We start from the raw sequence: 57,671 nt of genomic DNA, 5'->3' as shown, positions 1-57,671 counted from the left end.
CTCCAATACCTGGCGGCGCAACTGCTGCAGGCCCTGGGACATCCCCAGCAGGGTCGCCTGCAGCCGCTCCTTGAGGTCGGCCTGCTGGTGCAGCGCGCGGTTTTCCAGCACCAGTTGGCGCTTGTCCAGGGCGCGGCGCAGACTGCCCAACAAGTGCTGCGGGGTGAAGGGTTTTTCCAGGAAGTCGTAGGCGCCGTTGCGCATGGCCTCCACTGCCATCGGCACATCGCCGTGGCCGGTGAGCAGGATCACCGGCAGGTCGGGATCCTGTGCCTGCAGGCGTTCGAGCAGTTGCAGGCCATCCATGCCCGGCATGCGCACATCGCTGATGACCACGCCGGGGAAGTGTTGCGGCAGTTGTGCGAGGCAGTCTTCTGCGCGGGCGAACAACTGCACGCTGAAGCCGGACAGGCTCAGCCACTGCTCCACCGCAGTGCGGATGCTGGCTTCGTCGTCGACGACGATCACTGAATTCAACATGCAGGCTCCAGGTCGCGGGGCAGGGTAAGGCTGAAGCGGGCACCGCCAGGCAGGTTGTCGACCTGCAGCTGGCCGCCGGCTTCATGGACGATGCCATAGGAAATTGCCAGGCCCAGGCCCAGGCCTTCGCCCACCGGCTTGGTGGTGAAGAAGGGATCGAACACGCGGGCCAGGTCGGCATCCTTGATGCCGCCACCGGAGTCGAGCACGCTCAGGTGCCAGCGTTCGTCCTCGGCTTCGATGCGGATCTCCAGACGTTTGTAGCGCTTGTCGGCCATGGCGTCGAGGGCGTTGTGCAGCAGGTTGATCAGCACCTGTTCGAGGCGGATCGCATCGCCGCGCACCCAGGCAGGACGTGCCAGGTACAGCGCCACCTCGACCTGCTCGCCGCGAATGCGGGTGTCGAGCAGGTGCAGGGCCTGGTCGACCACGGTGGCCAGGTCAAGACGCTCGCGCAGCCCACCTGGGCTATTGCGTGCGAAGGTCTTGAGGTGGCCGGTGAGGGCGGCCATGCGCGTGAGCATCTGCTCCAGCGGCTCCAGCGCCTGGCGCGCCTGTTCGTGGCGGCCATGGTCGAGCAGCAGGCGCAGGGTTTCCAGTTGCATGCGCTGGGTGGTCAGCGGCTGGTTGATCTCATGGGCCAGCGCCGCCGACATCTGCCCCAGCGCCGCCAACTTGGCCGACTGCACCAGGCCTTCCTGGGCGGTGCGCAGCTCGCGGGTGCGCTCCTCGACCAGGCGTGTCAGCTCTTCGCGGCTGCGCTGGCGCAGGCGGGCGATGCGCAGGCGCTGGCTGACGAACAGCACGGCGAACACCAGGCTCAGCCATACGGCTGCGCCAGACAACGCCGCGTTGCGGGCATCCTCGCTGACCTGCGGCTTGCGCAGCAGGTGCAGGGTCCAGCCCTCGGTGCTCAGCGGCAGGCTCTCCCACAGATAGTCGGCGCTACCGTCCGGCCCCTGCACGCGGCTGAAGGTGCTGCGTTCGTCGAAGCGGGTCAGCAACTGGTGCTGCAGAGGGACCAGCGGCTGCTTGTCGTACTGGCGGGTTTCGGCCAGCTCGGCGCGGTCTGCGGCGGTCAGCGGCTGCAGCTCGCGGTAGCGCCAGCCGTTCTGGTTGGCGATGAAGATGATCCCGCGCGCATCGCTGACCAGCAGGATGTCGCTGCCCTGGCGCCATTCGCGTTCAAGCTCGGGGAATTCGAGCTTGACCACCATGGCACCGAGGAAGCGCCCGTGCTCGTCGTTCACTGCGCTGGACAGGAAATAGCCCGGCACGCCGCTGGTCACGCCGACGGCATAGAAGCTGCCGGAGCCCTGGCTGCGGGTCTGCTTGAAATAGGGGCGAAAGCCATAGTTGGAGCCGACGTATGTGGTCGGCAGGCGCCAGTTGCTGGCTGCCACGGCCAGGCCGGTGCGGTCGAGCAGTTCGAGGGTGGAGGAGTTGGCGGCGCCGTTGATGCGTTCGAGCTTGCGGTTCAGTGCATCCTGCAGCGATTCGCCGACCGGGCCGCGCAGGGCGTCGATCAGCTCCGGGTCCAGCGCCAGGACGGCGGGCAGGGCGCGGTAGCGTTCGATCAGCGTATGCAGGCCGTTGGCGTAGAGGGTCAGTTGCTCGCTGGCCCGGCGTGCGTCGGTCTGCATCGCCTGGCGCTTGGCGTGGTGCATCGCCCAACTGGCGCTGAGGGCAGTGCCGACCAGGATCAGCAGAATGATCAGGGCCAGGCGCAGGGCGCGGAAGGGTGAGGGCATGGTGCGGGTCCGGGCGTTCTGTTTAAGGTGCCGGCCCCTTCGCGGGTAAACCCGCTCCCACAAGAGCACATGTGGCCCTGTGGGAGCGGGCTTGCCCGCGAAGGGGCCGCAGCGGTCTACAGCAACTCGAAGCTCTGCTGCTGCACGGCCAGCGAGTCCAGCCCGACCTGAACGTTGAACTGCCCAGGCTCGGCCACATGCTGCAGCTGGCCATTGTAGAACTTCAGGTCATCCTCGCTGATGCGGAAGGTCAAGGTGCGGGACTCGCCCGCCTTGAGCAGCACCTTCTGGAAGTTCTTCAGCTCTTTCACCGGACGGCTCATCGAAGCGCTGACATCCTGGATGTACAGCTGCACAACGGTTTCGCCATCGACCTTGCCGGTGTTCTTCACCGTCACTTCGGCCTGCAGGTTGTCACCCCGCTTGAGCGCGGTCTTCGACAGCGCAAGGTCCGAGAGCTCGAAGCTGCTGTAGCTCAGGCCGTAACCGAACGGATACAGCGGGCCATTGGGCTCCTCGAAGTACTGCGAGGTGTAGTTGCCCGGCTTGCCCGGGGTGAACGGGCGGCCGATGCTCAGGTGGTTGTAGTACATCGGGATCTGCCCGACCGAACGCGGGAAGGTGATGGCCAGCTTGCCGGACGGGTTGTAGTCGCCGAACAGTACATCGGCGATGGCGTTGCCGCCTTCGGTGCCGCTGAACCAGGTTTCGAGGATGGCATCGGCCTGCTCGCGCTCCCAGGCAATCGAGAGTGGCCGGCCGTTCATCAGCACCAGCACCAGGGGTTTGCCGGTGGCCTTCAGCGCCTTGATCAACTCGCGCTGTACCGCCGGAATCTCCAGGGTGGTGCGGCTGGACGACTCGTGGGACATGCCGCGCGATTCACCTACAACCGCCACCACCACGTCCGATTGCTGGGCGGCCTTGACCGCTTCATCGATCAGCACGGCGGCCGGACGCGGATCGTCGATGATTTCCGGCGCCGCGAAGTTGAGGAAGTTCAGGTAGTCGAAGATCGCCTTGTCGCCGGTGACGTTCGAACCCTTGGCATAGATGACCTTGGCCTTGCCTTCGGTGGCGCGACGCAGGCCTTCGCGAACCGTTACCGAGTGTTCGGGGCGGCCGTCGGCGGCCCAGCTGCCCATCATGTCGATCGGGGCATCGGCCAGCGGGCCGACCAGGGCGATGGTGCCGGCCTTCTTCAGCGGCAGGGCCTGCTTCTTGTTCTCCAGCAGCACCAGGCTGCGGCGGGCCACGTCGCGGGCGGCCTCACGGTGCAGGCGGTCGTCGCCGTAGTAGTCCTTGAGGTCGGTCTCGGGCTTGCCGATGCGCACGTAGGGGTTCTTGAACAGGCCCATGTCGTACTTGGCACCCAGCACTTCGCGTACCGCCTGGTCGAGCTCGGCCTGGGTCACTTCACCGGACTTGAGCAGCCCCGGCAGCTCCTGGCCGTAGAGGGTGTCGTTCATGCTCATGTCGATGCCGGCCTTGATCGCCAGCTTCGCCGCTTCGCGGCCGTCGCGGGCCACGCCGTGGCGGATCAGCTCCTGGATGGCGCCGTGGTCGCTGATGGTCACACCCTTGAAGCCCCACTCCTTGCGCAGCAGGTCGTTCATCAGCCAGGTGTTGGAGGTGGCCGGCACGCCGTTGATCGAGTTCAGCGCCACCATCACTCCGCCCGCACCGGCGTCGAGGCTGGCGCGGTAGGGCGGCAGGTAGTCGTTGTACATTTTCGGCAGGCTCATATCGACCGTGTTGTAGTCGCGCCCGCCTTCCACTGCGCCGTACAGGGCAAAGTGCTTGACGATGGCCATGATGCTGTCGGGCTCGGCCGGGCTCTTGCCCTGGAACGAGCGGACCATCACCTGACCGATCTTCGAGGTGAGGTAGGTGTCCTCGCCGAAGCCCTCGCTGGTGCGGCCCCAGCGTGGGTCGCGGGCGATGTCGACCATCGGCGCGAAGGTCATGTCCAGGGCATCGGCCGAGGCTTCGATGGCCGAGGTGCGGCCGACCTTGGCGATGGCGTCCATGTCCCAGGTCGCTGCCAGGCCCAGGCTTATCGGGAAGATCGTACGTTCACCGTGGATGGTGTCGTACGCAAAGAACATCGGAATCTTCAGACGGCTGCGCATGGCGGCGTCCTGCATCGGCCGGTTCTCCGGCGCGGTGCGCGAGTTGAAGGTCCCGCCGATGCGACCGGCGGCGATCTCCTCGCGGATCTTTTCGCGCGGCATTTCCGGGCTGATACTGATCAGGCGCAACTGACCGATTTTCTCGTCGACGGTCATCTGGCTGATCAGATGGTCGATGAAGGCCCGCTTGTCTTCCAGGGGCGGTGCGGAGGTGGCGGCCACGGCCGCCTGACTGGCAAGGCCCATGGCCAGGCCCAGCAAGGACAGTTTCATCATCAATTCCGTTGTCGAGTGGTTCGCTCGCGGCCGATTTTTCGGACGGCTGTTGTTGTCTGGCCCGCTGGCGGTGTAACAGGTCGCTCCCCCATCCTCCCGCGGTCGCCGCGGATTATGCCTTATAAGTGGGGCTCGATGAGATACACTCTCGCCGACCGCGTGCCGGGCTAACAACTATAAGAACGATCGAGAGACCGAAGGCATGACCCTTCTCAATGAATACGAACAACGCCAGGTTGCCGAAGCCATTGCCCGTGCCGAACAGCGCACCGACGCGGAGCTGGTGACGGTGCTGGCGCGCCACGCCGATGACTATGCCTACCTGCCGTTGTTGTGGGCTGTGCTGCTGGCGCTGGCGCTGCCCGGGTTGGTGCAGGTGCTGCTGGGGTGGCCTGGGCTGCGTGGGCTGCTGGTGGCCCAGGTGCTGACCTTCATCGCCTTCAGCCTGTTGCTGCGCAACCCGCGCCTGGCCGGCTGGCTGGTCCCTCGGATGCTGCGCCACCGCCGTGCCGCCGCTCTCGCCCGGCGGCAATTTCGTGAGCAGAACCTGCAACGCACCGAGGGCGCCACCGGGGTGTTGATCTTCGTCAGCGAGGCGGAGCGCTATGTGACCATCCTGGCCGACGAGGGCATCGCCCGGCACCTGGACGAGCGGGTCCGTGCAGAACTGGTGGCGCGGTTTACCGCTCACGTCTGCGCGGGACGCACCTTGCAGGGGTTCGTCGAATGCATCGATGCGTGTGGCGAGTTGCTCAGCCAGCACCTGCCGCCGACGCGGCGGCGCAACCAGTTGCCCAACCAGTTGCTGATCCTGGATTGAACAGTGTGTGGCGGTGCAGGCCGACGATGGGGCCCGCACAGCCACTCAAGCCTGCAAACCTGTAGAATGCCCGCCATTGCGCATCTTGAGGCACCCCCTTCCCATGTCTTCCTCCACCCCCGCGGCGGACGCCCGCGCCCAGTTCCTGACCTTGCTGGGCGATGCCCTGCAGAGCGAAACCCTGACCAAGCTGGTCCTGGCGCGCCATGTCGGTGCCGACCAGAGCCTGCAGCGGATCATCGCCAAGCCTGTACAGATCAAGGGCCAGCCCTGCCTGTCGCTGGTCTACCGTCACCAGACCCGCGACATCACCCGCAACCTGCCGCGGGATCAGGCCCAGGCCCTGGTCGCCGAATTGCTGCCGGAGAGCTTTCGCAATGCCCACCTGTTCACCGCCGAAGGCGAGGTGCAACTGGGGTTCAGCAAGAAGGGCAAGCCGCTGTTGCAGCGTCACAGCACCCAGGTGCCGCGTGAGGCTGCGGCGAGCGGGCATGATCGCGAGAAGAAACGCTACCTGGAACTGTCGCGGCCATTTCTGCGCGATCTGGGCGTGACCGACGCCCAAGGTGCGCTGATTCCGTCGATGTCGCGCAAGTGGAAGCAGATCAACAAGTTCATCGAGGTCTTCGAGCATGCCCTGGGCAGCGCGCCGCTGGCGGCGGACCAGTTGCTGCGCGTCGCCGACTTCGGTTCGGGCAAGGGCTACCTGACCTTCGCCATGCACGACTACCTGCGCAATTCCCTCGGGCGCGAGGCGCAAGTGACCGGCGTGGAATTGCGCCCCGACATGGTCGAACTGTGCAACGCTGCCGCGGCGCGGCTGGAGCATCCTGGCCTGGAGTTCCAGTGCGGCGATGTGCGCAGCGTGGTGCCCGATGCCATCGAGGTGATGATCGCGCTGCACGCCTGCGACATCGCCACCGACTACGCCATCCATACCGGTATCCGCTGCGGCGCATCGATCATCATGTGCTCACCGTGCTGCCACAAGCAGATCCGCCCGCAACTGCACAGCCCAGGGCTGTTGCAGCCGATGCTGCAATACGGCCTGCACCTGGGTCAGCAGGCCGAGATGCTCACCGACAGCCTGCGCGCGTTGTACCTGGAAGCCTGTGGCTACGAGACCAAAGTATTCGAGTTCATTTCGTTGGAGCACACCAACAAGAACAAGATGATCCTGGCGGTCAAGCGCAGGCAGGCGGCGGATAACAGCGCGCTGCTGGAGAAGATCGCCCAGCTCAAGGCTTTCTATGGAGTGCAGGAGCATTGCCTGGAGAGCCTGTTGCGGGCGGATGGGCTCATTGCCGGCTGAGTATTGCCAGGCCCTGTGGGAGCGGGCTTGCCCGCGAAAAGCACACCGCCAATGTTCGCGGTGGTTCGGCGCCCCGACAAGCTCGCCTCCACCGCGACTGGCAACAATCAGAAGAACCGCGTCACGCTGATCTTGGCGTTGCGCCCCTGCACCAAGGCATTCTCCCCCGACAGTTCAGGCCGAATGGCCTTGTTGAACAGGTTGTCCACGGTGAAGTTGACCTCAGTGCCTTTCAGATAGGCCTGCTGCGGCTTCCAGTTGGCGAACAGGCCGTGGATCTGGTAACGGCTGTTGGCAAACTGATCGTAGTAGCGGTCACCCAGCACGCTAGCCGGGCCGTTGTAGTACTTGTCGCTGGGCAGGCGATCGGTCTGGCGCACGAACTGCGCGGTCCAGCCGATCCGCGCATCCCAGGCGGGGATCTTCACGCCCAGTGTGGTGATCCATTTCGGCGCAGGAATATCCTTGGCCCACACGTCCGGGCCCCAGGGGTTGGTGTAGGCGCCCTGGTGACGGCCGGTGATCCAGGAGAACGACGCCGAGCCGAACAGGTAGGTCGAATCGTAGAAGCTCTCCACCTCGAAGCCCTTGATCACCACATCACCAATGTTGCGGTAGTTGGACATCAGCCCGCCGCCACAGGTGTTGGCGATGGTGCCGCCGGTGACCAGCTGTTGCGGGCAACCGATGCCGGTGGCCTTGAAGATCTCGTCTTCGATGTGATTGCGAAACAGTGTGGTGCGCACCTGGGCGCTGTCGTTGGCCAGCACGAGGTTGTCGAAGTCGAACACGCTGCCCACGCGCAGGGCGGTGATGCGTTCCGGGTCCAGGTTGCGGCTGGTGGCGGTGCGGCTGCCGCTGCCCTGGACTTCGTACTGTTCGTCCAGCACAGGCGCCCGCCAGGTCTTGCTGTAGTCAGCGAACAGGGCGGTGTTGGGGGTGACCTTCCAGAACACCGACAGACGCGGCGACCAGCCGCTGTAGGTCTTGTCGCTGTAGTCGTGGCCAGCGGCCGGGTTGTTGTACAGCGGGGCATCGTTGGGCTTGCCCTCGTTGGTCACCTGGTCGTAGCGCAGCGACGGGGTGATGGTCACGTCACCCAGGGTGATGGCGTCCTGCAGGTAGTAACCCTGGCTCTGCACCTTGCCGCTGGGCATGAAGTAAGGCTGGTAGTGGCCGTAGTTGTAGCGCGGCGTGTCGTAGATGCCGCCGGGCATCCACATCTGCGTGTCGCGGTCGTGGCGGCGCACTTGCACACCGGCAGTCAGTGCGTGCTCCAGCGCGCCGGTCTCGAACAGGCTGGTGTTGGTCATGGCGAGCATGCGATCGCGGTACTCGGTGTCCATCTTGCGCCCGCCGGTAGCCGGCTGGAAGAACGCCGTGGCCAGGCGTTCGTCGGTCTGCTTGGTGTCGGAGTCGGAGTACTTCACCTCCAGGTCGACCCAACGGTTGTCGATCGGCTGATAGGTGTAGGTGGTCGACCAGGTGGTGTCGGTGGTGGTGCGGTTGGCCAGGAAGCGCTTGAGCGCAGCCTCGTAGCCGTACTTCTTGATGTCGGCTGCGGTAGGTGGCGTGGGGTAGGCGGTGGACGAGAACGGTGCCCAGCGTTCGCTTTGCGAGCGCGACCAGGAGAAGCCCAGGCTGTGTTCTTCGTTGAAGTGCACATTGCCCTTGAACAGCCCGCCGTCCAGGTCCAGGGCGCTGTTAGGCAGGCGCGTCGGGTTGATCGGGTAGCGGCCTTCCGGGTCGGGGATGTTGCTGGCCAGCTTCATGTCGCCGCCATCGCGCTTGGTCAGGTAGGCCAGGCCGTCGAAGCGGCCATCCTCGGTGCGGCCGAACAGCGCCGAGCTGTACACCTGCTGGTGGTCGTTGCTGGCGTAGCCGTACTTGATCATGGCGCCGCTGTTGCGGCCTTCCTGGAGCAGGTCGCCGGCGTCCTTGGTGGTCATGTTGACGCTGCCGCCGAAACCGCCATTGCCGGTCTTGACCGAGTGCGGGCCTTTTTCCACCTCGATGTGCTTGATCAGTTCCGGCTCGATGAACACCGTGCCTTGCTGGTAGCGTTCGAAGCCGCTCTTGGTGGCGCCGTCGACGGTCATCGGCACGTCTTCGGCGTCGCCCAGGCCCCAGATGTTGATGGTCTGCCCGCCCGGCTTGGCTGAGCCGCCCATGTTCACGCCTGGCAGGGTGGCGAGCACGCTGGGAATGTTGCTGGGCTGGTAGCGGTCGATCTGTTCCTGGTTGAGGGTCGAGCGTCCGACGTTCTGCGGTCCGATCTGCTGGCCGTCGCCGACGATGCTCATGGCGCCGAGCTGGATGCTGTTGTCGGCCTGTGGCTGCTCCTCGTTGAGCCGCACCACATAGGTGTTGCCCATGCGCACCATGCTGAAGCGGCTGCCGGCAAGCAGGCGGGCGATCGCATCCTGCGCCTCGAAGGCGCCCTGCAGGGCCGGGGCCTGGGCGTCGTGCAGGAGGGCTTCGTCGAACAGCAGCTGGACCTTGGCCTGTTGCGCCAGTTGGCTCAGCGAGCGCGCCAGCGGTTGGGCGGGCAGGTCGAACTGCTGCGGCGCGGCTTCGGCGGCCAGGCTGATGGCCAGGCACAGGGCGAGCAGGGTGGGACGAGTGGGCAAGGCTTTCAACGGACGCAACGCAGGCAACATGGATTCCCCCAAACGGCAAATGGCCGGAAAAAAGCCCGCCGTTCACGCGGCAGGCGGGGAGGAAGACGCGGCGTTGGGAAAAACCCTCACCTGCGAATGATAAAAATTCTCAAATTTATTTCGAACGATGCTCGATGCGCAGGCGACCATCGCCGAGCAAGGTGGTTTTTACCGGGAGCAACGCGGGCAGGGCGGTGAGCAGAGCATCAGGATCGTGCACATCGAGGTTGCCTGAAACCTTGTAGCGGCCCAGGCTCGGGTCGGCGAGCAAAACCGGTTGCTGGCGGTACAGGCTCAGTTCGTCGATCAGGCTCGCCAGTTCACGGTTGCGAAAGCTCACGTGGCCATCGCGCCAGTCGGCCACCGGCTGTTCTCCGAGCTCCTGGCGCACCAGTGTGCCGCGCGCCGGATCGTAGGTGACGCGCTGTCCGGCGCCGAGCAACAGCGCAGGCTGATGTTCGCCCGAAGTCTCGAAGGCAACCTGGCCGTGGGCCACGCTCAGAGCCAGCTCGCGGTCGCCACGGCGCAGGTCGAAGCCGGTGCCGACCACGCGCACGCGGGCACTGCCGGCATCGACGAACAGCGGGCGCTCCTTGTCGGGTGCCACTTCGATGTACAGCTGGCCGTGTTCGAGGCGGATCAAGCGTTGTTCGGCGGTGAAATCCAGGCGCAGGCGGGTCTGGGCGTTGACGAACAACTGGCTGCCATCAGGCAGGCGCAAGGTGCGCATGCTGTTGCTGGCCGCCAGGCTCTGGTGCATCGGTGCGGCGGTGCTGCCCAGGTTGCTGGCCAGCACCGCGCACAGCAGCGCCGCAGCCACCGCCAGGGCCGGACGCCAGCGCGGCGCCCGACGAACCGGCAGGGCGATGGGCTGGCTGGCCTGCTTGAGCGCCGCCAGGTCGTCCCACAGCTGTTCGAACTGGCGATAGGCGCGCGCATGCTCCGGGTGCTGGATCCACAGGGCGAAGGCCTTGCGTTCCTCACGCGACGGCGTATTGCGGTTGCGCGTGAACCAACTGGCCGCCTGAGCGTCGATCGGGCGCTGGTCGATGTCGTCGATATGGTTCATTACGGCTGCTCCCTGCCATTGTCACTGTCCAGCCGTTGCTTGCATTGCAGCAGGGCGGCGGCGATGTGCTTCTCGACCATGCTTACGGAAATGTCCATGCGTTCGGCGATCTGCGCCTGGGTCAGGCCTTCGAAGCGGTGCAGCATAAGGGCTTCTCGCCGCCGCGGCGAGAGTTCGGCGAGCACTTCGCGCAATTGTTCGAGGCGTTGCGCCTGTTGGGCGTGGTCGAGCGGGTCGTTGTCGGCTGCAGCCTCGTCGCTGGCCTCTGTTTCGAGCGCGGCGTGGCGCACCTTCTGCCGCCGCCAGTGGTCACTGAGCAGATTGCGCGCCATCTGGAACAGGAAGGCGCGGGGTTGCTCGACCTTGGCGCGGTCGCGGTAGCCCAGCCATTGGGTGAACACATCCTGGGTCATGTCGGCGGCATCGCTGGCATTGTCCATGCGCTTGCGCAGGAAATGCAGGATCTCGGCATAGAAACCGCGGCAGGTGTCCTGGGTGGCTGGGTCGGGCTTGAGGCGCTGCATGCACGCTTTCCGGGCTGGCCTGGGAAGGAAAGGGTGCGGATCTTATCGAGAATTATTTACATTTGCCAGATTGGCTCGCATGAATTCTCAGTGACGCCGGGCCTGGGCCAGTGGCACGGGCAGCGCCAGCTCCGCGGCACCCAGGGGGTGGCTGGAAGCATCGAAAAAATGCAGTGAGGTGTCTGGAATGTCGGCGAAGCGGTCGGTGAAGTGCTGTTTCTGGTTGAGAATCGAGGCTTCGTTGAGAGGGCGGATGGCGATGCTCAAATGTTTGGGACGAGCCTGGTGAATGGCGTGCAGCAGGTGGTGGTCGCTGCTGTCCAGATGTTGCCCGAACAGGCACAGGCCCTCGTGTTCCCGGGCCAGTTGGCCGAGGCTCCAGGACAGGTAGTCGGAGTGACGAATCGCCTGCAGTTTCTGTTCGCTGCGGCCTTCGTTGATGAACAACGGCACCTCGCCAGGAATGTTCACGGCGAAGCCGTCGAGCAACTCGCTGCCCTTGGCGCTGCGTTGGCGCGTGCTGCCGTCTGGCAGCTTGAGCAGGTGCATACCCCCGTGCAGATGCAGCACCCGCGTGCCTTCGCCGCGGGGGCGGCGCACGTCGAAGAAACCTTCATCATCGAACAGCGCTGCGAAACCTTGCGGGGCATGTTCGATGGCCCATGGCAGGATCAGGTCGTAGTTGCTGGTGTAGACGTTGCGGTATTGGCGCAGTGCGGCGTTGATCGAGGCCAAGGTCGCGCTCGACAGCAGTGCGTGCGGTGGGTGCACGGTCCGGGTCGCGTGGATCAGCGCTTCCTTGATCGAATAGTAGCGGTTCAGCGGTGCGGTGGCGTTGATCGCCAGGGCCGCGTTGGCGCGCACCGTGGTATTCAGGGTGCTCAGCACCGGCTCGAACAGTTCGGTGCCCAGCGACTTGAACAGCGCCTGGTCGCTGATTGCCAGGCCGGTCTTGCGACCGGCGCGCTGCGCCTGTTCGAACAGCGAGAAGTAGCCGAACGGCTTCCACAGGACCCGGCTGGCGCCATTCCCGACCAGCAGGGCGGTACAGGGGTGGCGGTCGTTGAGGTCGGGCCACTGGGCCAGCTGGGAATCGAGAGAGGGCATCGCGTATCCGGGGGCAGGGGGGAACGCGGGGGACTTTAGCATGTCATCGAAGCTGTGAGAGGCTTGCATCTCCAAGGAACCAGCCGCGCAGCATCCTCAGCAGGCGCGGCTCAAGAGGATCGATGAATGCGTATACCTGTACTTCCTGCCGTGGGCCTGGCTCTGTTTCTGTCTGCCGTGACCGCTGGCGCCAGCGATGGTCCCTCCCTGGCCAAGGCCCAGCATGTGCCCCACCCGGCGGTGATCGCCCACCGCGGCGCCTCCTTCGATGCTCCCGAATCGACCACTGCGGCCTACCTGCTGGCCCGTGAATTGGGCGCCGACTATCTGGAGCTCGACCTGCAGCGTACGAGAGACAACCATCTGGTGGTGGTGCATGACGACGTGCTGGCGCGCACCAGCGATGTCGCCGAGCGCTTCCCCGAGCGGGCGAAAAGCCCGGTCAGCGACTTCACCCTGGCTGAGCTGAAGTCGCTCGACGCTGGTAGCTGGTTCAACAAGGCCTATCCGGACCGAGCCCGCGATTCGTTCGGCAAGCTGCAGATCCTGACCCTCGACGAAGTGATCGATATCGCCGAAGGCAATCCCGAGCGTCATCCGGGGCTGTACATCGAGACCAAGGTGCCCAAGCAGTTTCCTGGCATCGAGCAGCAGCTCAAGGAAAAACTCCAGGCCCGTGGCTGGCTCGACAAGCCGGGGCGGGTGATCCTGCAGACCTTTGATCGCAACAGCCTGGCGCTGCTGCACCAACAGATGCCGCAAGTGCCGAAGATCCTGCTGCTGTGGATTGGCAAGGGCAGCATCGAGCCCAAGTCGGGCAAGGATTTTGCCGATTCCGGCGAGCACGACAAGGCGGCGTTCTACGCCCGCCAGGAACCCAAGGATCGTGAAGAATTCCTGCGCTGGCTCGATGCAGCGAAGGCCGGTGGTGCCATCGGCACAGGCCCGTCTGCGGTGCGCAGCAACCTGGGCGAGCAGAGCTATGCCGACCTGATCCAGCCGTGGATGAACCAGGCCAGCCACGAGCGCGGGCTGCTGGTGCATGTGTATACCCTCGATGACCGGGTGGATTTCGACAAGGCGATGAAGGCGGGAGTGGATGGCATCTTCACCAACCGGGCCGGGGAACTGCTGCGTTTCTACGGGCGTACGCAGGTGCCGGTCGAAGCTCAGTTGCTGAAGAAGCTGGGGTACTGATCACGCTTTTGGCTCTGCGCTGCGCTCCCGGTTACGCCACACCCGATAGGCGCGGATTCCTGCGCGGACCGAGCCGAACAGCAGCGTGTCTTCCATCTCCCGCGCCATCCCCGAGCGCACCAGCATGCGCAGGAAGGTGCCACGGGCGCGGGCGATGGCGAAGTGCACGCCTTGTGCTTGCAAGGTGTCGCGCACTTCGCGCAGGGCGGCGATGCCGCTGACGTCGATGCTGGTCACGGCCTCGGCATCGAACAGCACAGCCTTGGGTTCAGGCTCGCGCTGCAGGGCTTCGAGCAAGCGCATCTTGAAGTAATCGGCGTTGAAGAACAGGATCGCGTCATCGAAGCGGTACACCACCAGGCCCGGTACGGTGCGTGCGTCCTGGTGCTGGCGTACGTCGACCTGGCCTTCGATGCCCGGTACCCAGCCGAGCACGGCGTCGGTGGGTTGGTAGATGGTGTAGAGCAGGCGCAGGATGGCCAGGGTCACGGCGAAGACGATGCCCGGCAGCACGCCCAGGCCGAGCACGCCGATGGTAGTCAGCAGGCACAGCCAGAACTCGAAGCGGCTCAGACGACGGATCTTGCCCAGCGACTTCACGTCGATCAGGCCCCAGCCGGCCATCAATAAAACGGCACCGAGAGCGGCCTGGGGGATCCAGGCCATGGGTGCGGTGAAGAACAGCAGGATCAGCGCGATCACCAGCGCGGCGATGATGCCCACCAACTGGCTCTTGCCACCGACCATGTCGTTGACCGCGGTGCGCGAGTCCGCTCCGCTGATGGCGAAGCCTTGGGAGATGCCGGCGGCGAGATTGCTCACGCCCAGGGCGACGAACTCGTGGTTGGCATTGATCGCGTAGCCATGCCGCGCGGCGAAACTGCGCGCGGTGAGCATGGCGCTGCAGAAGCTGACCGTGGCGATACCCAGCGCGTCGCGCAGCAGGCTCTTGGTTTCGGCCAGATTGCTCTGTGGCCAGGCCAGCTCCGGGATGCCCGCAGGCACCGGACCGAGGATCGCCACACCGAAGCGATCGAGACCGAACAGCCCTGCGAGCACGGTGAACACTGCCACCGTGACCAGGGCGGCGGGCAGCCTCGGGTAGCGCCTTGGCAGCCAGATCAGCAGGGCCAGGCCGCCGAGCCCGATGGCCAGGGTCAGCCAGTGGATCTCACCCAGGCGCTCGAGGAAATTGATCAGGCTGAGGATGAAACCGTCACCTTCGATGCTGAAGCCAACCACTTTGGAGAGTTGCCCGGCGATCAGGCTCAGGCCGATGCCGTTGAGGTAGCCGATCAGGATTGGCCGCGAGAAGAAGCTGGCGATGAACCCGGCGCGGGCCAGACCCGCCGCGATCAGCATTACCCCGACCAGCACCGTGACAATGACCGACAGCTCGGCGATGCGCTGTGGGTCGCCCATCGCCAAGGGCGCCACGGCCCCGGCGATCATCGCGCAGGTAGCGGCATCGGGGCCGACCATCAATTGCCGCGAACTGCCGATCAGGGCGTAGACCATCATCGGTAGCACGCAGGCATACAGACCGTACTGCGGTGGCAGGCCGACGATCTGCGCGTAGGCAATGGCGATCGGGATCTGGATCGCTGCCACCGACAGACCCGCCTGCAGGTCGGCGTGGAACCACTCGCGACGGTAGTGCAGAAGGTTGGCCAGGCCGGGCAACCAGCGGGAAAGAAACATGGGCAGTCCCTTGGAAATGTCTCTGGGTAGAGTAGGCGATATGCACCCGAAGCCGTCTCGCTTGCAAGCGAAATCCGGCCGCGCATTCAAGCGGATGGGCAAGGGAATGGCCATGGGCCAGATCAATGGAAGATGCAGAAACGAAAAAAGAGCCGACGGCTCTTTTTACGGGCGCTGAAACCAGGGGTTTCAGGCGAGGAATCTGGAGCGGGTAGAGGGAATCGAACCCTCAACTAAAGCTTGGGAAGCTTTCGTTTTGCCACTAAACTATACCCGCTTCGCAGCGCGACTTTTTACCAGAACCCAAGCCTCATGAGAAGCCCAGGGTTGTAAAAAAGCCTGTCGACGACCTGAGCCGGCGGCTGACGGTCACAGGTCGCCGGGCCGCTCAGATGGCCAGCGCATGCTGCCCCTGCACGTAGGTGTAGCGTTGGCGAGGCTCGCGTGCCGGCTTGAGGAAACCAAGTATCGCGCTGCGGGTGTCCTCGCAGGCGGTCTTGTGTTCCATGTCCAGGAAGTGGCCGGCATCGCGAATCACGCTGAACTGGCTCTTGCCCACATGGCGACTGAACTGCCGGGCATCCTCGACGGTGGTGTACTCGTCACGCTCGCCGTTGATGAACAGCACCGGGATGTCGATATTGCGCGCTGCCTTCAATGCCCGCTCAAGATCATGATCCAGCACCTGGTTGATGTGGAAGTGCATCTGTGCGTACTCGTGGCTGTCCAGGCTGCTCACGTGACGGTAGTTGAAGCGCTTGAACAGCGACGGCAGGTGCTTGCCGATGGTGTCGTTGACCAGGTTGCCGACCTGATAGCGGTCGCAGGCGGACAAGTACTGGCAGCCGCGCTCGAGGTAGTCGCGCATCGGATCGTTGATCACCGGCGAGAACGAACTGACGATCGCCTTCTTCACCAGGCGTGGCTGGTGCGCCAGTGCCAGCAGCGTGCACGCGCCGCCCCAGGAGAAGGACATCACGTGATCGGCACGGAAGTGCTCGACCAGCTCCAGCAGAATATGCGCCTCGGTCTCTTTCGTCAGCAGACGTTCCTGGCGGTTGTGTGGCTTGGACTTGCCGGCATAGGGCTGGTCGTAGAGCACCACGTTGAATTGCGGATACAGATTGCGCACCGTCTGGGCAAAAGACGCCGTGGTGGCCAGCGAGCCGTTGATCAGGACGATCGTCTTCTCTGCCGTTTCCGCGCGATAGAACTCCGTGTAAACCCGGTACTGACCTTGGATATCAAGTACAGCGATTTCTGGCCTCATGTCATCGACTCCTGGCGCAAAAAGGGCACTCGCGTCATCTAGTGGCCTGCCCAGTCGTATCGATCGCTCGAAATGGCTGCGCAGAACCCTAGGGTGCACGTCCTATATGACAGGTAGGCATTCGCCTTGAAGTGAAACCGGGGGGCCCAGTGCCGATCCCGGTTGCGCGGGTCGACGGGTATTGTTGTTGGCGGGCGATCTGCCGTGCCCCAGGGCATCGAGACCTTGGGTGGCCGGCAAAAGGCGTCTTGGACTCCATGAGTGACCGATGAGTCACATGAAGACTGACGAATTGGATTCAAGCAGCAGCGTGCAGATCGTGCAAGTGCCGCTCGGGGGATCTTTTGCGCAAAACCGCTGGGCGGTCGTTCTGGCGGTGCCCATGGGCCTGGGCCGGGGTTGCATCGCGGGTGTTTGCCCGCGATGCACTTTCAGGCAGTTGCGGTGGGCGAATCAGAGTGCGCCGAACACTTTCTTGGCCAGGCTCGTCGCGGCCTGTGCCGGGTTCTGGCGGATACTCTGTTCTTGCTTGGCAATCATCTCGAACAGCCCGTCCAGGGCCTTTTCGGTCACGTAGTTCTCGATATTGGCGTCATCCTTGATCAGGCCCAGCCCCTTGGCCTGGCCGGCGAAGCTGTTGTACTGCTGGGCCAGGCCGACCTTGTCGGTGGCCTGCTTGACGATGGGCAGGAACTTGGCGCGGATCTGCTCGCGGCTGCTCTTGTTCAGGTACTGGGTGGCCGAATCCTGGCCACCGCTGAGGATGCCCTTGGCGTCGGTCACGGTCATCTTTTTCACCGCATCCACGAGAATCGCCTGGGCTTGTGGCACGGCAGCTTCGGCGGCCTTGTTCATGCTGTTTTCCAGGGCGTCGACCTGGTCGCCCTTGCCAAACATCTTCATCGCCTTGGCGGCCTTGCCCAGGTTGCCGGGCAGTTCGATGCGCACGTCCGGGTTGTTGTTGAAGCCGCCGGGGGTGCTCAGCTGTTTGACGGCGATCTGCGCGCCCTGAGTCAGAGCGTCCTTGAGGCCGGCGGAAGCGTCGCTCTGGGACAGGTCGCCAAGCGACAGGGCCAGGGCGCTGGCCGACAGCAGCAGGCCGGCGCACAGGGTGGTGAAGCGCAAGGAGGAGCGAATCATGAAGACTTCCTTATGGGCAGAAATGAAGCGGGATCAACGTACTTGATCGACCTTGATCCGCACAGGTTGCGGGTCGCTGCCGTCGAGTCGGACGCCGTGGTGTTCGGTGTTGATGAACAGCAGCTTGCCATCGAGTTCGATGCGGGCGCTGACGGCGTAGCGATGGCCCGGCTGGACCTTGGCCGGATCGTAGCTGAGCTGGAACGGCAGTGGCACGTTGCCCTTGACCGGCCCGGACTGGCTGGCGAGGGTGACGGCCGGGGCGTCCATCAGCGAGACGTCCTGCAGGCTCACGCTGAGCGTGGCGGCAGGCGGCAGGGCAATGCGCTGCAGGTAGAAGACTTCGCCTTCCAGACTGGCCTGGTGCGGCGTGGTATGGCTGGAGCAGGCTGTGAGCAGGGTGGCGCAGCACAGCGTAAGAAGTTTTTTCATGGAATCTCCGCAGTCCTTGGCGTGGGCTTGTGGCCGACCACTGGGACTTTAGCGCAATGGCGGGTGGGGAAGGAAATCTGTCCGGTGCTCGGCACACTGCTCGGAACATTTGCCGCGCCGGCCTTTTCGCGGGCAAGCCCGCTCCCACAAAGTTTTGCAGGGGGGCTTGCCTGCGAAAAGGCCAACTCTGGATCAGACGATAGCCTGTTCTGCGGTGTCGTCCCTATGCAGCGCCACCTGTCGGATCGACAAGCGCAGCTCCGCCGACAGCACCCGCTTGGCGACGCCTTCGGCCAGCTCGGCGAGTTTGTCGTGGTAGCCAAGCTTGCCATTGCCATCCGGCAGCAGCACGCCTTCGTGCACCAGGGTCTGGATGAAGTGGCGGAACAGGGTCTTGTCGAAGAACTCCGGGGCATTGAGCCCATGCAGGATCGACAGGCGCTGGGCCATCATCACGCACAGGTCTTCCAGTTCCTCGGCGTTCAGGCTGTGCTGGCCACTGTTGAGCAGCAGCGAGGTGGCCATGTAGAAACGCTGTAGCGTCTGTGTGATGGCGCGGGCCAGCAGAGTGAGCAGCACGAACTGGCGCGAGCTCGGCGCCGAACGCAGGTACACGCCGTTCTCGAAGCGCAGCAGGCCTTGCTCGACCAGCGCGCCCAGCCATTGGTCGATGGCCTCGTCGAGTTGCTCCGGTGTCCAGCGCAAGAACAGTTCGGCCTGCAGGTAGGGGTACAGCGCCTGGACATATTGCCCCACCAGTTCGCGACTCATCCGCGAGCTGCTGAGGAAGAAACTTGCCAGCAGCGCCGGCAGGGCGAAGATGTGCAGGACGTTGTTGCGGTAATAGGTCATCAGCACCGCATTGGCTTCGTCCAGATAGAGGATGCGCCCGAGGGCGTCCTTCTGCTCGGCCAGCAACTCCATGCCCCTGACATGTTCGATCAGCGCCTTGCCGTCACCTTCGGGCAAGGTCACGTGGCTCGAATAGGGCACTTGGCGCAACAGGGCCAGGTAGAGGTCGAGCACGCGAACCAGGGCGCGTTCGTCGAGGGCCAGGCGGCTGGTCGAGAGCAGCGCCAGGGCCACCAGGTTGACCGGGTTGATGGCTGCCGCCCCGTTCAGGTGCTGGGCGACCGTCTGGCCCAGGCGGGTGGTGGTGTCGTTGAGCCAGGCCGGGCGGAACTGCGGGGCAAGGTCTTGCTCGCGCCAGCCTGGTTGCTGCTGGTCCAAAAACGCGCCCAGGCGGATCGGTTCGCCGAAGTTGACGTAGACCTGGCCGAAGCGCTGCTTGAGGGCGCCGATGACCTTGAAGATGTCGAAGATCGACTCTTTCTTCTTGCTCGCACCGCGCAGCTCACCCAGGTAGGTACGGCCTTCGAGCACGCGTTCATAGCCGATGTAGACCGGCACGAAGACGATCGGCGTGCGCGAGGAACGCAGGAAGCTGCGCAGGGTGATCGCCAGCATGCCCGGGCGTGGCTGCAGCATGCGCCCGGTGCGCGAGCGTCCGCCCTCGACGAAGTACTCCACTGGGAAACCCTTGGTGAACAAGGTGTGCAGGTACTCATTGAACACCGCGGTGTACAGCGGGTTGCCCTTGAACGTGCGGCGCATGAAGAACGCACCACCGCGGCGCAACAGACCGCCGATCACCGGCATGTTGAGGTTGATGCCGGCAGCGATGTGCGGCGGCGTCAGGCCATTGCGGAACAACAGGTACGACAGCAGCAAGTAGTCGATGTGGCTGCGATGGCACGGCACGTAGATCACCTCGTGGCCCGGTGCGATGCCTTGCACCTGCTCGATGTGGTTGACCTTGATGCCGTCGTAGATCTTGTTCCAGAACCAACTCAGCACCACTTCCAGGAAGCGGATCGCGGTGTAGGTGTAGTCCGAGGCGATCTCGTTGCCGTAGTGCAGCGCCTTGGCCTCCGCCTTGGCGTAGGGGATCTTCTCGCGCTCGGCCTCATCGCTGATCGCCTGGCGCACCAGCGGGTCATGGACCAGGCCTTTGACCAGGTTGCGCCGGTGCGAGATGTCCGGCCCGATCACCGCGGTCTTCAGGTTGCGAAAATGCACGCGAAGCAGGCGTTGGGCCATGCGCACGGTGCGTTCCTGGCCCTTGTTTTGCTGCACCAGTTCACGCAAGTGGATCGGCGCGGAGAACTGCACGCGGGTCTTGCGACCAAGGATCAAGACACTGAGCAGGCGGCGCAGACGACCGGTGACCGCCCAGCTGTCGGCGAACAACAGTTTCCACGGGCTGGATTCGCTGGCCGGGGTCTGCCCCCAGAACACGCTGACCGGAATGATCTGCGCATCCTCTTCGGCATGCTCGCCGATCGCCTCGATCAGGCGCTCCAGGGTGGGGGGCGCGCCGCGTTTGTCCTGGCGGCCTAGCCAGTCCGGGTCTGGCGTGAGGTAGAAGAACGCCGCAGGTTCGTGCAGCGGTCCGACGGCAACGGGCAGTATGGGGCGTGGCAGCCCCGCCTTGGTGCACTCGCGGTCGACCACCGCCAGATCAGTGAGCGACGGCGAGGGCAGGGCATAGAACACCGGGCGGCTGCGGTCGAGCTTGAGCGTCAGCGAGGACTGGTTGATGGTTTCGGAGCGCACCCACAGGTAGAGCACGCGACGCAGGGCGCCGAAGATCAGGCGGCGCAGGGGGGAACGGGTCATGGGGTGTTTGCCCTGGAAAATGTATCAGGTGATATACCAGCAAGTTAGGCTGCTGTATCTGCATAAGTTCAGCAAAAATCGTCCATCCACGGACCCGTCATCAATTTTTTTTGTTCTCTGTCATATACTCGGTCCGCACCTTGCAGGAAATTTCCTCAAGCAGTGTCGGCACAGGGAGGAGACCCTGTGCCTGCAAGGCGATCTTCAAAATAAAAATCCGGAGTGTTTCAGATGTCGTCTCGTGAGACTGGGAATGTGAAGTGGTTCAACGATGCCAAGGGTTTTGGCTTCATTCAGCGCGACGGGGGAGCGGATGTGTTCGTCCACTATCGTGCGATCCGCGGTGAGGGGCATCGTACCCTGGTCGAGGGACAGCAGGTGGAGTACTCCCTGGTGCAGGGCCAGAAAGGCCTGCAGGCAGAGGACGTGGTCGGTCTCTGACACGTAGTCGGCACGCTTCAAGCTGCAGGTTGTCCGTGGAACTTGCAGCCTGATGCGAGCTTTTTCAGCTGGTGCGCCAGGTGATTTCCTCTTCACCGTCGGCGCTGATGCGGATCCAGCGATCGGCATCCTCTTCACCATCTTCCTCGACCCAACTGCCCGGCGCGCAGCGCACTTCGACCTCGAGCGCAGCGAAGGCGGCACGGGCGCAAGCAACGTCATCGGCCCACGGTGTCTGATCGCTTTCCAGGTACAGGCTGTTCCATTTCCCTACAGCCTTGGGTAACCAAGTGACCGGAATGTTACCGGCTGTGCACTTGAAGGTCTGGCCTTTCTGTTTCCATTCGCTGCATGGGCCCAGGGCCTGGGTCAGCCAGTCGGCGATCTGCTTGTGATCGACGTCGGCGTCCTTGAGGTAGATCTCGATATCGGGTTGGCGCATTTCAGGGCTCCGGGTGTGCTCAGTCTTGGCGCACGAAATAGTCATAACGCATGGAAACCGTGACGTCGAACGGCTCAGGCTGCTCGATCACGCGGGCACGTTTCTCGGCGCTGGCGCGCCAGCCGTGCGGGGTCATGGCCAGCAGGTCCGCGCGGGCTTTGGCCTCGCTCAGTGTCAGGGTGAACTCGAGCACCTCGCCGTGGGCGTGCTGCATGCCGTCCGGGACCAAGGCCAGGTGCTTGTCGTCGGCGTAGTAGCGCACTTCATCGTAGAGCATCTGGCGCAGCTCCATCAGGTGGCCGCTGGTCGGTCCGACCCGCATCAGGCCGCCACCCGGGGCGAGCAGGCGCTTGGCTTCGGCCCAATCCAGCGGGCTGAAGACACTGGCGATGAAGTTGCAGCTGGCGTCCGCCATCGGCACGCGAGCCATGCTGGCGACCATCCAGGTCAACTGCGGTGCGCGGCGGCAGGCCCGCTTGACCGCCTCGCGGGAGATGTCCAGGGCATAGCCGTCTGCCGTAGGCAGCGCCTGGGCGATCTGCGCGGTGTAGTAACCCTCGCCGCAGCCGATATCGAGCCAGGCGCTGGGCTGGCGTGCTGCGGCCAGTTGCGCCAGGCGCGCGGCCACCGGGGCGTAGTGACCGGCGTCGAGGAAATCGCGACGAGCCTCGACCATGGCCTGGTTGTCGCCCGGGTCGCGGCTGTTCTTGTGCTGCACCGGCAGCAGGTTCAGGTAGCCCTGGCGGGCGCGGTCGAAGCGGTGGCCGGCAGGGCAGGCCACACCGTTGTCGAGCTGCGTCAGGGGCGCCTGGCAGAGGGGGCAGGCAAGCATCAGGCGAGCAACCGCACCAGGGTCTGGTAATAGATTTCGGTCAGCAGGTCCAGGTCGCTGGCCAGGATACGCTCGTCCACCTGGTGGATGGTGGCGTTGACCGGGCCCAGTTCGACCACCTGGGTGCCCAGGGTGGCAATGAAACGGCCATCGGAGGTGCCGCCGCTGGTGGACGGCTGGGTGTCGCGACCGGTGACGGCCTTGATGCTCGATGACACCGCATCGAGCAGTTCACCTGGTTCGGTGAGGAACGGCAGGCCCGACAGCGCCCAGTCGATCGACCAGTCCAGCTGGTGCTTGTCGAGGATTGCCGCCACCCGCTGTTGCAGGCCTTCGACAGTCGACTCGGTGGAGAAGCGGAAGTTGAACAGCGCGACCAGGTCGCCCGGGACCACGTTGGTGGCGCCGGTGCCGGAGTTGAGGTTGGAGATCTGGAAGCTGGTCGGCGGGAAGAAGGCATTGCCCTCGTCCCAGTGCTCGGCAGCCAGTTCCGCCAGGGCCGGCGCGGCCAGGTGGATCGGGTTGCGGGCCAGGTGCGGGTAGGCCACGTGGCCCTGCTTGCCGCGCACGGTCAGCTTGGCGCCGAGCGAGCCGCGACGGCCGTTCTTGACCACGTCCCCGAGCAGCGTGGTGCTCGACGGCTCGCCGACGATGCACCAGTCCAGGCGCTCGTTGCGGGCCTTGAGCAACTCCACCACGGCCTTGGTGCCGTGATGCGCCGGACCTTCCTCGTCGCTGGTGATGAGGAAGGCAATCTTGCCGCGGTGGTCGGGGTGATCGTTCACGAAGCGCTCGCTGGCGATGACCATCGAGGCCAGGCTGCCCTTCATGTCGGCAGCGCCGCGGCCGCAGAGCATGCCGTCGGCGTCGATCAGCGCGTCGAAAGGCTCATGCTGCCATTGCTGCACGGGGCCGGTGGGCACCACGTCGGTATGACCGGCGAAGCACAGCACCGGACCGTCTTGGTTGCCATGGGTGGCCCAGAAGTTGTCGACGTCCTCGAAGCGCATCGGCTCGAGCTGGAAGCCGACGGCACCCAGGCGGTTCATCATCAGGGTCTGGCAGTCGGCATCGACCGGCGTCACCGAGGGGCGACGGATCAGGTCGCAGGCCAGTTGAAGGGTAGGCGAGAGCTCGGCTGGGGCCGTCATGGGGGACTCCGGGGCAAGGCAAGGCGGGAAATCTGAGGGGCGTTATCTTATATCAAATGATTTCAGGCTTCACGGCCCATTCGCCGGCAAGTCGCAGCGGCGAATGGGCTGCGAAGCAGCCCGGCTACATCAGGCCTGCTGCGGTTCGGCGGCCTTTTCTCCAGGCTTGGGCAGCGACGACAGCAACGCCATCACCAACGCCGCCAGGTACGGCAGCGACTGCACCAGCAGCATCGCTACCCAGAAGCGCATGTCGGAGCTGGGCAGCCCCTGCACCAGGTAGATCCCGGCTGCCGCGCTCCACAGCAGCAACATGATGAACAGCTCTTCGCGCGCCTCGGAGATCGCCACCAGCACGCCATGGCTGTCGGCGTTCTTCGGGGTGCGGAAGAACGGCATGCTGCTGGTGAAAAAGCCGTACAGCACCGCCTTGGCGATGGTGTGCGACAACGCCAGGCCCGCCAGGGCGGCGGCGAAGGCGTCCTTCATGTTGACTCCCACCGCACGGCGATAGAGGAACACGATCTTGCCGACCTTGAAGAAGAACAGCGCCAGCGGCGGGATGGCAAAGATCATCAGCGGTGGATCGACGCGATGCGGCACGATGATCATCGCCGCCGACCACAACAGTGCGCCGACGGTGAAGAAAATGTTCATGCCATCGGCGATCCATGGCAGCCAGCCGGCCAGGAAGTGGTAGCGCTGGCCACGAGTCAGCTCGCTGTTCTTGCCGCGCAGCAGGGCGCCGGCGTGGTGCTTGATGATCTGGATCGCACCATAGGCCCAGCGGAAGCGCTGTTTCTTGAAGTCGATGAAGGTGTCTGGCATCAGGCCCTTGCCGTAGCTGTTGTGGGCATAGGCGGCCGACAGGCCCTTCTCGAATACCCGCAGGCCCAGCTCGGCATCCTCGCAGATGCACCATTCGGCCCAACCCAGCTCTTCGAGCACGCTGCGTCGAGTCATGGTCATGGTGCCGTGCTGAATGATTGCGTCACGGTCGTTACGGGTGACCATGCCAATGTGGAAGAAGCCCTTGTATTCGCTGTAGCACAGCTTCTTGAAGGCGCTCTCGTGCTGGTCGCGGTAGTCCTGCGGCGACTGCACCACGGCGATCTTCGGATCGGCGAAGTGCGGCACCATGTGCTTGAGCCAATTAGGGTCGACGCAGTAGTCCGAGTCGATCACCGCGATCACTTCGGCATCCTTGGCGGTGTGCGGGATCAGGTAGTTCAGTGCCCCCCCCTTGAAGCCTGCCAGCGGGGCCACATGGAAGAACCTGAAGCGCTCGCCGAGCTTCTCGCAGTGGGCCTTGAGCGGCTCCCACACGGCCGGGTCCTTGGTGTTGTTGTCGATCACCAGCACTTCGTAGTCGGGATAGTCCAGGGCGGCGAGGGCATCGAGGGTCTGTTTCACCATCTCCGGTGGCTCGTTGTAGCACGGCACGTGCACCGAGACCTTGGGTCGGTAGGCGCTGTCGCCTTGCACCGGGAGGAATTCGCGTCTTCGCTTGTGAATCCATACAGCCTCGGCCAGCTCGTGGGCCTCGGTGAGCAAGACGATGAACACACCGATGGCGCCGAGGGCCAGAAGCAAGCCTACGGTCAGGCTGAACCAGGTGCTGTACTGCTGGCTGTAGTCGTAGGCGATCCACACCAGCACCGATCCGCAGAGGAAGGTGATGAAGGTCAGGAAGGTGCGTCCGCGTTGGCGCAGCGCCGAGCCGTCGATCAGCAGCACGGTCAGTGCGATCATCGCCAGCACCACCGAAGCCACGGCCAGGGCTCGCCATTGTGGAATGGCCACCACTGGCCCTTCGAAGTTGAATTTCTGCTGGCGTTCGGCGTTGAACACGCCCCAGTACGCGCCCACTGAGCCTTCGTCGCTGGCTTTCCAGGGCTGGTCGTAGGCTTCGATCACGAAGTAGTTGAAGCCGCGGCGGTTCAAGGTGTTGACCAGGGTGCGCAGGTAGATCGCCTGGTCGGCCTGGGTCGCATCGGCGCCGCCGCGCATGCGGCCATTGCTCGGCCAGCCCACTTCCGACAGCAGCAAGGGTTTGCGCGGGAACTGGCGCTTGAGGTCGCGGGCCCGGTCGAGCACGAACTGGATCGAATCGCCCACCGGCACGAACTCCCAGTAAGGCAGGATGTGCGCGGCGATCAGGTCGACGTGCTTGGCCAGTTCCGGGTGCTCTTTCCAGATGTGCCATTGCTCACTGGTGGTCACAGGTACTTTGACCGCGGCCCGCACCCGATCCAGGTATTTGATCAGTGCCTCTGGCGTGATTTCTTCCCGGAACAGGGCTTCGTTGCCTACCACCACACGGACCACGCTGCGCGAGCTGTTGGCCAAACCGATGGCTTTTTCGATCTCGCGCTCGTTGCGCTCCAGATCCGTACTGATCCAGATGCCCAGGGTCACGCGCAGGCCCAGCTCCTCGGCCAGGTGCGGAATTTCCGCCTGGGTGCCTTCGACGGTGTAGATGCGGATGTTGTCGGTGAGCTTGCTGAGTTGCTCCAGGTCCTGGCGCATCTCGTCTTCGCTGGGGTACTGGCCTTTTTGCGGGCTTTCACCGAGGCGGAAGGGCGAATAGGAGAAACCGGAGATCTGCTCTGGCCAGGCTGGGGCCGATACCGGGCGGTTGATCAGCGCCCAGAAGCCGGTGAACAGCGCGGCAATGGCCAGCACCACCACCAGGTTGAGACCGAATTTGCGTGATGACATAGGTGATTCAGTTTCCGAGGAAGGGAGCGGGAAGCGAGCGCCGTGCATCCCGCTCTGTTGTCGTCCAGATCTGCTTGTTTGATAAGACATTAAAGCAGGATTGGTAGGCTGTTTCCTAATGAACGCGCGCTGCGCGAAGAGGAGCATCATGTCGACAAGCCCTCACCGGCGTGTCCGCATGGCATATAATGCGCGCCGGTTTTTTCGGGGTATGAACATGAGCACAGAAGATCCACGCTTTGCCGGTGTCGCCCGGCTGTACGGCGATGACGGCCTGCAACGTCTGCGCCAGGCCCACGTGGCGGTCGTCGGCATTGGCGGTGTGGGTTCCTGGGCGGCAGAAGCCCTGGCGCGCAGTGGCGTGGGCGAAATCAGCCTGTTCGATCTGGACGACGTCTGCGTCAGCAACACCAATCGCCAGGCCCATGCGCTGGAGGGGCAGGTGGGGCGCTCGAAGGTCGAGGTCATGGCCGAGCGCCTGCGCGCGATCAATCCGGCCTGCACCGTGCATGCGGTGGCTGACTTCGTCACCCGTGACACCATGCTCGAATACATCACCGAGTCGCTGGATTGTGTGATCGATTGCATCGACAGCGTGCAGGCCAAGGCCGCGCTGATCGCCTGGTGCCGGCGGCGCAAGATTGCGATTGTCACCACCGGGGGGGCGGGCGGACAGATCGATCCGACCCAGATCCAGATTGGCGACCTCAACAAGACCTTCAACGACCCACTGGCGTCGCGGGTACGTTCCACCTTGCGCCGGGACTACAACTTCTCGCGCAATGTCAGCCGCAATTATGGTGTGCCTTGCGTGTTCTCCAGCGAACAACTGCGCTACCCCAAGGGGGATGGCAGTGTGTGCCTGCAGAAGAGCTTCGTGGGGGAAGGCGTGCGCCTGGATTGTTCGGGGGGCTTCGGCGCGGTGATGATGGTGACCGCGACCTTCGGCATGGTGGCCGTGAGCAAGGCCGTGGAGAAGCTGGTGGCTGGCGCGCGGCGGCCGTCGGAGCGGGTCAAGGCGCAATAAGCGCCAAGCAGGCGCTTTCGACTCAAGGGCTGGTTACCAACTCCGCCATCTGTAGCAACACCGCATGCAGCCCATTGCTGCGTGAGGGCGAAAGCTGTCGCTCCAGTCCAAGTTGCGTAAACCACTCGCGCAGGTCCAGCCCGGCCAGATCTTCGCTGCCCAGCCCCTGCACCCGCACCAGCAGCAACGCCAGCAGGCCGCGCAGCAGCCGGGCATCGCTGGTTGCCTTGAAGCGCCACTGTCCGTCGACCTGCACAGCCACCAGCCAGACCAGGCTTTCACAGCCATGCACGCGGTTGGCGTCGGTCTTGTCAGACTCGTCCAGTGGCTCCAGGCGATCACCCATCTGCATCAACAGGCGCGCACGCTGCTCCCAGCCTTTTGCCTGGGTGAAGGTGTCCAGCGCCTGCTGGGCTGCTTCGGGCAGGCTCACCGCAGCAGCTCCAGACCCTGGTCGAGCGCATCGAAGAAGCGCTGCAGGTCGTCGCTGTCGTTGTACAGCCCCAGCGAAACGCGGATCGCGCCTTCCAGCCCAAGCCCCTTGAGCAATGGCATGGCGCAATGGTGCCCGGCGCGCACTGCGATCCCTTGTTCGGTCAGCAGGTGGGCGATATCGGCGTTGTGCACGCCGTCGATGACGAAGCTGGCCAGTGCGCTCTGTGGGGTGCCGAGGATGCGCACGCCTTCGCGGTCGGCCAGGCCGCGCACCAGGTGCTGGTGCAGGCTGGTTTCGTGGGCCGCCACGGCCGCAGGATCGAGGCTGGCGAGGTAGTCGAGGGTCGCGCCCAGGCCGATCACGCTGGCGATCGGCGGCGTACCCGCCTCGAAGCCCAGTGGCGCGGGACGAAAGCTTGACTCATGGTAGTCGGCCAGTTGCACCATCTCACCGCCGAACTGCCAGTGTCGCAGCCGTGCCAAGGCCTCTGTGCGGCCATAGAGCGCGCCAACCCCGTCCGGGCCATACAACTTGTGGCTGGAAAACACGTAGAAATCGCAGCCCAACTGCTGCACGTCGTGGCGGCCATGAACCACGCCCTGGGCGCCATCGACCACGCTCAAAGCGCCCTGGGCGCGGGCATGAGCAAGCAGCGCAGGCAATGGCTGCCAGGTGCCGAGCACGTTGGACAACTGGCTCAGCGCGACCAGGCGTGTGCGCGGCCCGATCAGTTGCAAGGCGTGCTCGAGGTCGATCCGGCCATGCTCGTCCAGCGGCAGCACCACCAGACGCAGATTGCGGCGCTGCGCCAATTGTTGCCAGGGCAGCAGGTTGGCGTGGTGCTCCAGTGCGCTGACGGCGATTTCGTCGCCGGCTTCGAAGCCATGCTCCAGACCGTAGGCCAGCAGGTTGAGCGCCGAGGTGGCGCCGTGGGTGAAGATGATCTGCCGGGAGTCAACGGCGTTGAGCCAGGTGGCAACCTTGTCGCGGCTGGTCTCGAATGCCTGGGTCGCCAGCGCACCGGGCAGGTGCTGGGCGCGGTGCACATTGGCTGCACCATGGCTGTAGTAGTGGCTCAGGGCGTCAAGCAGGGCCTGGGGTTTCTGCGTTGTGGCGGCGCTGTCCAGGTAGGTCTGACGCTGCCGTTGCAGGGCGGTGATGGCGGGAAAGTCGGCACGCCAGGGGGAGGGCTGGAACATGATCGCGGGGCCTGGAATGAAAATCGGGTCTGGCGTAGTGCCAGACCCGATCTTAACATCTCAAGCACCGAGCGTCCGCTGATCGCGGGCAAGCCCGCTCTTGCAGCGGCCTGCAAAGTCCTCAGTTGTGCGCGTGCAGCGCCTCGTTCAGCTCGATGGCCGACTTGTGGGTCTTGCACTCCACCGCACCGTTGAGCGAGTTGCGGCGGAACAGCAGGTCGGTCTGGCCGGCCAGGTCACGGGCCTTGACCACCTTGACCAGCTCGTTGTGCTCGTCGAGCAGGTTTACCTTGGTGCCAGCGGTGATGTACAGGCCGGCTTCGACGGTGTTGCGGTCGCCCAGGGGGATACCGATACCGGCGTTGGCGCCGATCAGGCACCCTTCACCAACCTTGATGACGATGTTGCCGCCACCGGACAGGGTGCCCATGGTCGAGCAGCCGCCGCCCAGGTCCGAGCCCTTGCCGACGAACACGCCGGCCGAGACGCGGCCTTCGATCATGCCCGGGCCTTCGGTGCCAGCGTTAAAGTTGACGAAGCCTTCGTGCATGATGGTGGTGCCTTCGCCGATGTAGGCGCCCAGGCGCACACGGGCGGTGTCGGCGATACGCACGCCGCTCGGGACCACGTAGTCGGTCATCTTCGGGAACTTGTCCACCGAGAACACTTCCAGCAGTTCGCCCTTCAGGCGTGCTTCCAATTGCTGCTCGGCCAGTTCGGCCAGGTCGATGGCGCCCTGGTTGGTCCAGGCCACGTTCGGCAGCAGTGGGAAGATGCCGGCCAGGGAAACACCGTGCGGCTTGACCAGGCGGTGCGACAGCAGGTGCAGCTTGAGGTAGGCCTCGGGGGTGGAGGTCAGCGCACCGTCTTCGGCGAGCAGGGTGGCGACCAGTGGCTTGTGGCTTTCGGCCAGGCGGGTCAGCAGTGCGTGCTGGATGGCATCCACGCCCTTGACCGCGTCGGCGAGCTGGGCGGCCTGGGCCGGGCTGAAGGCGATCGCCTGGTTGCCGCCTTCGTAGCCGAGGATCGGGGTGATGGCCGCGACCAGCTCGCTGGACGGGTTGAGCAGGGGCTGAGCGTAGAAGACTTCCAGCCAGGTGCCCTGGCGGTTCTGGGTGCCGACACCGAAGGCCAGGCTGAACAGAGTGGTGGACATGCGGTTACCTCGTACTGAAATGGATTGACAACGGGCGGCTCACTGCAGGGCGGCCGCGTACAGATCCGGTTTGAAACCCACCAGGGTCTTGTCGCCGAGGTCGAGGACCGGGCGCTTGATCATCGACGGCTGGGCGAGCATCAGCTCGACGGCCTTGGCCTGGTCAAGGCCGGCCTTTTGCGCGTCGTCGAGCTTGCGGAATGTGGTGCCGGCGCGGTTGAGGATCTTTTCCCAACCGTGTTCGTCGCACCAGCGGTTCAGGCTGTCACGGTCGATGCCCTGGGTCTTGTAGTCGTGGAAGTCGTAGCCGATGGCTTTTTCCTCGAGCCAGGTACGCGCTTTCTTCATCGTGTCGCAGGCCTTGATGCCGTAGAGAATGTAAGCCATTGAACGTCAAGGGTCGTCGGAGCTTTCCGGGCCGACCCCGCAACTCCTCGAAAATTGGGGTGGGCAGGATTATGCGGTAACTCTCGGCACGGCGCCACGGCTGTGGCGCCGGCTTCTGACCGACGAGTTTTCAGCCTTTGTCGAGCAACTGCCCGGACTTGATGAAATTCACCCCGGCGTGCTGCATCTTGCTCATTGCATTTTCCAGCGAGCCGTCTTTGTCGATGGCGCGGCAGGCGTCCAGCACTACATAGGTGGTGAAGCGTTCGCGCCGTGCGTGCAGGGCAGTCCAGGCCACGCAGAAATCCAGGGCAAGGCCCACCACGTAGACGCTGGTGACCGCTTTTTCACGCAGGTAGCCGGCGAGGCCGGTGGTGGTCTTCTGGTCGGCTTCAAAGAAGGCCGAGTAGCTGTCTACCAGCGGGTTCCCGCCCTTGCGCACGATCAACTGGGCGTGGGGCAGGTCTACCTTGGGGTGGAATTCGGCACCCTGGCTGCCCTGCACGCAGTGATCCGGCCAAAGCACCTGGGGGCCGTAGGGCAGTTCGATGATGTCGTAGGGGTTCTTGCCGGGATGGCTGGAAGCGAAGGAGATATGCCCGGCGGGATGCCAGTCCTGGGCCTGGACCACAGTGCGGAAATTCACGGCGATCTGGTTGACCAGCGGCACGATCTCGTCGCCGCGGGGCACCTCCAGGGCGCCGCCGGGGGTGAAGTCATTCTGGATATCGATCACGAGCAGGGCGCGATCGGGGCTATCGTTGCTGATTGTGTGGTTGCTCGGTGACGTACTCATCGAAAGACCTTCCTTGTTATGACGATGTTGGAGTTATAACAGCGGTTCCTGAATCAGCTGTTTGTGTAGCATGGCGTTACATCTTCTCCGGCGACTTGCGACTTAGGTGCAGCAGTTCGTTGGCGGCTTGGCTCGTTACTATATGTGTCCAGTTACCGACGGCGTTGTCCAAGGCGACCAGGACCGCTTTTGAATCGAAAAGGGAAACACGCCACATGCAGTCAGCTTATACCGTTCTTATCCTGCTGATGCTGGTCAGTGTCTCCAAGCTGGTGGGGCGGATGATCCCGCTGCCCCTGCCACTGGTGCAGATCGGCGCTGGAGCGCTGCTGGCCTGGCCAACACTCGGCCTGCACGTGGCCCTGGATCCCGAGTTGTTCCTGTTCCTGTTCCTGCCACCGTTGCTGTTCGCCGATGGCTGGCGTATCCCCAAGCGCGAGCTATGGCGCATTCGTGGCCCGGTGGTGGCCTTGGCCGTGGGGCTGGTGCTGTTCACCGTGGTGGGGGCGGGGTACTTCATCCACTGGATCCTGCCAAGCATTCCGCTGCCGGTAGCGTTCGCCCTGGCTGCGGTGCTCTCGCCCACCGACGCGGTGGCCGTTTCGGCGATTACCCAGGATCGCCTGCCAACACCCTTGATGCACATGCTCCAGGGCGAAGCGCTGATGAACGATGCCACGGGCCTGGTGACGTTCAAGTTCGCGTTGGCAGCGGCCATTACCGGGGTGTTTTCGCTGACCGATGCCAGCCTGACGTTCGTGCTGGTAGCCATCGGCGGGCTTGCGGTTGGCGTGGGACTGAGCTGGTTGGTGGGGCGCCTGCGTGCCTGGATGATCGCTCGGGGCTGGGACGATCCGGCGACGCATGTGGTGTTCATGCTGCTGTTGCCGTTTGCCGCCTACGTGCTGGCCGAACGACTCGGTGTCTCGGGCATTCTCTCGGCGGTGGCGGCAGGGATGATGCAGAGCTGGCTCGACCTGTTGCCGCGCCAGACCAGTACGCGCCTGCTCAATCGCAGCGTCTGGTCGCTGCTGGAGTTCGCCTTCAATGGCCTGATCTTCCTGCTGCTGGGCTTGCAATTACCCGACATCATCAAGGCAGTGGTCAGCCATGAAACGTCGTTGTGGCCGACCCTGGCCTGGCGCTGCCTCGATGTGGTGGCGATCTTCGTGGCGTTGGTGCTGCTGCGGTTCGTCTGGGTACAAAGCGTGTGGCGCGCTATCGGCGTGCTGCGCCGCTGGCGCGGTAAGTCGGCGCTGGTGCTGATGCCCAGCGCACGTTCGTGCTGGCTGTTGACCCTGGGCGGCGTGCGCGGGGCCGTGACCTTGGCGGGTGTGATGTCGGTGCCCTTGCTGATCGGGGCCGGCCAGGCGTTCCCGGAGCGTGATCTGCTGATCTTCATTGCCGCCGGGGTGATCCTGCTGTCGCTGATCAGTGCCTGCATCGCCCTGCCGATTCTGTTGCGCGGGGTGACCAAGAGCCCGGACGAACGCCTGCATCAGGAAGTACAGGAAGCCTGGAGACGCACCGCGGAAGCCGCTATCCATGCACTGGAGGCCGAGGAGGTCATCGATGCCAATGCCCCGCAGGATGCCGCCCAGGCGACGCTGGCGACCGAGTTGAAGGCGCGCCTGATGGCGGAATACCGGGATGAGCTGGACAGTTACAACGACAGCGCCGAAGCGCGTGCGCTGGCCGAGCAGATGGATCTTCTGGAGCGCCGCTTGCGCTTGCGTGCATTGCGCGCACAGCGGCTGGAACTGTACAGCCTGCATCGCCAGCACCTGGTGGGGGATGAAGTAGTGCGCCAGGTGCTGGGTGAACTGGACATGAGCGAGGCGAACCTGGGGCAGGTTCGTTAGCGTCAGTCGTGTGGGTAGGCCAGGCGCATCATCTCGAGGTCTTTCGCACTGAGCTCCGTATTCTGGACTACCTCGGATCCATCCAAGGTCATCCAGGCCGCAATCGGGTAATGCATTATAGAGAGCGGATCGTACTGGGTTTTGATCAGTTCGTTGTCGGGCCGTTTGTTCAGGTAAGTCTCCCTGATGTCTTGCTCTGACCAGTCATCCGATTGCTTGGCAGCTTCGAATAGAGCCGGCTCGTTCCAGGGGATGGTGGCATCGGGGTGTAGCTGTTCATGTTCGAATCCTAGTGCATGGCCGAACTCGTGTAACACGGTGGATTCGAATGATTCATCCCCCGGTATGACATTCAGCGACATGGTGTAGCCTTCACTAGCCAGTGCATCGGTGCCGATGTCTGATTCGTTGTGCTCTGCATGTTCGCCTGTGAGGATCCTGATCTGGGCATGTTTGTCATCATCTTCTGACAGATCAAGCTCCAGGTTGGCGCCGGAAAGATCCACCCACTGGCAAGCCAGTTCGAAGATCGACATCTTGAGCTTTCTGTCCGGAGCACCGAGAAACGAGATCCACAAAGTACGACCGGGTGCCCATAGTCGGCCGGTCTCGATCAGTCCGCGCTTTTTTCGACCGCCGTTGCTCTGGCCCCTGTTGCGGGGGTTCTCGGTAACGGCCAGATCATGGGAGAGCTGCTGATCGATGCGGTGGCGAGTACGGAGTGAGGCGAGTGTATACATCGGAGAGTTCCTGGTGTGGTTGGAACTCAGGATGATCTGCGACCGATCAAGCTACGTGGCATTACATAAGTCTGTGCGGTGACACGCGTTCAGACATCCCAGCGCCCGAGTGCCGTTAGATAGTTACCTAGGGGCTGACATTGACGCCAGCCCCAAGGGGAGAGGCATTTCAGCGCCCTGCGAGGAACCCGCGAATCCGCTCGGCCGCCTCGATGCACTCGGCCAGAGGCGCAACCAGCGCCATGCGCACGCGTCCTGCGCCCGGATTGACGCCATCCACTTCACGCGACAGATACGAGCCCGGCACAACGGTCACGTGCTCGGCTTCGAACAGGTCACGGGTAAAATCAGCGTCGCTGCCCGGCACCTTGGCCCACAGATAGAAGCTGCCATCCGGGCGTTGCACGTCCATCACCGGTTGCAGGATCTCGAGCACGGCATCGTACTTGGCGCGGTACTGGTCGCGGTTTGCGCGCACATGGGCTTCGTCCTGCCAGGCGGCGACGCTGGCCAGTTGCGTCTGCACCGGCATGGCGCAACCGTGGTAGGTGCGGTACAGCAGGAATGGCTTGATGATCTCGGCATCGCCAGCGACGAAGCCCGAACGCAGACCCGGCAGGTTGGAGCGCTTGGACAGGCTGTGGAACACCACGCAGCGTTTGAAGTCGTTGCGGCCGAGCTCGGCGCAGGCGCTCAGCAGGCCTGGTGGTGGAGCGTCTTCGTCGAAGTACAGCTCGCTGTAGCACTCGTCGGCGGCAATCACGAAATCGTGCTCGTCGGCCAGGGCGATCAGCTTTTTCAGGGTGTCCATCGGCACCAGTGCGCCGGTGGGGTTGCCAGGGGAGCACAGGAACAGGATCTGGCAGCGCTTCCAGATCTCGACCGGCACCGCGTCGAAATCAGGGTTGAAGCCGTTGTTTTCCAGGCAGGGCAGGTAGTGCGGAGTAGCTCCGGCCAGCAGCGCCGCGCCTTCGTAGATCTGGTAGAACGGGTTGGGGCTGACCACCAGGCCGTCGTCGGCGCGGTTGACCACCGTTTGCGTGAAGGCGAACAGCGCTTCACGGGTGCCATTGACCGGCAGGACATGCTGGTCGGCATCGAGCCAGCCAGCGGGCACGCCAAAACGGCGCTCGCACCATTGGACGATGGCCTGGCGCAGGGCCGGCAGGCCGAGGGTGCTGGGGTAGACCGCCAGTTTATCGAGGTTGTCGGCCAGGGCCTTGGCGACGAACGCCGGGGATTCATGCTTCGGCTCACCGATCGACAGGGCAATGGCGCGTTTGTCCGCGGCAGGTTTCACGCTGCCGAGCAGGGCGCGGAGCTTCTCGAAGGGATAGGGCTGAAGCTGGGTCAAGGCATGGTTCATCGGCGCAAGGTCTCGTAATCGTCAGAAGGTCACGCGGGTAGGGCTGGTATCGCTGGACTGGCCGGCCTGCAACTGTTCGACGATGGCTTCCTGCAGGCGGCTGCACAGTTGCGGGTCGGAGAGCGGCTGGTTGTCGGCGTCGGTGATGAAGAACACGTCTTCCACGCGCTCGCCGAGGGTGGCGATCTTGGCGTTCTGCAGCGACAGGTCGAACTCCAGGAAGATCCGCCCCAGGCGCGCCAGCAGGCCAGGCCGGTCGGGTGCGGTGATTTCGAGGATGGTCACCGGGCGCTGGGCATCGTTGAGGATGGTCACCTGCGGCGCGAAGTTGAAGTGCTTGAGCTGGCGCGGCACGCGCCGCTGGATGATGGTCGGGTAATCCTCGGGATTGCGCAGTGCCTCGGTCAGCCCTTCGCGGATCTGCTTGACCCGCTGCGGGTTGTCGCCGATCGAGCCGCCGTCGTTGTCGAGCACGATGTAGGTGTCGAGGGTGAACTGGCTGCTGGAGGTGATGATGCGGGCGTCGTGGATGTTCAGGTTGAGCTGCGACATCGCCGCCACGGTCACGGCGAAGAAGTCGTGCTGGTCGGGCGCGTAGATGAAGATCTGCGTGCCGCCTTCGAACTCGCGCTGGGTGGTTTCCTTGATCAGCACCAGCGGGCCGCCATCGGCCGGCTGCTGGAGAATCGCATCGCTGTGCCAGGCCACATCGGCGGCGGTGTGCTTGAGGAAATAGTCGTCGCCCAGCTGCGACCAGAGTTGCTCCACATCGTCCGGGTCTGTGCCTTCGCGCACGAGGATGTCCAGCGCGGCGCTTTGTGTCTGGCGAATCTGCTCCTCGCGGTCCAGCGGGTTCTCAAGGCCCCGGCGCAGCGCGCGCTTGGTCTCGGTGTAGAGCTGGCGCAGCAGGCTGGCGCGCCAGGAGTTCCACAGGCTGGGGTTGGTGGCGTTGATGTCGGCCACGGTCAGCACGTAGAGATAGTCCAGGCGGGTTTCGTCGCCGACGAACAGGGCGAAATCGTTGATCACCTGCGGGTCGGAGAGGTCCTTGCGCTGGGCGGTGGTGGACATCACCAGGTGGCTCTGCACCAGCCAGGCAATCAGCCGCGAGTCCCAGGCCGGTAGCTGATGGCGCTCGCAGAACGCCTGAGCATCCACCGCACCGAGCTCGGAGTGATCGCCCTGGCGACCCTTGCCGATGTCGTGATAAAGGCCGGCGAGGTAGATCAGCTCAGGCTTGGGCAGGCGTCCCATGAGCTTGCTGGCCAACGGGAATTTCTCCGACACCGGGGTGTACTGCAGTTTGCGCAGGTGCTTGATGAGGTTGAGCGTGTGCGCATCGACCGTATAGATGTGGAACAGGTCGTGCTGCATCTGTCCGACGATCAGGCCGAATTCCGGCAGGTAGCGACCGAGGATGCCATAGCGGTTCATGCGCCGCAGGTTGCGGTGGATGCCGATCTCGCACTTGAACAGCTCGATGAACAGGCTGGTGTTGCGGATATCGTTGCGGAACTTGTCGTCGATCAGGTGCCGATGTTCACGCAGAAGGCGCACGGTGTCGGCGCGTACGCCCTTGATCTCCGGATGCTGGGCCATCAGCACGAAGATCTCCAGCATGGCGAACGGGGTGCGCTTGAAGACGTTCGGGTTGACCGCCTCTATATAGCCGTCATGCAGGCGAAAGCGCGAGTTCAGCGGCTGGGTGCTGCCATTGTCGTCGGCGAGGATCACTTCCTCGAAGTGCTGGATGATCAGGTCGCAGAGCTGGCTGATGCTCATCACCACCCGGTAGTACTGCTGCATGAACTGCTCGATGGCGCGCTTGGGGTTCTCGTCGCTGTAACCGAGCAGCGCCGCGATACTGCGCTGGTGGTCGAACAGCAGGCGGTCTTCGGCGCGTCCGGCGAGCATGTGCAGGGCGTAGCGCACGCGCCAGAGGAAGGCCTGCGACGAGGCCAGCAGGTCGTTCTCGCTTTCCAGCAGAAAACCTTCGCCAGCCAGCGCGTGCAGGTTGAGGGTGCCGTACTGGCGGCGGGCAACCCAGAGCACCGTCTGGATGTCGCGCAGGCCACCTGGCGAACCCTTGACGTTGGGCTCCAGGTTGTACTCGGTGTCGTTGTACTTGTGGTGCCGTGCCTTGAGCTCGGCACGCTTGGCCAGGAAGAACTCCTTGCTGGGCCACATGTGCGCGGTGCTGGTGACTTCCAGCATGCGCTCGCGCAGCGTCTCGGGGCCGGCGACGGTGCGGCTTTCCATCAGGTTGGTGATCACTGTCAGGTCGGCGCGCGCCTGCTCGGCGCATTCCTCGACGGTGCGCACGCTCTGACCGACTTCCAGGCCGATGTCCCACAGCAGTGTCAGGAAGCGCTCGATGGCGTCGCGATACTGCTCGTGTTCCGCCTGGTCGAGCAGGATCAGCAGGTCGATGTCCGACCAGGGGTGCAGCTCGCCGCGGCCGTAGCCGCCGACCGCGACCAGGGCGATGCCGTCCGGATTGCCCCAGTCGAACTGGTTCCAGGCCTGTTGCAGGATATTGTCGACGAACCAGGCGCGGTCCTCGATCAGGCGGCGGATCTCGACGCCTTCGCGAAAGCGTCTGTCGAAGACTTCTGCGGCCTGGCGCAGAGCCTTCTTGAAGGCGGGAATGGGGCTTGCCTTGAGCGCCAGTTCCGCCTGGAACTGGCCACGGTCGAACAGCTCTGGATCCACCTGGGGCATCGAGTCGCCTTCCTGAGTTGAATTACGCCGAGGTACGGGGAATGGTGTCGTCTTTGCGCAGGGTGAAGATTTCATAGCCCGTGGCGGTGACCACCAGCGTATGTTCCCACTGTGCCGAGAGCTTGCGATCCTTGGTGATGGCGGTCCAGCCATCGCCCAGCACCTTGGTGTCGGCCTTGCCCTGGTTGATCATCGGCTCGATGGTGAAGGTCATGCCTTCTTTCAGTTCCATGCCGGTGCCGGCCCTGCCGTAGTGCAGGATCTGCGGTTCTTCATGGAACACCTTGCCGATGCCATGGCCGCAGAACTCGCGAACCACTGAGAAACCGTTCTTTTCCGCGTGCTTCTGGATCACTTCGCCGATGTCGCCCAGGCGGCAGCCCGGCTTGATGAGCTCGATGGCTTTGTACAGGCACTCTTGGGTGACCTTGGACAGGCGCTCGGCCCAGGGCGCGACGGTGCCGACATGGAACATGCGGCTGGTGTCGCCGTGGTAGCCATCCTTGATCACCGTCACGTCGATGTTGATGGTGTCGCCATCCTTGAGCGGCTTTTCGTTGGGGATGCCGTGGCAGACCACATGGTTGATCGAGGTGCAGATCGACTTGGGGAAGCCCTTGTAGTTGAGCGGCGCCGGGATCGCCTGCTGGACGTTGACGATGTAGTCGTGGCACAGGCGGTCGAGTTCCTCGGTGGTCACGCCAGGCTTGACGTGCTCTTCGATCATTTCGAGGACTTCGGCAGCCAGCCGGCCGGCGATGCGCATCTTCTCGATGTCTTCTGCGGTCTTGATGGTGACGGTCATTACAGGCTCTCTACGGCGCCGGGCGGCGCACAACAAACGGGAAAGGCCGGATTCTAACAGAGCAGGGCGGCGTTCTGTGGGGAGAAAACCGCGGATCCGGTGGTCTATGGAGGGCATTCTGGCGCGATTGCCGGGCTGCTGCAAAAGCCACTGACGGATGAAGCACCTTGCGGGTTCCGTTCGTCTTCTGTCTGTGGTATAAAATGCGCCGCTTTCGGGGAGGTCCCCGTCAGCTCAAACCCACACACGTGTCGACACGATGGCCTGGGTGCCCGGGATCTTCGGATCCATGGGTTGGTCATTGGGATACGTGGAGGCCCAACCCGACTTATCAAGGAACTATCATGTCCCAAGTCAACATGCGCGATATGCTGAAGGCCGGTGTGCACTTCGGCCACCAGACCCGTTACTGGAACCCGAAAATGGGCAAGTACATTTTCGGCGCGCGCAACAAGATCCACATCATCAACCTGGAAAAAACCCTGCCGATGTTCAACGACGCTCTGTCGTTCGTAGAGCGCCTGGCCCAGGGCAAGAACAAGATCCTGTTCGTCGGCACCAAGCGTTCCGCTGGCAAACTGGTCGCCGAGCAAGCTGCTCGTTGCGGTTCGCCATACGTTGATCACCGCTGGTTGGGCGGCATGCTGACCAACTACAAGACCATCCGTGCTTCGATCAAGCGTCTGCGCGACCTGGAAACCCAGGCCGAAGATGGCACCTTCGCCAAGCTGACCAAGAAAGAAGCCCTGATGCGCTCGCGCGACCTGGAAAAACTGGATCGCAGCCTGGGTGGTATCAAGGACATGGGCGGTCTGCCTGATGCACTGTTCGTCATCGACGTCGATCACGAGCGCATTGCAATCACCGAAGCCAACAAGCTGGGCATCCCGGTCATCGGCGTTGTCGATACCAACAGCAGCCCGGAAGGCGTTGACTTCGTGATCCCAGGCAACGACGACGCAATCCGCGCCATCGAGCTGTACATGACTTCGATGGCTGACGCCGTCATCCGCGGTCGCAACAACGTTGCCGGCGGTACCGAAGTCTACGCTGAAGAAGCGGCGGCACCAGCTGCTGAGTAATTGACGCCTGGCGTCTACTTGGCACGCGAAAAGGGGGCTTGGCCCCCTTTTTGCCACCTGAAATCCTCCTGTCAGCAAGCACGCCGCATCATGCGTGGCGCTGGTGTGAAGACAGCGGATTTCCAGAATTGAACGCCCGTGATGAACGGGTGGAATGGTTGAAAAACTTTCCAAGAGGATTTTGAAATGGCAGCAATTACTGCAGCGCTGGTCAAAGAACTGCGCGAGCGTACCGGCGAAGGCATGATGGATTGCAAAAAGGCCCTGGAAAAGGCCGGCGGCGACATCGAGAAAGCCATTGATGACATGCGTGCCTCGGGCGCCATCAAGGCCGCCAAGAAGGCTGGCAACGTTGCCGCTGAAGGTGCTATCGCCGTCAAGACCGACGGTAAGGTCGCCGTTCTGCTGGAAGTGAACTCGCAGACCGACTTCCTGGCCCTGCAAGACGACTTCAAGACTTTCGTTGCCGAAAGCCTGGAAGAAGCCTTCGCCCAGAAGCTGACCGACGCCGCTCCGCTGATCGCTTCGCGTGAAGCCGCTCGTGAAGCCCTGGTCGCCAAGTGCGGCGAGAACGTCAACATCCGTCGTCTGGCTCGCGTCGAAGGCGACGTGGTCGGTGCCTACCTGCACGGCAACAAGATCGGCGCTGCCGTCGTTCTGAAAGGCGGTGACGTAGAGCTGGCCAAGAACATCGCCATGCACGTTGCAGCTTCGAACCCTGAGTTCCTGGATTCGTCGGAAATCTCCGCCGAGGCCATCGAGCGCGAGAAGGGCGTCTTCCTGCAGCTGAACGCCGACAAGATCGCTGGCAAGCCGGAAAACATCGTTGAGAACATGATCAACGGCCGTATCACCAAGTTCAAGGCAGAAGCCTCGCTGAAAGAGCAGGCCTTCGTCATGAACCCGGAAGTCAAGGTCGGCGATCTGGCCAAGAAAGCCGGTGCTGAAATCGTTTCCTTCACCTACTTCAAAGTTGGCGAAGGCATCGAGAAGCCGGTTGACGACTTCGCTGCCGAAGTTGCCGCCCAGGTCGCTGCCGCCAAGCAGTAAGACGGACTCGTCTGTCGCCCCGAAGAGGCTGCCCGCTCACGCGCGCAGCCTCTTTGTCAAAGCGCGCAAGGGTTTATCTGGCCCTGTGCGCTGGCACTGAAGCAGTGCCACGCTACAGTTAGCAGGCTGCACACAGCCCGCACGGAATTTTCTAAAAGTACGCCGCAGGAGAGACTCGCAATGGCTCAGCAGGTGAGTGGTCGCCAACCTCGCTATAAACGCATTTTGCTCAAACTTAGCGGCGAGGCCCTGATGGGCTCGGAAGACTTCGGGATCGACCCGAAGGTGCTGGACCGCATGGCCCTGGAAGTTGGCCAGCTGGTCGGTATCGGTGTCCAGGTCGGCCTGGTGATCGGTGGTGGTAACCTGTTCCGCGGCGCCGCGCTCAGTGCAGCCGGCATGGACCGCGTCACGGGCGACCACATGGGTATGCTGGCCACTGTAATGAACGCACTGGCCATGCGCGATGCGCTGGAGCGCTCGAACATCCCGGCACTGGTCATGTCTGCCATCTCCATGGTCGGCGTCACCGATCATTACGATCGTCGCAAAGCTATTCGCCACCTCAACTCCGGGGATGTGGTAATTTTCTCCGCCGGTACCGGCAATCCGTTCTTCACCACCGACTCCGCAGCCTGCCTGCGTGCCATCGAAATCGATGCCGACGTGGTGCTGAAGGCGACCAAGGTCGATGGTGTGTACACTGCCGACCCATTCAAGGATCCGCATGCCGAGAAGTTCGATCACCTCACCTACGACGAGGTGCTGGATCGCAAGCTCGGTGTCATGGACCTGACCGCAATCTGCCTGTGCCGCGACCACAAGATGCCATTGCGGGTATTCAACATGAACAAGCCTGGCGCCCTGCTGAACATCGTGGTGGGTGGCGCTGAAGGTACTTTGATCGAGGAAGGCGAAGCATGATCAACGACATCAAGAAAGACGCGCAGGAGCGCATGGGCAAGTCCCTCGAGGCGTTGGCCCGCAACCTGGCAGCGATCCGCACCGGTCGCGCCCACCCAAGCATCCTGGATGGCGTCAAGGTTCCGGCCTGGGGTAGCGAGATGCCGCTGAACCAGGTGGCCGCGATCACCGTCGAGGATGCCCGCACCCTCAAGATCGTCGCCCACGACAAGAACCTCAGCGCCGCGATCGAGAAGGCCATCCTGACCTCCGACCTGGGCCTGAACCCGTCGAGCGCCGGTACCACCATTCGCGTGCCGATGCCGGCCCTGACCGAAGAAACCCGCAAGGGCTACACCAAGCAGGCCAGCGGCGTTGCCGAGGATGCCAAGGTTGCCGTGCGCAACGTGCGTCGCGACGCATTGGCCGACCTGAAGAAGCTCACCAAGGACAAGGAAATCAGCGAAGACGAAGAGCGTCGTGCAGCTGACGAGATCCAGAAGCTGACCGACAAGTTCGTGGCAGACGTCGATGCTGCGTTCAAAGCCAAGGAAAAGGACCTGATGGCCGTCTGAGGCCAGGACTTTTTCATGGAAAAGACCAAGCAGGCGGCACCCTCGTCGGTGCCGCGTCACGTCGCTATCATCATGGACGGCAACAACCGCTGGGCGAAAAAGCGCCTGCTGCCTGGCGTTGCCGGGCACAAGGCCGGCGTCGATGCTGTGCGTGCGGTGATCGAAGTCTGTGCCGAGGCCAAGGTCGAAGTGCTCACGCTCTTCGCCTTCTCCAGCGAGAACTGGCAGCGTCCGGCCGATGAGGTGGGTGCGTTGATGGAGCTGTTCTTCTCGGCCTTGCGCCGCGAGGCCAAGCGCCTGAACGACAACAACATCTGCCTGCGCATCATCGGTGACCGCTCGCGCTTCCATCCGGAGCTACAGGCCGCGATGCGAGAAGCCGAAGCGCTGACCGCCGGCAATGATCGTTTCATCCTGCAGATCGCTGCCAACTATGGCGGTCAGTGGGATATCGCCCAGGCTGCCCAGCGCCTGGCGCGCGAAGTCCAGGCCGGCCATCTGCGCCCGGACGATATCACGCCCGGTCTGCTGCAGACCTGCCTTGCCACGGGGGACCTGCCGTTGCCCGACCTGTGCATTCGCACCGGCGGCGAACACCGCATCAGCAACTTCCTGTTGTGGCAGTTGGCCTACGCCGAGCTGTATTTCTCCGACCTGTACTGGCCGGACTTCAAACACGAGGCCATGCGTAATGCACTGGCCGATTTCGCTTCGCGCCAACGCCGCTTCGGTAAGACCAGCGAGCAGGTCGAGGCTGGAGCTCGTGCTTAATGCTTAAACAACGCATCATTACCGCGCTGATCCTGTTGCCGATCGCGCTGGGCGGTTTCTTCCTGCTCAACGGCGCGGATTTCGCCCTGTTCATCGGTTTCGTGGTGACCCTTGGTGCCTGGGAATGGGCGCGTCTGGCCGGGTTGGTGGCCCAGCCATTGCGCATCGCCTATGCCGCCGTGGTCGCTGGAGCGCTGATGGTGCTCTACCTCATGCCGGACCTTGCGCCCTGGGTGCTGGGGGCGTCGGTGATCTGGTGGGGCCTGGCGACTTGGCTGGTGCTCACCTACCCACGTAGCGCTGAGTTGTGGAGCAGTGCCGCCTGCCGTCTGCTGATCGGTCTGCTGGTGCTGTTACCCGCCTGGCAAGGCCTGTTGCTGCTCAAGCATTGGCCATTGGGCAATGGCTTGATCCTGGCGGTGATGGTGCTGGTCTGGGCTGCCGACATCGGTGCATATTTCTCTGGTCGTGCCTTTGGCAAGCGCAAGCTGGCGCCGCACGTCAGCCCCGGCAAGAGCTGGGAGGGTGTGTATGGCGGCATGGCCGTGAGCCTGTTGATCACCCTGGTGGTCGGGCTCGTGCGCGACTGGGGGTTGGGGCAGTTGCTGCTCGGCCTGGTCGGCGCGGTGATCGTGGTCATGTCGTCGGTGGTTGGCGACCTGACCGAAAGCATGTTCAAGCGTCGCGAAGGCATCAAGGACAGCAGTAACCTGCTGCCTGGTCATGGCGGCGTGCTGGATCGTATCGACAGCCTGACCGCGGCGATCCCGATGTTCGCCGTGCTGCTCTGGGCGGCCGAATGGGGTGTGATGTGAGTCATCCGCAGCGGATTACCGTGCTCGGTGCGACCGGGTCGATCGGCCTGAGTACGCTGGATGTGATTGCCCGTCACCCCGAGCGCTACCAGGTGTTTGCCCTTAGCGGCTATTCGCGCCTGGATGAATTGCTGGCCCTGTGCCTGCGCCATCGTCCGGCGTATGCGGTGGTGCCGGACGCCGACTCGGTCGCCCGCCTGCGTGAAGGGCTAGCGGCGGCGGGCAGCACCACCGAAGTGCTGGAAGGCGAGGCAGGTCTCTGCCAGGTTGCGTCTGCCAGCGAAGTGGACACCGTGATGGCTGCCATCGTCGGCGCTGCTGGTCTGCGTCCGACCTTGGCGGCGGTGCAGGCCGGCAAGAAGGTGCTGCTGGCCAACAAGGAGGCGCTGGTGATGTCCGGCGCGCTGTTCATGGAAGCGGTGCGCACCAGTGGTGCAGTGCTGCTGCCGATCGACAGCGAGCACAATGCCATCTTCCAGTGCTTGCCCGGCGACTATGCCCGTGGCCTGGCGCACGTTGGTGTGCGTCGTATCCTGCTGACGGCGTCTGGTGGGCCCTTCCGTGAAACCGCGGCGCAGGCGCTGATGGACGTCACGCCGGAGCAGGCCTGTGCTCATCCGAACTGGTCGATGGGGCGCAAGATTTCGGTCGACTCGGCAAGCATGATGAACAAAGGGCTCGAGCTGATCGAGGCCTGCTGGCTGTTTGATGCTGCGCCAGCCACGGTCGAGGTGGTGGTACACCCGCAAAGTGTGATCCATTCGCTGGTCGACTATGTGGATGGTTCGGTGTTGGCGCAGTTGGGCAACCCGGACATGCGGACACCGATCGCCAACGCTCTGGCATGGCCTGAGCGGATCGATTCCGGTGTCGCGCCGCTGGACCTGTTCGCGGTCGCCCGTCTGGATTTCCAGGCGCCCGACGAGCAGCGATTCCCCTGTCTGCGCCTGGCGCGAGAAGCTGCCGAAGCGGGCAACAGTGCGCCTGCCGTGCTCAACGCCGCCAACGAATTGGCGGTCGAGGCATTTCTCCAGCGGCGTATCCGCTTCCCGGAAATCGCGGGTATGATCGAACAGGTGCTCGAGCAGGAGCCGGTAGTGCCGTTGCCTTCGCTGGATGCGGTGTTCGCCGCCGACCAGCGAGCCCGGGAGCTGTCCCGGGAGTGGTTGAGGCGCCACGGCCGCTGATTTCCCGTCGGCCCCAGGCCTGGCTGAACGTCATTCGGAGATGGATATGACTGCGCTCTACATGATTATCGGCACCCTGGTGGCTCTGGGTGTACTGGTCACCTTTCACGAATTCGGCCACTTCTGGGTGGCACGCAAGTGCGGAGTGAAAGTCCTGCGCTTCTCGGTGGGGTTCGGCACGCCGTTGGTGCGCTGGCACGACCGCCATGGCACCGAGTTTGTCGTCGCAGCGATTCCGCTGGGCGGCTACGTCAAGATGCTCGATGAGCGCGAAGGCGATGTGCCGCCCGCGCTTGTTGATCAATCCTTCAATCGCAAATCGGTTGGACAGCGTATTGCTATCGTTGCCGCCGGTCCGATTGCCAACTTCCTGCTCGCCATCCTGTTCTTCTGGGTGGTCGCCATGCTCGGCAGCCAGCAGGTGCGTCCGGTCATCGGAGCGGTCGAGTCGGGCAGCCTGGCGGCATCTGCAGGCCTTGTGGCAGGCCAGGAAATTGTTTCGATCGATGGCAAGCCGACCAGTGGCTGGTCGGCGGTCAATCTGCAACTGGTGCGTCGCCTGGGCGAGAGCGGCAGCTTGCGGGTGGGTGTGCGCGACGACGGCGCCACGCTGGAGCGTCAGCATGAAATCCGCCTGAATCAATGGCTCAAGGGTGCCGACGAGCCTGACCCGATCCAGTCCCTGGGGCTGCGCCCCTGGCGGCCGGCGGTAAGTCCGGTGCTCGCCGAAATCGATCCCAAGGGCCCGGCCGCTGCTGCCGGGCTGAAGACCGGCGATAGACTCCTGGCACTCGATGGTGTCGCACTGGGTGACTGGCAGCAGGTGGTGGACACTGTTCGGGCGCGCCCCGAGGCGAAGGTGCTACTGCGTATCGAGCGTGATGGCGCGCAGCTGGAACTGCCGGTGACGCTGGCGCGCAAAGGGGAAGGGCAGGCGTCCGGAGGTTATCTGGGGGCTGGCGTCAAAGGCGCCGAGTGGCCTGCGAACATGCTTCGAGAGGTCAGCTACGGGCCGCTGGAGGCGGTCGGCGAGGGGCTCTCGCGCACTTGGAACATGAGTGTCCTGACCCTTGAATCGCTGAAGAAAATGCTGTTCGGGGAGCTCTCGGTAAAAAACTTGAGCGGACCGATAACCATTGCTAAAGTGGCGGGCGCTTCAGCCCAGTCGGGCGTTGGGGATTTCCTGAATTTCCTAGCCTACCTGAGCATAAGCCTGGGGGTTCTGAACCTGCTGCCCATCCCGGTACTGGATGGGGGGCATTTGCTGTTCTACCTGATCGAGTGGGCGCGCGGTCGTCCGCTCTCGGATCGGGTGCAAGGTTGGGGGGTCCAGATCGGTATCAGTTTGGTCATTGGGGTGATGTTGCTCGCCCTGATCAACGATCTGGGTCGACTTTAACGCTTCGCTCTATTGCGAACCTGCCGCCGTGCTGCGGTGGCGGGTTGTTTATTGCCAGTTGGAATAAAAGGACTTCATGAAACGTCTGCTGCTAACTGCGGTCCTCTCCGCACTGATGATCGCTGAAGTTCACGCCGAGTCCTTCACCATCTCCGATATTCGTGTCAACGGCCTGCAGCGGGTTTCCGCCGGCAGCGTGTTCGGCGCGTTGCCGTTGAACGTAGGCGACCAGGTCGATGACCGCCGCCTGGTGGAGTCGACTCGCTCGCTGTTCAAGACCGGTTTCTTCCAGGACATCCAGCTGGATCGCGACGGCAATGTCCTGATCATCAACGTGGTCGAGCGCCCATCGGTGTCGAGCATCGAGATCGAGGGCAACAAGGCGATCAGTACTGAAGACCTGATGAAGGGCCTGAAGCAGTCCGGCCTGGCCGAGGGCGAGATCTTCCAGCGCGCCACGCTCGAGGGCGTGCGTAACGAGCTGCAGCGCCAGTACGTGGCCCAGGGACGCTACTCGGCCGAGGTCGATGCCGAGGTCGTGCCGCAGCCACGCAACCGTGTCGGCCTGAAGATCAAGATCAACGAAGGTACCGTCGCGGCGATCCAGCACATCAACGTGGTGGGCAACACCGTGTTCAGCGACGAAGACCTCTCCCAGCTCTTCGAACTGAAAACCACCAACTGGCTGTCGTTCTTCAAGAACGACGACAAGTACGCACGTGAAAAACTCTCCGGTGACCTGGAGCGTCTGCGTTCCTATTACCTGGACCGCGGCTACATCAACATGGACATCGCGTCCACCCAGGTATCGATTACCCCGGACAAGAAGCACGTCTACATTACTGTCAACGTCAACGAAGGCGAGAAGTACACCGTTCGTGACGTGAAACTCTCCGGTGACCTGAAAGTGCCGGAAGACCAGGTCAAGTCGCTGTTGCTGGTGCAGCCAGGCCAGGTCTTCTCGCGCAAGGTGATGACCACCACCTCCGACCTGATCACCCGTCGACTGGGTAACGAAGGCTATACCTTCGCCAACGTCAACGGCGTGCCGCAACCTAACGACCAGGATCACACCGTCGACATCATGTTCGTCGTCGATCCGGGCAAGCGTGCCTACGTCAACCGCATCAACTACCGCGGCAACACCAAGACCGAAGACGAGGTGCTGCGTCGCGAGATGCGTCAGATGGAAGGTGGATGGGCATCCACTTATCTCATCGACCAGTCCAAGACCCGCCTCGAGCGCCTGGGCTTCTTCAAGGAAGTCAACGTCGAGACGCCGCCGGTGCCAGGCACCGACGACCAGGTCGACGTCAACTATGCGGTCGAGGAGCAGGCTTCCGGTTCGATCACCGCCAGCGTCGGTTTCGCCCAGAGCGCGGGCCTGATCCTGGGTGGTTCGATCAGCCAGAGCAACTTCCTGGGTACCGGTAACAAGGTGTCCATCGGCCTGACCCGAAGCGAATACCAGACCCGATACAACTTCGGCTTCGTTGACCCCTACTTCACTGCCGATGGCGTGAGCCTGGGCTACAACGCCTTCTACCGCAGCACCAACTACGACGACCTTGACGTCGATGTTGCGAGCTATGCAGTAGACAGCCTCGGTGCCGGCGTCAGCCTGGGTTACCCGATCAGCGAGACCTCGCGCCTGACCTACGGCCTGACCGTGCAGCAAGACAAGATCAAGACCGGCCGCTACACCGTCGACGAGATCTTCGACTTCCTCGACAAGGAAGGCGACAACTTCCTGAACTTCAAGGCGTCGATCGGCTGGTCCGAATCGACCCTGAACAAAGGCGTGCTGGCAACCCGTGGTCATTCGCAAAGCCTGACTCTGGAAACTACCGTACCGGGCAGCGACCTGTCGTTCTACAAGCTTGACTACCGCGGCCAGCTGTTCAAGCCACTGAGCAACGACTACACCCTGCGCCTGCATACTGAGCTGGGCTATGGTGATGGTTTCGGCGGTACCTCGGGCCTGCCGTTCTACGAGAACTATTATGCGGGTGGCTTCAACTCTGTCCGCGGCTTCAAGGACAGCAGCCTGGGCCCACGCAGTACGCCGAGTCGTGGCGAAGGTAATCCGGGGGGCAAACCAGGTACCATTCGTGACCCGGACCAGGACCCGCTGCCGTTCGGTGGTAACGTCCTCGTGCAGGGTGGTGTCGAGCTGCTGTTCCCGCTGCCGTTCGTCAAGGACCAGCGTTCGCTGCGTACCTCGGTCTTCTGGGATGTGGGTAACGTGTTCGACACCAACTGCGGCTCCAAGCCTGACTGCGCGAAGGTCGGTTTCTCCGACATGGCCAGCTCCGTCGGCCTGGGCGTGACCTGGATTACCGCGCTGGGCCCGTTGAGCTTCAGCCTGGCGATGCCGATCAAGAAGCCGGACGACGCCGACACCCAGGTGTTCCAATTCTCTCTGGGCCAGACTTTCTAAGCTTGGCCCTTGCTTAACGACAACGGTTTATCCAGGAGTGCATCGTGCGTAAGTTGACTCAACTGGCCGTAGTGGCCGCGGCGCTGGTCGCCACCCCGGCTTTCGCCGAAATGAAGATTGCCGTTCTGAACTACCAGATGGCGCTGCTCGAATCAGACGCCGCCAAAAAGTACGCTGTCGATGCCGAGAAGAAGTTCGGTCCGCAACTGAACCAGCTGAAAACTCTGGAAAGCAGCGCCAAGGGCATCCAGGATCGACTGATCAAGGGTGGCGACAAGATGCAGCAGCAGGAGCGTGAGCGCCTGGAGCTCGAGTTCAAGCAAAAAGCCCGTGACTTCCAGTTCCAGTCCAAGGAACTCAACGAAGCGAAGGCCGTTGCTGATCGCGACATGCTCAAGCAGCTCAAGCCCAAGCTCGACGGTGCCGTCGAGGAAGTCATCAAGAAAGGTGGTTTCGACCTGGTGCTCGAGCGTGGTGCGGTAATCGATGTCAAACCTCAGTATGACATCACCCGCCAGGTCATCGAGCGCATGAACCAAGCGCGTTGATATGACCGTGACCATGACGCTCGGTCAGTTGGCCGAGACCCTCGGGGCCACGCTCAGTGGCCCCGAGTCGCTTGAAATCACCGGACTGGCTACCTTGCAGGAAGCCGGTCCGGGGCAGTTGAGCTTCCTCGCCAATCGTCAATACCGCAAATTCCTGGATGACAGCCAGGCGGCAGCGGTACTGATCAAGGCCGAGGATGCCGAAGGCTTCACCGGCAATGCGCTCATCGTCCCCGATCCCTACCTGGCCTACGCCCGAATTTCTCACCTTTTCGATCCCAAGCCCAAGGCTGTGGCGGGAGTTCATCCCAGCGCCGTGGTAGCTGACGATGCCCAGGTGGATGCGAGCGCCAGCATCGGGCCGTTCGCGGTCATCGAAAGCGGTGCGCGCATCGGTGCGAACGTGACCGTTGGCGCACATTGCTTTGTCGGTGCCCGCTGCATCATCGGCGAGGGTGGCTGGCTTGCCCCGCGTGTGACGCTGTACCACGATGTCACCATCGGCAAGCGTGTGGTCATTCAGTCGGGTGCGGTGATCGGTGGTGAGGGCTTCGGTTTCGCCAACGAGAAAGGTGTCTGGCAGAAGATTGCCCAGATCGGCGGCGTGACGCTGGGTGACGATGTGGAGATCGGTGTCAACACCGCTGTGGACCGTGGCGCGCTGTCTGACACGCGAATCGGCAATGGCGTCAAGCTCGACAACCAGATTCAGATCGCCCACAACGTGCAGATCGGAGACCATACCGCAATGGCGGCTTGCGTCGGAATTTCCGGCAGCACGCGTATCGGCAAGCACTGCATGATCGCGGGCGGCGTCGGCATGGTTGGTCATATTGATGTTTGCGACAACGTCTTCGTCTCCGGTATGACCATGGTCACCCGCTCGATCACCGAGCCGGGCGGCTATTCTTCCGGTACTGCCATGCAGCCGTTGGCCGAGTGGCGCAAGAGCGCAGCGCGTATACGCCAGCTCGACGAGATGTCCAAGCGTCTGCAGCAACTGGAAAAACGCGTCGAGACCGTGACCTCAGGTGGCCAGCCGGCATCAGAAGGCTGATACCATTTCCTGAGCAAGAGTGAACAGTCGCTAGCTGGCTCCTCTTTGGACTGCAAAAGGAGCGTGTGGTCAGCACCTGCGCTCCCTATTCTTATTACAGGCTTCCCCCCGAAATGATGGACATCAACGAGATTCGCGAATACCTGCCTCACCGTTACCCGTTCCTGCTGGTGGACCGGGTCACGGAGCTGGACTTCGAGGCCCAGAGCATTCGTGCCTACAAGAATGTCAGCATCAACGAGCCGTTCTTCAACGGCCATTTCCCGGCGCACCCGATCATGCCGGGCGTGCTGATCATCGAGGCAATGGCCCAGGCGGCCGGAATTCTCGGCTTCAAGATGCTCGATGCGAAGCCTGCCGATGGCACTCTTTATTACTTCGTCGGCTCCGACAAGCTGCGTTTCCGTCAGCCGGTGTTGCCGGGTGACCAGCTCGTGCTGGAAGCCAAGTTCCTCAGCCGCAAGAGCATGATCTGGAAGTTCGAGTGCCGTGCCCTGGTCGACGGCAAGCCGGTCTGCTCGGCCGAGATCACCTGCGCGGAACGCTCCCTATGAGTTCGATTGATCCGCGGGCGATCATCGATCCCTCGGCCAAGCTGGCCGACGGCGTCGAGGTCGGCCCTTGGTCGATCGTAGGCCCCGATGTCGAAATCGGGGAGGGCACCGTCATCGGTCCGCACGTGGTGCTCAAGGGGCCCACCCGGATCGGCAAGCACAATCGCATCTATCAGTTCAGCTCCATCGGCGAAGACACGCCCGACCTCAAGTACAAGGGGGAGCCGACGCGCCTGGTGATCGGCGATCACAACGTGATCCGCGAAGGTGTCACCATTCACCGCGGTACTGTGCAGGACCGTTCGGAAACCACGCTTGGCGATCACAACCTGATCATGGCCTATGCCCACATCGGCCATGACAGCGTGATCGGCAACCATTGCATCCTGGTCAACAATACGGCGCTGGCCGGGCATGTGCACGTGGGCGACTGGGCCATCCTGTCCGGCTACACCCTGGTGCACCAGTATTGCCATATCGGCGCTCACGCGTTCTCTGGCATGGGCACGGCGATCGGCAAAGATGTTCCGGCGTTCGTTACGGTGTTCGGCAGCCCGGCCGAGGCGCGCAGCATGAACTTTGAAGGTATGCGCCGTCGCGGTTTCAGCGACGAGGTCATCCATGACTTGCGCCGTGCCTACAAGATCGTCTATCGCCAAGGGTTGACCGTGGAAGAGGCGATCAAGGAGCTGGACGAACTGGCCGGGCAGCACCCGGAAGTCGAACTGTTCCGCCAGTCGATCCTCAATTCTGCCCGCGGCATCACCCGCTGACATGGCGTCGCTTTGCGTAGCGCTGGTCGCCGGTGAGGCCAGCGGCGACATCCTCGGCTCCGGCCTGATGCGCGCGCTCAAGGCGCGTCATCCCGATGTGCGTTTCATTGGTGTCGGCGGCCCGTTGATGGAAGCCGAAGGGCTGCAGTCGTATTTCCCCATGGAACGCCTGGCGGTCATGGGGCTGGTCGAAGTCCTGGGGCGCCTGCGCGAGCTGCTCAAGCGGCGCAAGGACCTGATCCAGACACTGATCGGCGAGAAGCCCGACGTGTTCATCGGCATCGACGCACCGGATTTCACCCTCAATATCGAACTGAAGCTGCGTCAGGCGGGGATCAAGACCGTGCATTACGTCAGCCCATCGGTCTGGGCGTGGCGGCAGAAGCGTGTGCTGAAGATTCGTGAAGGTTGCGACCTGATGCTGACGCTGTTCCCCTTCGAGGCGAAATTCTACGAAGAAAAGGGTGTGCCGGTACGTTTTGTCGGCCATCCGCTGGCCGATACCATCCCGCTCGAGGCCGATCGCACTGCCGCGCGCGCAGCGCTGGGGCTGGGCGAAGGGCCGCTGGTAGCCTTGATGCCGGGTAGTCGTGGTGGCGAAGTGGGGCGGCTCGGCGAGTTGTTCCTCGAGACTGCCAAACGTCTGCAAACCCTGGTGCCGGGTGTGCGTTTCGTGTCGCCCTGCGCCAATCCTGCACGACGTGCCCAGATCGAACAGATGCTGCAGGGGCGCGAGCTCCCATTGACCTTGCTCGATGGGCAATCGCACCAGGCGTTGGCGGCCTGCGATGCGGTCCTGATTGCCTCGGGTACTGCCACGCTCGAAGCTTTGCTGTACAAGCGCCCCATGGTGGTCGCCTATCGCCTTGCGCCGCTGACCTTCTGGATTCTCAAGCGCATGGTCAAGAGTCCCTATGTGTCGCTGCCCAATCTGCTCGCCCAGCGCCTGCTGGTCCCTGAGCTGCTGCAGGACGCCGCAACGCCTGACGCTTTGGCGGCCACGCTGGCACCGTTGGTGACGCAGGGCAATGAGCAGACCGAAGGCTTCGACCAGATTCACCGCACCTTGCGCCGTGATGCGTCCAACCAGGCTGCCGACGCAGTGCTGGGCCTGCTGAAGGATCGATGACATGCAGATGGGACTTGATTTCAACCTGGTCGAAGACCTGGTCGCGGGTGTAGACGAAGTCGGGCGTGGCCCGCTGTGCGGAGACGTGGTCACGGCAGCGGTGATCCTCGATCCGCAGCGGCCGATCCTTGGCCTGAACGACTCGAAGAAGCTCACCGAGGCACGTCGTGAGTTGCTGTTCGACGAAATCTGCGAAAAGGCACTGGCCTTTTGCATCGCTCGTGCCACGGTCGGTGAGATCGACCAACTGAACATCCTGCAGGCCACCATGCTGGCCATGCAGCGTGCGGTGGAAGGGTTGAGCGTCACGCCGAAACTGGCGTTGATCGATGGCAACCGCTGCCCGAAACTGTCGGTGCCAGCTGCGCCGGTGGTCAAGGGGGATTCCCAGGTGCCAGCCATCGCCGCTGCTTCGATCCTGGCTAAGGTCACGCGTGATCGCGAGATGAGCGCGTTCGAGCTGATCTACCCGGGTTACGGCATCGGCGGGCACAAAGGCTACCCGACGCCGTTGCACCTCGAAGCTCTCGCGCGGCTGGGGCCTACGCCCATTCATCGGCGCTCGTTCGCACCGGTGAGGGCCGCGTGGGAAGTCCTTGAAGGGCGTGCCAGTACGCTGATCTGATCTGTCGGGGCCGCTATGCGGCCCCAAAACATTCCGACTAATTACGCTACAATCCCGCCCTTGTCGTTCAGCATTGCCACAGGATCTTCAATGTCGGTCTCCTTCGTTCACCTCCGTGTGCACTCCGAGTTCTCCCTGGTCGATGGTTTGGTGCGGATCAAGCCGCTGGCCAAGGCCCTGGCCGGAATGAACATGCCGGCGGTGGCGATCACCGACCAGAGCAACATGTGCTCGCTGGTGAAGTTCTACAAGACCGCCATGGGCGCAGGGATCAAGCCGATCTGCGGCGCCGACCTGTGGCTGGCCGGTGCCGATCCGGAGGCACCGCTGTCGCGTATCTGCTTCCTGGCCATGAACCCCCGGGGCTATCGCAACCTCACCGAGTTGATCTCCAAGGGCTGGACCGAAGGCCAGCGCAACGGCCTGGTGATCATCCAGCGTGAATGGATCGCGCCCGCCAGCGAGGGCCTGATTGGCTTGTCTGCGGCGCGCGAGGGCGATATCGGCATGGCGCTGCTCTCCGGTCGCAGCGACGAGGCCGAGGCCTTGCTACGCGACTGGATGCAGATGCTGCCGGAGCGCTTCTATGTAGAAGTGCAGCGCACCAATCGCGCAGGCGACGAAGAATACCTGCACGCTGCCGTGGCCCTCGCCGACAAGGTCGGCGCGCCGCTGGTGGCGACCAACGATGTACGCTTCATCAAACAGACCGACTTCGACGCCCACGAGACCCGCGTCTGCATCGGCGAGGGCTGGACCCTGGACGACCCGCGGCGCCCGCGCGGCTACAGCGATCAGCAGTACCTGAAGTCGGCCGAGGAGATGGCCGAGCTGTTCAGCGACCTGCCGGACGCGATCGCCAACACTGTCGAGATCGCCAAGCGTTGCAACATCACGGTGCAGTTGGGCAAGTACTTCCTCCCCGATTTCCCGACGCCCAACGGCATGAGCATCGACGATTACCTGCGCCACGTCTCCCACGAGGGCCTGGAAGAACGTCTGGCCGTGCTCTGGCCGAAAGAGACCACGCCCAATTACGAAGAGAAACGTCAGGTCTACCTGGACCGCCTGAAGTTCGAGCTGGATATCATCATCCAGATGGGCTTCCCCGGTTACTTCCTGATCGTTATGGACTTCATCAAGTGGGCCAAGAACAACGACGTGCCGGTGGGGCCGGGCCGGGGTTCGGGTGCGGGTTCGTTGGTGGCCTACGTGCTGAAGATCACCGACCTCGACCCGTTGGCCTACGACCTGCTGTTCGAGCGCTTCCTCAACCCCGAACGTATTTCCATGCCCGACTTCGACGTCGACTTCTGCATGGATGGTCGCGACCGGGTGATCGACTACGTGGCCGAGGCCTATGGGCGCAATGCGGTCAGCCAGATCATCACCTTCGGCACCATGGCCGCGAAGGCGGTGGTGCGTGACGTGGCGCGTGTGCAGGGCAAGTCCTACGGCCTGGCCGACCGCTTGTCGAAAATGATCCCGTTCGAAGTGGGCATGACCCTGGAGAAGGCCTACGAGCAGGAAGAGATCCTGCGCGACTTCCTCAAGGGCGATGAAGACGCTCGCGAGATCTGGGACATGGCGCTCAAGCTCGAGGGGGTCACTCGCGGTACCGGTAAGCACGCCGGTGGTGTGGTGATCGCGCCGACCAAACTCACCGATTTCTCGCCGATCGCCTGTGACGAAGAGGGCGGCGGCCTGGTAACTCAGTTCGACAAGGACGACGTCGAGGCTGCGGGCCTGGTGAAGTTCGACTTCCTCGGCTTGCGGACGCTGACGATCATCAAGTGGGCGATGGAGATCATCAACCGCGAGCAGAAAAAGAAAGACCTGCCCGACGTCAACATCGACTTCATCCCGCTGGACGACCGCAAGACCTACGAGCTGTTGCAGAAGGCCGAGACCACGGCGGTGTTCCAGCTTGAATCGCGCGGCATGAAAGAGCTGATCAAGAAGCTCAAGCCCGACTGCCTGGAAGACCTCATCGCACTGGTGGCGTTGTTCCGCCCCGGCCCGCTGCAGTCGGGCATGGTGGATGACTTCATCAACCGCAAGCACGGCCGCGCGGAGCTGGCCTATCCGCACTCCGATTACCAGTACGAAGGCCTCAAGCCGGTACTGGCCCCCACCTACGGCATCATCCTGTATCAGGAACAGGTGATGCAGATCGCCCAGGTGATGGCCGGCTACACCCTGGGTGGCGCCGACATGCTGCGTCGGGCCATGGGCAAGAAGAAGCCAGAGGAAATGGCCAAGCAACGCGGCGGTTTCATCGAAGGTTGCGTGGCCAATAACATCGATGCAGACCTTGCCGGTAACATCTTCGACCTGGTAGAGAAGTTTGCCGGTTACGGCTTCAACAAGTCTCACTCCGCAGCCTATGGCCTGGTCTCGTACCAGACCGCCTGGCTCAAGACCCACTACCCGGCGCCGTTCATGGCTGCGGTATTGTCGGCGGATATGCACAACACCGACAAGGTGGTGGTGCTGGTCGAGGAAGTGCGCAGCATGAAGCTGCGCCTCGATGCGCCGGACGTGAACTTCTCCGACTTCAAGTTCACCGTCAACGACGACGGTCGTATCGTCTATGGCCTGGGTGCGATCAAGGGGGTGGGTGAAGGCCCGGTGGAGGCGATCGTCGAGGCGCGCGCCGAAGGCGGCCCGTTCAAGGACCTGTTCGACTTCTGCGAGCGCGTCGACCTCAAGCGCATCAACAAGCGCACCCTCGATGCCCTGATCCGCAGCGGTGCGCTGGACCGGTTGGGGCCGCACTTCCACGACGAGATCAAGGCCTACCAGGCCAACATCGACCGCAACCGCGCGGTGTTGCTGTCGGCGCTCGAAGAGGCGATCAAGTCGGCCGAGCAGACCGCTCGCACCGCTGACAGCGGCCATATCGACCTGTTCGGTGGGCTGTTCGTCGAAGAGGATTCCGATGTCTATGCCAACCACCACAAGGTCCGCGAGCTCACGCTCAAGGAGCGCCTGAAAGGCGAAAAGGATACCCTCGGGCTATATCTCACCGGTCACCCAATCGATGAGTACGAAACCGAGATCCGCCGTTTCGCTCGCCAGCGCATCGTTGACCTCAAGCCTTCACGCGAGACCCAGACCATCGCGGGGATGATCATTGCCCTGCGGGTGATGAAGAACAAGAAGGGTGACAAGATGGGCTTCGTCACCCTCGACGATCGCTCCGGTCGTATCGAGGCCTCGCTGTTCGCCGATGCCTTCATGGCGGCCCAGGCGCTGCTGCAGACCGACGCGATGGTGGTGGTCGAAGGCGAGGTCAGCAACGACGACTTCTCCGGCGGCCTGCGCCTGCGCGTCAAGCAGGTGATGACCATGGAGGATGCCCGCACCAAGCTGGCCGAAAGCCTGCGCCTGAAGATCGCCCACGAAGCACTCAAGGGAGATCGCCTGGCCTGGCTGGGCGAGCTGATCACCCGTCATCGCGGCGGTTGCCCGATCACGCTGGAGTACACCGGCAGCGATGCCAAGGCCATGCTGCAGTTCGGCGACGAGTGGTCGATCGATCCCGCCGATGGCCTGATTCAGGCGCTGCGTGACCAGTTCGGACGTGAGAACGTCTTCCTGCAATACCGTTGAAACGACGAATTTTAATCTCGACCTGAATGCGCCAGATCCCGTAAGGTATGGCGCCAAACGGATCAACCGGCCGGCCGCCTGGCCGTAGACCCAAGACGGATGCCTATGAACCCGAATTTTCTCGATTTCGAACAGCCGATTGCCGACCTGCAAGCCAAGATCGAAGAGCTGCGCCTGGTTGGTAACGACAACTCGCTGAACATCAGCGATGAAATTGCCCGTCTGCAAGACAAGAGCAGTGCCCTGACCGAAAGCATCTTCGGCAACCTGACCAGCTGGCAGATCGCCCGCCTGGCACGCCACCCGCGTCGTCCGTACACGCTGGACTACCTCGATCACATCTTCACCGAGTTCGAAGAACTGCACGGCGACCGTCATTTTTCCGACGACGCCGCGATCGTTGGCGGTACCGCGCGCCTGGACGGCAAGCCGGTGATGGTCATCGGTCACCAGAAGGGCCGCGAAGTGCGTGAGAAGGTCCGTCGCAACTTCGGCATGCCGCGTCCTGAAGGCTAC

At 63.1% G+C, this 57,671-nt stretch carries 48 protein-coding genes and 1 tRNA gene (2 of these 49 only partly in view); 23 read left to right on the top strand and 26 right to left on the bottom strand.

Annotated elements, in window-relative coordinates; all coding sequences use genetic code 11:
* The 3 genes from AC2CGW_RS03780 to bglX all read right to left on the bottom strand — a co-directional run.
* On the bottom strand, positions 1-480 hold the 5' portion of the coding sequence (locus tag AC2CGW_RS03780) for a sigma-54-dependent transcriptional regulator (protein WP_186667266.1). 858 nt of this gene lie to the left of the window's left edge; the window shows 480 of its 1,338 coding nt (coding positions 1-480); its start codon is at positions 478-480; its stop codon lies beyond the left edge, outside the window.
* Positions 474-2,231 (bottom strand): sensor histidine kinase, encoded by a 1,758-nt coding sequence (locus AC2CGW_RS03775; protein WP_186667265.1) that lies wholly within the window; start codon positions 2,229-2,231, stop codon positions 474-476. The genes AC2CGW_RS03780 and AC2CGW_RS03775 overlap by 7 nt, the downstream gene beginning before the upstream one ends.
* 116 nt (positions 2,232-2,347) lie before the next feature.
* Positions 2,348-4,639 carry a beta-glucosidase BglX gene (gene bglX, locus AC2CGW_RS03770; RefSeq protein WP_484573558.1) on the bottom strand — a complete coding sequence of 764 codons (2,292 nt, stop codon included), beginning with the start codon at positions 4,637-4,639 and terminating at the stop codon, positions 2,348-2,350.
* 202 nt (positions 4,640-4,841) lie between these two features.
* Between bglX and AC2CGW_RS03765 the strand changes: the two genes are divergently transcribed.
* Complete coding sequence (locus AC2CGW_RS03765) at positions 4,842-5,459, top strand: TPM domain-containing protein (protein WP_426352825.1); 618 nt, start codon at positions 4,842-4,844, stop codon at positions 5,457-5,459.
* Between the two features lie 103 nt (positions 5,460-5,562).
* Entirely contained in the window at positions 5,563-6,771 is a 1,209-nt protein-coding gene (locus tag AC2CGW_RS03760; protein ID WP_426352826.1) for a class I SAM-dependent methyltransferase, read from the top strand.
* A gap of 107 nt (positions 6,772-6,878) precedes the next feature.
* Here the strand turns inward: AC2CGW_RS03760 and AC2CGW_RS03755 are convergent, their stop codons facing one another.
* The 4 genes from AC2CGW_RS03755 to AC2CGW_RS03740 form a co-directional block, all read right to left on the bottom strand.
* The gene (locus AC2CGW_RS03755; protein WP_411383137.1) at positions 6,879-9,431 is read right to left on the bottom strand and encodes a TonB-dependent receptor; all 2,553 of its coding nucleotides are present in this window, start codon (positions 9,429-9,431) and stop codon (positions 6,879-6,881) included.
* A 115-nt stretch (positions 9,432-9,546) separates the two neighbouring features.
* Positions 9,547-10,500 carry a FecR family protein gene (locus tag AC2CGW_RS03750; RefSeq protein WP_186667260.1) on the bottom strand — a complete coding sequence of 318 codons (954 nt, stop codon included), beginning with the start codon at positions 10,498-10,500 and terminating at the stop codon, positions 9,547-9,549.
* A complete protein-coding gene (locus AC2CGW_RS03745; protein WP_186667259.1) occupies positions 10,500-11,024 on the bottom strand; it encodes an RNA polymerase sigma factor in 525 nt (174 codons plus the stop codon). Before AC2CGW_RS03745 ends, AC2CGW_RS03750 begins: the two co-directional genes overlap by 1 nt.
* Positions 11,025-11,111: 87 nt before the next feature.
* Positions 11,112-12,131, bottom strand: a complete 1,020-nt coding sequence (locus AC2CGW_RS03740; RefSeq protein WP_426352827.1) for a DUF4917 family protein — start codon at positions 12,129-12,131, stop codon at positions 11,112-11,114.
* 126 nt (positions 12,132-12,257) lie between these two features.
* Here AC2CGW_RS03740 and AC2CGW_RS03735 point away from each other — a divergent pair, with 126 nt between their 5' ends.
* Positions 12,258-13,328 carry a glycerophosphodiester phosphodiesterase gene (locus tag AC2CGW_RS03735; RefSeq protein WP_186709286.1) on the top strand — a complete coding sequence of 357 codons (1,071 nt, stop codon included), beginning with the start codon at positions 12,258-12,260 and terminating at the stop codon, positions 13,326-13,328.
* On the opposite strand, the gene AC2CGW_RS03730 is transcribed toward AC2CGW_RS03735, so the two are convergent.
* The 6 genes from AC2CGW_RS03730 to plsB all read right to left on the bottom strand — a co-directional run bounded on the left by AC2CGW_RS03730 (position 13,329) and on the right by plsB (position 20,550).
* Positions 13,329-15,029 carry a SulP family inorganic anion transporter gene (locus tag AC2CGW_RS03730; protein WP_186667256.1) on the bottom strand — a complete coding sequence of 567 codons (1,701 nt, stop codon included), beginning with the start codon at positions 15,027-15,029 and terminating at the stop codon, positions 13,329-13,331.
* A 203-nt stretch (positions 15,030-15,232) separates the two neighbouring features.
* Positions 15,233-15,306 (bottom strand) — tRNA-Gly (locus AC2CGW_RS03725).
* 111 nt (positions 15,307-15,417) lie between these two features.
* A complete protein-coding gene (locus AC2CGW_RS03720; protein WP_186667255.1) occupies positions 15,418-16,299 on the bottom strand; it encodes an alpha/beta fold hydrolase in 882 nt (293 codons plus the stop codon).
* Between the two features lie 453 nt (positions 16,300-16,752).
* Entirely contained in the window at positions 16,753-17,439 is a 687-nt protein-coding gene (locus tag AC2CGW_RS03715) for a DUF4197 domain-containing protein (protein WP_288374755.1), read from the bottom strand.
* A gap of 33 nt (positions 17,440-17,472) precedes the next feature.
* Positions 17,473-17,871 carry a YbaY family lipoprotein gene (locus tag AC2CGW_RS03710; protein ID WP_186718836.1) on the bottom strand — a complete coding sequence of 133 codons (399 nt, stop codon included), beginning with the start codon at positions 17,869-17,871 and terminating at the stop codon, positions 17,473-17,475.
* A 192-nt stretch (positions 17,872-18,063) separates the two neighbouring features.
* The gene (gene plsB, locus AC2CGW_RS03705) at positions 18,064-20,550 is read right to left on the bottom strand and encodes a glycerol-3-phosphate 1-O-acyltransferase PlsB (RefSeq protein ID WP_484573557.1); all 2,487 of its coding nucleotides are present in this window, start codon (positions 20,548-20,550) and stop codon (positions 18,064-18,066) included.
* Positions 20,551-20,781: 231 nt separating this feature from the next.
* Here plsB and AC2CGW_RS03700 point away from each other — a divergent pair, with 231 nt between their 5' ends.
* Entirely contained in the window at positions 20,782-20,991 is a 210-nt protein-coding gene (locus AC2CGW_RS03700; RefSeq protein WP_065862298.1) for a cold-shock protein, read from the top strand.
* Between the two features lie 64 nt (positions 20,992-21,055).
* Here the strand turns inward: AC2CGW_RS03700 and AC2CGW_RS03695 are convergent, their stop codons facing one another.
* From AC2CGW_RS03695 to AC2CGW_RS03680, 4 genes are all read right to left on the bottom strand, one after another.
* A complete protein-coding gene (locus AC2CGW_RS03695) occupies positions 21,056-21,433 on the bottom strand; it encodes a hypothetical protein (RefSeq protein WP_186667251.1) in 378 nt (125 codons plus the stop codon).
* Positions 21,434-21,452: 19 nt separating this feature from the next.
* Positions 21,453-22,265, bottom strand: a complete 813-nt coding sequence (locus tag AC2CGW_RS03690) for a putative RNA methyltransferase (RefSeq protein WP_484573556.1) — start codon at positions 22,263-22,265, stop codon at positions 21,453-21,455.
* Complete coding sequence (dapE, locus tag AC2CGW_RS03685; RefSeq protein ID WP_186667249.1) at positions 22,265-23,416, bottom strand: succinyl-diaminopimelate desuccinylase; 1,152 nt, start codon at positions 23,414-23,416, stop codon at positions 22,265-22,267. Before dapE ends, AC2CGW_RS03690 begins: the two co-directional genes overlap by 1 nt.
* A 129-nt stretch (positions 23,417-23,545) precedes the next feature.
* Entirely contained in the window at positions 23,546-26,137 is a 2,592-nt protein-coding gene (locus AC2CGW_RS03680; protein WP_186667248.1) for a glycosyltransferase, read from the bottom strand.
* A 217-nt stretch (positions 26,138-26,354) separates the two neighbouring features.
* Here AC2CGW_RS03680 and tcdA point away from each other — a divergent pair, with 217 nt between their 5' ends.
* The gene (gene tcdA / locus AC2CGW_RS03675) at positions 26,355-27,164 is read left to right on the top strand and encodes a tRNA cyclic N6-threonylcarbamoyladenosine(37) synthase TcdA (RefSeq protein ID WP_065862293.1); all 810 of its coding nucleotides are present in this window, start codon (positions 26,355-26,357) and stop codon (positions 27,162-27,164) included.
* A 22-nt stretch (positions 27,165-27,186) separates the two neighbouring features.
* Here the strand turns inward: tcdA and AC2CGW_RS03670 are convergent, their stop codons facing one another.
* From AC2CGW_RS03670 to pncA, 5 genes are all read right to left on the bottom strand, one after another.
* Entirely contained in the window at positions 27,187-27,597 is a 411-nt protein-coding gene (locus AC2CGW_RS03670; protein WP_484573555.1) for a SufE family protein, read from the bottom strand.
* Positions 27,594-28,799: a cysteine desulfurase gene (locus tag AC2CGW_RS03665; protein ID WP_186718844.1), complete on the bottom strand. Its 1,206-nt coding sequence runs from the start codon at positions 28,797-28,799 to the stop codon at positions 27,594-27,596. Before AC2CGW_RS03665 ends, AC2CGW_RS03670 begins: the two co-directional genes overlap by 4 nt.
* A gap of 121 nt (positions 28,800-28,920) precedes the next feature.
* Positions 28,921-29,955 (bottom strand): 2,3,4,5-tetrahydropyridine-2,6-dicarboxylate N-succinyltransferase, encoded by a 1,035-nt coding sequence (dapD, locus tag AC2CGW_RS03660; RefSeq protein WP_186709269.1) that lies wholly within the window; start codon positions 29,953-29,955, stop codon positions 28,921-28,923.
* 39 nt (positions 29,956-29,994) lie between these two features.
* Entirely contained in the window at positions 29,995-30,342 is a 348-nt protein-coding gene (locus AC2CGW_RS03655; RefSeq protein ID WP_186667244.1) for an ArsC family reductase, read from the bottom strand.
* A 130-nt stretch (positions 30,343-30,472) separates the two neighbouring features.
* On the bottom strand, positions 30,473-31,138 hold the full coding sequence (gene pncA / locus AC2CGW_RS03650) for a bifunctional nicotinamidase/pyrazinamidase (RefSeq protein WP_186667243.1): 666 nt from the start codon (positions 31,136-31,138) through the stop codon (positions 30,473-30,475).
* Between the two features lie 215 nt (positions 31,139-31,353).
* On the opposite strand from pncA, the gene AC2CGW_RS03645 reads away from it, so the two are divergent.
* Entirely contained in the window at positions 31,354-33,000 is a 1,647-nt protein-coding gene (locus AC2CGW_RS03645; protein ID WP_484573554.1) for a Na+/H+ antiporter, read from the top strand.
* 2 nt (positions 33,001-33,002) lie between these two features.
* On the opposite strand, the gene AC2CGW_RS03640 is transcribed toward AC2CGW_RS03645, so the two are convergent.
* From AC2CGW_RS03640 to map, 4 genes are all read right to left on the bottom strand, one after another.
* On the bottom strand, positions 33,003-33,740 hold the full coding sequence (locus AC2CGW_RS03640) for a zinc metalloprotease (RefSeq protein ID WP_484573553.1): 738 nt from the start codon (positions 33,738-33,740) through the stop codon (positions 33,003-33,005).
* A 169-nt stretch (positions 33,741-33,909) separates the two neighbouring features.
* Positions 33,910-35,106 carry a succinyldiaminopimelate transaminase gene (dapC, locus tag AC2CGW_RS03635; protein WP_186718847.1) on the bottom strand — a complete coding sequence of 399 codons (1,197 nt, stop codon included), beginning with the start codon at positions 35,104-35,106 and terminating at the stop codon, positions 33,910-33,912.
* 21 nt (positions 35,107-35,127) lie between these two features.
* A complete protein-coding gene (locus AC2CGW_RS03630; protein WP_186667239.1) occupies positions 35,128-37,827 on the bottom strand; it encodes a [protein-PII] uridylyltransferase in 2,700 nt (899 codons plus the stop codon).
* Positions 37,828-37,849: 22 nt separating this feature from the next.
* The gene (gene map, locus AC2CGW_RS03625; protein ID WP_186667238.1) at positions 37,850-38,632 is read right to left on the bottom strand and encodes a type I methionyl aminopeptidase; all 783 of its coding nucleotides are present in this window, start codon (positions 38,630-38,632) and stop codon (positions 37,850-37,852) included.
* Positions 38,633-38,976: 344 nt separating this feature from the next.
* Between map and rpsB the strand changes: the two genes are divergently transcribed.
* The 17 genes from rpsB to accA all read left to right on the top strand — a co-directional run.
* Entirely contained in the window at positions 38,977-39,714 is a 738-nt protein-coding gene (gene rpsB, locus AC2CGW_RS03620) for a 30S ribosomal protein S2 (RefSeq protein ID WP_054891081.1), read from the top strand.
* 186 nt (positions 39,715-39,900) lie between these two features.
* Positions 39,901-40,764 (top strand): translation elongation factor Ts, encoded by an 864-nt coding sequence (gene tsf / locus AC2CGW_RS03615; RefSeq protein WP_186667237.1) that lies wholly within the window; start codon positions 39,901-39,903, stop codon positions 40,762-40,764.
* A gap of 180 nt (positions 40,765-40,944) precedes the next feature.
* Positions 40,945-41,688: a UMP kinase gene (gene pyrH / locus AC2CGW_RS03610; protein ID WP_023381972.1), complete on the top strand. Its 744-nt coding sequence runs from the start codon at positions 40,945-40,947 to the stop codon at positions 41,686-41,688.
* Entirely contained in the window at positions 41,685-42,242 is a 558-nt protein-coding gene (gene frr, locus AC2CGW_RS03605) for a ribosome recycling factor (protein ID WP_186667236.1), read from the top strand. Before pyrH ends, frr begins: the two co-directional genes overlap by 4 nt.
* Positions 42,243-42,257: 15 nt before the next feature.
* Positions 42,258-43,013, top strand: a complete 756-nt coding sequence (uppS, locus tag AC2CGW_RS03600) for a polyprenyl diphosphate synthase (RefSeq protein WP_186667235.1) — start codon at positions 42,258-42,260, stop codon at positions 43,011-43,013.
* Positions 43,013-43,828, top strand: coding sequence for a phosphatidate cytidylyltransferase (locus AC2CGW_RS03595; protein WP_484573552.1), 816 nt, complete (start codon positions 43,013-43,015; stop codon positions 43,826-43,828). Before uppS ends, AC2CGW_RS03595 begins: the two co-directional genes overlap by 1 nt.
* On the top strand, positions 43,825-45,015 hold the full coding sequence (gene ispC / locus AC2CGW_RS03590) for a 1-deoxy-D-xylulose-5-phosphate reductoisomerase (RefSeq protein ID WP_484573551.1): 1,191 nt from the start codon (positions 43,825-43,827) through the stop codon (positions 45,013-45,015). The genes AC2CGW_RS03595 and ispC overlap by 4 nt, the downstream gene beginning before the upstream one ends.
* Before the next feature lie 46 nt (positions 45,016-45,061).
* Entirely contained in the window at positions 45,062-46,414 is a 1,353-nt protein-coding gene (rseP, locus tag AC2CGW_RS03585; protein WP_186667233.1) for an RIP metalloprotease RseP, read from the top strand.
* A gap of 76 nt (positions 46,415-46,490) precedes the next feature.
* Entirely contained in the window at positions 46,491-48,854 is a 2,364-nt protein-coding gene (gene bamA, locus AC2CGW_RS03580) for an outer membrane protein assembly factor BamA (protein WP_063545919.1), read from the top strand.
* Positions 48,855-48,898: 44 nt separating this feature from the next.
* Entirely contained in the window at positions 48,899-49,402 is a 504-nt protein-coding gene (locus tag AC2CGW_RS03575) for an OmpH/Skp family outer membrane protein (RefSeq protein ID WP_054891073.1), read from the top strand.
* A 1-nt stretch (position 49,403) separates the two neighbouring features.
* Complete coding sequence (gene lpxD / locus AC2CGW_RS03570) at positions 49,404-50,459, top strand: UDP-3-O-(3-hydroxymyristoyl)glucosamine N-acyltransferase (protein WP_426351855.1); 1,056 nt, start codon at positions 49,404-49,406, stop codon at positions 50,457-50,459.
* Between the two features lie 113 nt (positions 50,460-50,572).
* On the top strand, positions 50,573-51,013 hold the full coding sequence (gene fabZ, locus AC2CGW_RS03565) for a 3-hydroxyacyl-ACP dehydratase FabZ (RefSeq protein WP_011535269.1): 441 nt from the start codon (positions 50,573-50,575) through the stop codon (positions 51,011-51,013).
* The gene (lpxA, locus tag AC2CGW_RS03560; RefSeq protein ID WP_186667231.1) at positions 51,010-51,786 is read left to right on the top strand and encodes an acyl-ACP--UDP-N-acetylglucosamine O-acyltransferase; all 777 of its coding nucleotides are present in this window, start codon (positions 51,010-51,012) and stop codon (positions 51,784-51,786) included. Before fabZ ends, lpxA begins: the two co-directional genes overlap by 4 nt.
* A gap of 1 nt (position 51,787) precedes the next feature.
* Positions 51,788-52,915: a lipid-A-disaccharide synthase gene (gene lpxB, locus AC2CGW_RS03555; protein WP_186718849.1), complete on the top strand. Its 1,128-nt coding sequence runs from the start codon at positions 51,788-51,790 to the stop codon at positions 52,913-52,915.
* A 1-nt stretch (position 52,916) separates the two neighbouring features.
* Entirely contained in the window at positions 52,917-53,540 is a 624-nt protein-coding gene (gene rnhB / locus AC2CGW_RS03550) for a ribonuclease HII (RefSeq protein WP_186667229.1), read from the top strand.
* A 90-nt stretch (positions 53,541-53,630) separates the two neighbouring features.
* Complete coding sequence (dnaE, locus tag AC2CGW_RS03545; RefSeq protein WP_186667228.1) at positions 53,631-57,155, top strand: DNA polymerase III subunit alpha; 3,525 nt, start codon at positions 53,631-53,633, stop codon at positions 57,153-57,155.
* A gap of 105 nt (positions 57,156-57,260) precedes the next feature.
* Positions 57,261-57,671, top strand: partial view of an acetyl-CoA carboxylase carboxyl transferase subunit alpha gene (gene accA, locus AC2CGW_RS03540; protein WP_186667227.1) — the start only. Its footprint extends 537 nt past the window's final position; only the first 411 of its 948 coding nucleotides appear in the window; it begins with the start codon at positions 57,261-57,263; its stop codon lies off the right edge, out of view.

The sequence above is a fragment of the Pseudomonas sp. SYWMCR5 genome, assembly GCF_057197165.1.
This window is presented reverse-complemented; position numbering and strand designations above follow the sequence as displayed.

Bases quoted from the DNA above. Each gene is read 5' to 3' on its own strand.
- AC2CGW_RS03740 (WP_426352827.1), bottom strand. From the start codon at position 12,131: ATGCCCTCTCTCGATTCCCAGCTGGCCCAGTGGCCCGACCTCAACGAC.
- AC2CGW_RS03720 (WP_186667255.1), bottom strand. From the start codon at position 16,299: ATGAGGCCAGAAATCGCTGTACTTGATATCCAAGGTCAGTACCGGGTT.
- AC2CGW_RS03715 (WP_288374755.1), bottom strand. From the start codon at position 17,439: ATGATTCGCTCCTCCTTGCGCTTCACCACCCTGTGCGCCGGCCTGCTG.
- AC2CGW_RS03645 (WP_484573554.1), top strand. From the start codon at position 31,354: ATGCAGTCAGCTTATACCGTTCTTATCCTGCTGATGCTGGTCAGTGTC.
- dnaE (WP_186667228.1), top strand. From the start codon at position 53,631: ATGTCGGTCTCCTTCGTTCACCTCCGTGTGCACTCCGAGTTCTCCCTG.
- dapE (WP_186667249.1), bottom strand. From the start codon at position 23,416: ATGACGGCCCCAGCCGAGCTCTCGCCTACCCTTCAACTGGCCTGCGAC.
- AC2CGW_RS03630 (WP_186667239.1), bottom strand. From the start codon at position 37,827: ATGCCCCAGGTGGATCCAGAGCTGTTCGACCGTGGCCAGTTCCAGGCG.
- AC2CGW_RS03745 (WP_186667259.1), bottom strand. From the start codon at position 11,024: ATGCAGCGCCTCAAGCCCGACCCAGCCACCCAGGACACCTGCCGCGGT.
- AC2CGW_RS03710 (WP_186718836.1), bottom strand. From the start codon at position 17,871: ATGAAAAAACTTCTTACGCTGTGCTGCGCCACCCTGCTCACAGCCTGC.
- map (WP_186667238.1), bottom strand. From the start codon at position 38,632: ATGACCGTCACCATCAAGACCGCAGAAGACATCGAGAAGATGCGCATC.
- AC2CGW_RS03680 (WP_186667248.1), bottom strand. From the start codon at position 26,137: ATGTCATCACGCAAATTCGGTCTCAACCTGGTGGTGGTGCTGGCCATT.
- AC2CGW_RS03695 (WP_186667251.1), bottom strand. From the start codon at position 21,433: ATGCGCCAACCCGATATCGAGATCTACCTCAAGGACGCCGACGTCGAT.
- AC2CGW_RS03700 (WP_065862298.1), top strand. From the start codon at position 20,782: ATGTCGTCTCGTGAGACTGGGAATGTGAAGTGGTTCAACGATGCCAAG.
- uppS (WP_186667235.1), top strand. From the start codon at position 42,258: ATGGAAAAGACCAAGCAGGCGGCACCCTCGTCGGTGCCGCGTCACGTC.
- dapC (WP_186718847.1), bottom strand. From the start codon at position 35,106: ATGAACCATGCCTTGACCCAGCTTCAGCCCTATCCCTTCGAGAAGCTC.
- AC2CGW_RS03640 (WP_484573553.1), bottom strand. From the start codon at position 33,740: ATGTATACACTCGCCTCACTCCGTACTCGCCACCGCATCGATCAGCAG.
- AC2CGW_RS03730 (WP_186667256.1), bottom strand. From the start codon at position 15,029: ATGTTTCTTTCCCGCTGGTTGCCCGGCCTGGCCAACCTTCTGCACTAC.
- lpxA (WP_186667231.1), top strand. From the start codon at position 51,010: ATGAGTTCGATTGATCCGCGGGCGATCATCGATCCCTCGGCCAAGCTG.
- AC2CGW_RS03655 (WP_186667244.1), bottom strand. From the start codon at position 30,342: ATGGCTTACATTCTCTACGGCATCAAGGCCTGCGACACGATGAAGAAA.
- dapD (WP_186709269.1), bottom strand. From the start codon at position 29,955: ATGTCCACCACTCTGTTCAGCCTGGCCTTCGGTGTCGGCACCCAGAAC.
- AC2CGW_RS03690 (WP_484573556.1), bottom strand. From the start codon at position 22,265: ATGCTTGCCTGCCCCCTCTGCCAGGCGCCCCTGACGCAGCTCGACAAC.
- rnhB (WP_186667229.1), top strand. From the start codon at position 52,917: ATGCAGATGGGACTTGATTTCAACCTGGTCGAAGACCTGGTCGCGGGT.
- lpxB (WP_186718849.1), top strand. From the start codon at position 51,788: ATGGCGTCGCTTTGCGTAGCGCTGGTCGCCGGTGAGGCCAGCGGCGAC.
- AC2CGW_RS03665 (WP_186718844.1), bottom strand. From the start codon at position 28,799: ATGTTCCAGCCCTCCCCCTGGCGTGCCGACTTTCCCGCCATCACCGCC.
- tcdA (WP_065862293.1), top strand. From the start codon at position 26,355: ATGAGCACAGAAGATCCACGCTTTGCCGGTGTCGCCCGGCTGTACGGC.
- AC2CGW_RS03750 (WP_186667260.1), bottom strand. From the start codon at position 10,500: ATGAACCATATCGACGACATCGACCAGCGCCCGATCGACGCTCAGGCG.
- tsf (WP_186667237.1), top strand. From the start codon at position 39,901: ATGGCAGCAATTACTGCAGCGCTGGTCAAAGAACTGCGCGAGCGTACC.
- rseP (WP_186667233.1), top strand. From the start codon at position 45,062: ATGACTGCGCTCTACATGATTATCGGCACCCTGGTGGCTCTGGGTGTA.
- pncA (WP_186667243.1), bottom strand. From the start codon at position 31,138: ATGAGTACGTCACCGAGCAACCACACAATCAGCAACGATAGCCCCGAT.
- plsB (WP_484573557.1), bottom strand. From the start codon at position 20,550: ATGACCCGTTCCCCCCTGCGCCGCCTGATCTTCGGCGCCCTGCGTCGC.
- fabZ (WP_011535269.1), top strand. From the start codon at position 50,573: ATGATGGACATCAACGAGATTCGCGAATACCTGCCTCACCGTTACCCG.
- AC2CGW_RS03755 (WP_411383137.1), bottom strand. From the start codon at position 9,431: ATGTTGCCTGCGTTGCGTCCGTTGAAAGCCTTGCCCACTCGTCCCACC.
- AC2CGW_RS03760 (WP_426352826.1), top strand. From the start codon at position 5,563: ATGTCTTCCTCCACCCCCGCGGCGGACGCCCGCGCCCAGTTCCTGACC.
- AC2CGW_RS03775 (WP_186667265.1), bottom strand. From the start codon at position 2,231: ATGCCCTCACCCTTCCGCGCCCTGCGCCTGGCCCTGATCATTCTGCTG.
- AC2CGW_RS03595 (WP_484573552.1), top strand. From the start codon at position 43,013: ATGCTTAAACAACGCATCATTACCGCGCTGATCCTGTTGCCGATCGCG.
- AC2CGW_RS03735 (WP_186709286.1), top strand. From the start codon at position 12,258: ATGCGTATACCTGTACTTCCTGCCGTGGGCCTGGCTCTGTTTCTGTCT.
- frr (WP_186667236.1), top strand. From the start codon at position 41,685: ATGATCAACGACATCAAGAAAGACGCGCAGGAGCGCATGGGCAAGTCC.
- bamA (WP_063545919.1), top strand. From the start codon at position 46,491: ATGAAACGTCTGCTGCTAACTGCGGTCCTCTCCGCACTGATGATCGCT.
- AC2CGW_RS03765 (WP_426352825.1), top strand. From the start codon at position 4,842: ATGACCCTTCTCAATGAATACGAACAACGCCAGGTTGCCGAAGCCATT.
- pyrH (WP_023381972.1), top strand. From the start codon at position 40,945: ATGGCTCAGCAGGTGAGTGGTCGCCAACCTCGCTATAAACGCATTTTG.
- bglX (WP_484573558.1), bottom strand. From the start codon at position 4,639: ATGATGAAACTGTCCTTGCTGGGCCTGGCCATGGGCCTTGCCAGTCAG.
- lpxD (WP_426351855.1), top strand. From the start codon at position 49,404: ATGACCGTGACCATGACGCTCGGTCAGTTGGCCGAGACCCTCGGGGCC.
- rpsB (WP_054891081.1), top strand. From the start codon at position 38,977: ATGTCCCAAGTCAACATGCGCGATATGCTGAAGGCCGGTGTGCACTTC.